The 57,671-nt window shown below is 70.3% G+C and carries 42 protein-coding genes (2 of these 42 only partly in view); 8 read left to right on the plus strand and 34 right to left on the minus strand.

From position 1 onward, the window contains the following. Nucleotides 1–674, plus strand: the end of a protein-coding gene (locus tag OG246_RS27345; protein ID WP_266469157.1) for a cellulose binding domain-containing protein. Its footprint begins 754 nt before the window's first position; only the last 674 of its 1,428 coding nucleotides appear in the window; its start codon lies beyond the left edge, outside the window; the stop codon is at nt 672–674. Nucleotides 675–751: 77 nt separating this feature from the next. Here the strand turns inward: OG246_RS27345 and OG246_RS27350 are convergent, their stop codons facing one another. From OG246_RS27350 to OG246_RS27405, 12 genes are all read right to left on the minus strand, one after another. Beyond that, on the minus strand, nt 752–2,164 hold the full coding sequence (locus OG246_RS27350; RefSeq protein WP_266469159.1) for an MFS transporter: 1,413 nt from the start codon (nt 2,162–2,164) through the stop codon (nt 752–754). Next, nucleotides 2,161–2,889, minus strand: coding sequence for an HAD family phosphatase (locus OG246_RS27355; protein WP_266469161.1), 729 nt, complete (start codon nt 2,887–2,889; stop codon nt 2,161–2,163). The genes OG246_RS27350 and OG246_RS27355 overlap by 4 nt, the downstream gene beginning before the upstream one ends. Next, nucleotides 2,886–3,374, minus strand: coding sequence for an NUDIX hydrolase (locus tag OG246_RS27360; protein ID WP_266469163.1), 489 nt, complete (start codon nt 3,372–3,374; stop codon nt 2,886–2,888). The genes OG246_RS27355 and OG246_RS27360 overlap by 4 nt, the downstream gene beginning before the upstream one ends. Beyond that, nucleotides 3,371–4,654: an FAD-dependent oxidoreductase gene (locus OG246_RS27365; protein WP_266469165.1), complete on the minus strand. Its 1,284-nt coding sequence runs from the start codon at nt 4,652–4,654 to the stop codon at nt 3,371–3,373. Before OG246_RS27365 ends, OG246_RS27360 begins: the two co-directional genes overlap by 4 nt. A gap of 83 nt (nt 4,655–4,737) precedes the next feature. Beyond that, nucleotides 4,738–6,336, minus strand: coding sequence for an amino acid adenylation domain-containing protein (locus tag OG246_RS27370; RefSeq protein ID WP_266469167.1), 1,599 nt, complete (start codon nt 6,334–6,336; stop codon nt 4,738–4,740). A 54-nt stretch (nt 6,337–6,390) separates the two neighbouring features. Continuing rightward, nucleotides 6,391–9,501: an amino acid adenylation domain-containing protein gene (locus OG246_RS27375; protein WP_266469169.1), complete on the minus strand. Its 3,111-nt coding sequence runs from the start codon at nt 9,499–9,501 to the stop codon at nt 6,391–6,393. A gap of 49 nt (nt 9,502–9,550) precedes the next feature. Then, nucleotides 9,551–10,849 carry an MFS transporter gene (locus OG246_RS27380; protein ID WP_266469172.1) on the minus strand — a complete coding sequence of 433 codons (1,299 nt, stop codon included), beginning with the start codon at nt 10,847–10,849 and terminating at the stop codon, nt 9,551–9,553. A gap of 57 nt (nt 10,850–10,906) precedes the next feature. Further along, on the minus strand, nt 10,907–11,989 hold the full coding sequence (locus OG246_RS27385) for a thioesterase domain-containing protein (RefSeq protein ID WP_266469175.1): 1,083 nt from the start codon (nt 11,987–11,989) through the stop codon (nt 10,907–10,909). A gap of 73 nt (nt 11,990–12,062) precedes the next feature. Next, nucleotides 12,063–12,974 (minus strand): formyltransferase family protein, encoded by a 912-nt coding sequence (locus OG246_RS27390; RefSeq protein WP_266469177.1) that lies wholly within the window; start codon nt 12,972–12,974, stop codon nt 12,063–12,065. Nucleotides 12,975–13,024: 50 nt separating this feature from the next. After that, nucleotides 13,025–14,500, minus strand: a complete 1,476-nt coding sequence (locus OG246_RS27395; RefSeq protein WP_266469179.1) for an FAD/NAD(P)-binding protein — start codon at nt 14,498–14,500, stop codon at nt 13,025–13,027. 104 nt (nt 14,501–14,604) lie between these two features. After that, nucleotides 14,605–15,891 carry an adenylosuccinate synthase gene (locus OG246_RS27400; RefSeq protein WP_266469181.1) on the minus strand — a complete coding sequence of 429 codons (1,287 nt, stop codon included), beginning with the start codon at nt 15,889–15,891 and terminating at the stop codon, nt 14,605–14,607. Nucleotides 15,892–15,940: 49 nt separating this feature from the next. Continuing rightward, nucleotides 15,941–17,122, minus strand: a complete 1,182-nt coding sequence (locus tag OG246_RS27405; RefSeq protein ID WP_323178333.1) for an NADP-dependent malic enzyme — start codon at nt 17,120–17,122, stop codon at nt 15,941–15,943. A gap of 214 nt (nt 17,123–17,336) precedes the next feature. Here OG246_RS27405 and OG246_RS27410 point away from each other — a divergent pair, with 214 nt between their 5' ends. Continuing rightward, on the plus strand, nt 17,337–17,498 hold the full coding sequence (locus OG246_RS27410; RefSeq protein WP_266469183.1) for a hypothetical protein: 162 nt from the start codon (nt 17,337–17,339) through the stop codon (nt 17,496–17,498). A gap of 122 nt (nt 17,499–17,620) precedes the next feature. Further along, nucleotides 17,621–18,862 (plus strand): helix-turn-helix transcriptional regulator, encoded by a 1,242-nt coding sequence (locus OG246_RS27415; protein WP_266469184.1) that lies wholly within the window; start codon nt 17,621–17,623, stop codon nt 18,860–18,862. A gap of 51 nt (nt 18,863–18,913) precedes the next feature. Here OG246_RS27415 and OG246_RS27420 read toward each other — a convergent pair whose 3' ends face one another. The 20 genes from OG246_RS27420 to OG246_RS27515 all read right to left on the minus strand — a co-directional run bounded on the left by OG246_RS27420 (nt 18,914) and on the right by OG246_RS27515 (nt 49,073). Next, nucleotides 18,914–19,801 carry a peptidoglycan-binding protein gene (locus OG246_RS27420; protein WP_266469186.1) on the minus strand — a complete coding sequence of 296 codons (888 nt, stop codon included), beginning with the start codon at nt 19,799–19,801 and terminating at the stop codon, nt 18,914–18,916. Continuing rightward, nucleotides 19,801–21,360: a DUF6519 domain-containing protein gene (locus OG246_RS27425; RefSeq protein ID WP_266469188.1), complete on the minus strand. Its 1,560-nt coding sequence runs from the start codon at nt 21,358–21,360 to the stop codon at nt 19,801–19,803. The genes OG246_RS27420 and OG246_RS27425 overlap by 1 nt, the downstream gene beginning before the upstream one ends. 72 nt (nt 21,361–21,432) lie before the next feature. Beyond that, the gene (locus OG246_RS27430; protein WP_266469190.1) at nt 21,433–23,574 is read right to left on the minus strand and encodes a hypothetical protein; all 2,142 of its coding nucleotides are present in this window, start codon (nt 23,572–23,574) and stop codon (nt 21,433–21,435) included. Beyond that, a complete protein-coding gene (locus OG246_RS27435) occupies nt 23,574–27,392 on the minus strand; it encodes a putative baseplate assembly protein (protein ID WP_266469191.1) in 3,819 nt (1,272 codons plus the stop codon). The genes OG246_RS27430 and OG246_RS27435 overlap by 1 nt, the downstream gene beginning before the upstream one ends. Next, the gene (locus OG246_RS27440) at nt 27,389–30,532 is read right to left on the minus strand and encodes a putative baseplate assembly protein (protein WP_266469194.1); all 3,144 of its coding nucleotides are present in this window, start codon (nt 30,530–30,532) and stop codon (nt 27,389–27,391) included. The genes OG246_RS27435 and OG246_RS27440 overlap by 4 nt, the downstream gene beginning before the upstream one ends. Then, on the minus strand, nt 30,529–30,915 hold the full coding sequence (locus OG246_RS27445; RefSeq protein WP_266469196.1) for a GPW/gp25 family protein: 387 nt from the start codon (nt 30,913–30,915) through the stop codon (nt 30,529–30,531). Before OG246_RS27445 ends, OG246_RS27440 begins: the two co-directional genes overlap by 4 nt. Continuing rightward, nucleotides 30,912–31,271, minus strand: a complete 360-nt coding sequence (locus OG246_RS27450) for a hypothetical protein (RefSeq protein WP_266469198.1) — start codon at nt 31,269–31,271, stop codon at nt 30,912–30,914. The genes OG246_RS27445 and OG246_RS27450 overlap by 4 nt, the downstream gene beginning before the upstream one ends. 20 nt (nt 31,272–31,291) lie before the next feature. Then, nucleotides 31,292–31,822: a phage baseplate assembly protein V gene (locus tag OG246_RS27455; RefSeq protein ID WP_266469200.1), complete on the minus strand. Its 531-nt coding sequence runs from the start codon at nt 31,820–31,822 to the stop codon at nt 31,292–31,294. 52 nt (nt 31,823–31,874) lie between these two features. Further along, a complete protein-coding gene (locus tag OG246_RS27460) occupies nt 31,875–33,014 on the minus strand; it encodes a hypothetical protein (RefSeq protein WP_266469202.1) in 1,140 nt (379 codons plus the stop codon). Next, nucleotides 33,007–33,378 carry a hypothetical protein gene (locus tag OG246_RS27465; protein ID WP_266469205.1) on the minus strand — a complete coding sequence of 124 codons (372 nt, stop codon included), beginning with the start codon at nt 33,376–33,378 and terminating at the stop codon, nt 33,007–33,009. The genes OG246_RS27460 and OG246_RS27465 overlap by 8 nt, the downstream gene beginning before the upstream one ends. A gap of 9 nt (nt 33,379–33,387) precedes the next feature. Next, nucleotides 33,388–34,074 carry a hypothetical protein gene (locus tag OG246_RS27470; protein ID WP_266469206.1) on the minus strand — a complete coding sequence of 229 codons (687 nt, stop codon included), beginning with the start codon at nt 34,072–34,074 and terminating at the stop codon, nt 33,388–33,390. After that, a complete protein-coding gene (locus OG246_RS27475) occupies nt 34,071–34,787 on the minus strand; it encodes a hypothetical protein (protein ID WP_266469208.1) in 717 nt (238 codons plus the stop codon). The genes OG246_RS27470 and OG246_RS27475 overlap by 4 nt, the downstream gene beginning before the upstream one ends. A gap of 30 nt (nt 34,788–34,817) precedes the next feature. Beyond that, entirely contained in the window at nt 34,818–41,252 is a 6,435-nt protein-coding gene (locus OG246_RS27480; protein WP_266469210.1) for a DUF4157 domain-containing protein, read from the minus strand. Next, nucleotides 41,249–41,560: a hypothetical protein gene (locus OG246_RS27485; protein WP_266469212.1), complete on the minus strand. Its 312-nt coding sequence runs from the start codon at nt 41,558–41,560 to the stop codon at nt 41,249–41,251. Before OG246_RS27485 ends, OG246_RS27480 begins: the two co-directional genes overlap by 4 nt. Continuing rightward, entirely contained in the window at nt 41,551–43,863 is a 2,313-nt protein-coding gene (locus OG246_RS27490; RefSeq protein ID WP_266469214.1) for an ATP-binding protein, read from the minus strand. The genes OG246_RS27485 and OG246_RS27490 overlap by 10 nt, the downstream gene beginning before the upstream one ends. Nucleotides 43,864–43,896: 33 nt before the next feature. After that, nucleotides 43,897–44,793 carry a Pvc16 family protein gene (locus OG246_RS27495; protein ID WP_266469216.1) on the minus strand — a complete coding sequence of 299 codons (897 nt, stop codon included), beginning with the start codon at nt 44,791–44,793 and terminating at the stop codon, nt 43,897–43,899. 166 nt (nt 44,794–44,959) lie between these two features. Continuing rightward, a complete protein-coding gene (locus OG246_RS27500) occupies nt 44,960–45,712 on the minus strand; it encodes a hypothetical protein (protein WP_266469218.1) in 753 nt (250 codons plus the stop codon). Continuing rightward, nucleotides 45,705–46,526, minus strand: a complete 822-nt coding sequence (locus OG246_RS27505; protein WP_266469219.1) for a hypothetical protein — start codon at nt 46,524–46,526, stop codon at nt 45,705–45,707. The genes OG246_RS27500 and OG246_RS27505 overlap by 8 nt, the downstream gene beginning before the upstream one ends. A gap of 99 nt (nt 46,527–46,625) precedes the next feature. Further along, nucleotides 46,626–47,150, minus strand: coding sequence for a phage tail protein (locus tag OG246_RS27510; protein WP_266469221.1), 525 nt, complete (start codon nt 47,148–47,150; stop codon nt 46,626–46,628). Between the two features lie 54 nt (nt 47,151–47,204). Next, entirely contained in the window at nt 47,205–49,073 is a 1,869-nt protein-coding gene (locus OG246_RS27515; RefSeq protein WP_266469224.1) for a phage tail sheath C-terminal domain-containing protein, read from the minus strand. Nucleotides 49,074–49,657: 584 nt separating this feature from the next. On the opposite strand from OG246_RS27515, the gene OG246_RS27520 reads away from it, so the two are divergent. Further along, the gene (locus OG246_RS27520) at nt 49,658–50,389 is read left to right on the plus strand and encodes a hypothetical protein (RefSeq protein WP_266469227.1); all 732 of its coding nucleotides are present in this window, start codon (nt 49,658–49,660) and stop codon (nt 50,387–50,389) included. 49 nt (nt 50,390–50,438) lie between these two features. Here the strand turns inward: OG246_RS27520 and OG246_RS27525 are convergent, their stop codons facing one another. Then, nucleotides 50,439–51,080 carry a DUF2218 domain-containing protein gene (locus tag OG246_RS27525; protein WP_266469230.1) on the minus strand — a complete coding sequence of 214 codons (642 nt, stop codon included), beginning with the start codon at nt 51,078–51,080 and terminating at the stop codon, nt 50,439–50,441. A gap of 161 nt (nt 51,081–51,241) precedes the next feature. Between OG246_RS27525 and OG246_RS27530 the strand changes: the two genes are divergently transcribed. From OG246_RS27530 to OG246_RS27545, 4 genes are all read left to right on the plus strand, one after another. After that, a complete protein-coding gene (locus tag OG246_RS27530) occupies nt 51,242–51,817 on the plus strand; it encodes a TetR/AcrR family transcriptional regulator (RefSeq protein ID WP_266469233.1) in 576 nt (191 codons plus the stop codon). Nucleotides 51,818–52,098: 281 nt separating this feature from the next. Further along, nucleotides 52,099–53,652 carry a class I adenylate-forming enzyme family protein gene (locus OG246_RS27535; protein ID WP_266469236.1) on the plus strand — a complete coding sequence of 518 codons (1,554 nt, stop codon included), beginning with the start codon at nt 52,099–52,101 and terminating at the stop codon, nt 53,650–53,652. A gap of 79 nt (nt 53,653–53,731) precedes the next feature. Continuing rightward, nucleotides 53,732–54,961: a 5-aminolevulinate synthase gene (gene hemA, locus OG246_RS27540; RefSeq protein WP_266469240.1), complete on the plus strand. Its 1,230-nt coding sequence runs from the start codon at nt 53,732–53,734 to the stop codon at nt 54,959–54,961. Nucleotides 54,962–55,036: 75 nt separating this feature from the next. Further along, entirely contained in the window at nt 55,037–56,623 is a 1,587-nt protein-coding gene (locus OG246_RS27545; RefSeq protein WP_266469244.1) for a long-chain fatty acid--CoA ligase, read from the plus strand. 69 nt (nt 56,624–56,692) lie between these two features. Here OG246_RS27545 and OG246_RS27550 read toward each other — a convergent pair whose 3' ends face one another. Continuing rightward, nucleotides 56,693–57,671, minus strand: partial view of an NAD(P)/FAD-dependent oxidoreductase gene (locus OG246_RS27550; protein WP_266469246.1) — the 3' portion only. 239 nt of this gene lie beyond the right edge of the window; the window shows 979 of its 1,218 coding nt (coding positions 240–1,218); its start codon lies off the right edge, out of view; it ends in the stop codon at nt 56,693–56,695.

Raw genomic sequence — 57,671 nt, forward strand, 5'->3', positions numbered from 1 at the left:
CGTTCTCCACCACCGGCGGCAACTCCATCATGAACCTGGAGACCTCGACCGCGGGCACCGCCGCGACCACCGAGCAGACCGAAGTCCTCACCAAGGCAACCAAGTTCAAGAACGGCACCTACGCCGCCCGCGTCAAGTTCAGCGACGCTCCCAGGTCGGGACCGGACGGCGACCGCCTCGTCCAGACGTTCTTCACCATCAACGACCTCACGGCGCCGATGGCGGACAACTACGCCGAGTACGACTTCGAGTACCTCCCCAACGGCGGCTGGGGCGAGCCGGCCAACATCCTCTACACGACGTCCTGGGAGACCTACAACCCGGACCCGTGGCAGGCCGTCAACCAGCACACCGAGTCCCGGCAGAGCTTCAGCGGCTGGCACGACCTGGTGCTCACCATCGACGGCAGCTCCATCAAGTACTACATCGACGGGCAGCTGTTCGGCACACATGATGCCGCCTACCTGCCGGAACGGCCGATGTCGATCAACTTCAACCAGTGGCTGATCGACCTCGCGGGCCAGACCAGCACGACCGCCAGGTCGTACGACCAACAGGTCGACTACGTCCTGCACATCAAGGACCAGGTCCTCACCCCGGCGCAGGTCGCCACGAAGGTGAACGCCTACCGCTCGGCGGGCACGACCTTCCAGGACACGGTGCCGAGCAGCTGATTCCGGTGCCGTGAGCAGGGTGGGGCGAGTGCCGCGGGGTCGCACTCGCCCCACACGCGCTGCTCTCGTGGTGGAGGTCAGTTGTCCCGTCCGTCGCCGTGCCGGAGCAGCGCGGAGCAGCCGAGGAGCGCGACGGCGACGAAGGCGAAGCATCCCCACAGGCTGATCGATCCGGTCCAGAAGCTGCCGGGTGCGATGCTCTGGAGAGCGGTCACCGCCGCGACTCCCAGTGCGCCGCCGGCCTGTTGGGCAGCGGTGAGGGCGCCGGACGCGGTGCCCTGGTCGTCGAGGGACGCGGCGGCACTGGCCAGCATGACCGCGGCCGGGTAGGTCACGGCGATGCCCGCTCCGACCAGGAGGGCCGCGGGCAGCAGCTGCGTCAGGTAACTGCCGTTCTCCACAGTGGTGTAGAGCAGCTGCCCCGCCGTGACGACGGTGAGTCCGACGAGCAGCAGCCGGGTTGCGGGATGGCGGTTAGCCAGGCGCGCCGCAGGCGTGGAGAGGATGCCCACCGCCAGTCCCTGGGGCAGGAAGGCGAGGCCCGCCGTCAGGGCGGAATAGCCCTGGCGTTCCTGTAGATCGATGGCGACCAGGAACATCGCGCCGGTGATTCCCGCGAACGCACCGCCGAGTGCGACACAGGCCGCGACCATACGGCGGTCGGCGAGGAGGGACAGCGGCAGCAGAGGCGTCGAGGACCGGGCCTGGCTCGCGAAGAACGCGATGGTCGCCGCGAGGCCCGTACCGCCGACGACCGCGATCCCGGTGGTGGATCCGGTGCCGAGCCGCCCCACCGCGTACACCGTGGCGATCAGCCCGCCGGTGATCAGCAGCGCGGGCAGCCATGCGATCCGGCTCCGGGCTGTCGTGCTGTGGCTGTCGCGGTCGAGGACACGCGGGGTGAGAGCCAGGACCAGCAGGCTCAGGGGCACGTACAGGAAGAACGCGCCCCGCCAGCCGAAGCCCTGGGTGAGTGCGCCGCCGATGACGACGCCGAGGGAGAAGCCTGCCGCGCCCATGGCGCTGAAGACCCCCAGGGCCCGGTTGCGTGCGGCGCCCTCCGGAAAGCGGGTGACGATCAGTGCCACGGCCGCGGGGGAGGTGAGGGCCGCGCCCACTCCCTGCAGCGCCCGGGCGGTGATGAGCAGTACTGGTTCCTGGGCGAGCGCCGCGGCGAGCGAGCTCACACCGAAGAGCGCCACACCGATGAGGAACGTACGACGTCGCCCCCACCAGTCCGCGCACTTGCCGCCGAGGAGGAGCAGCCCCGCATAGGTGGTGAGAAACGCTCCGGCCACCAACTGCAGCTGATCCGGGCGGAGTTCAAGGCCGTGCTGGATGCCGGCCAGCTGCACGTTGATGCTCGACAGGCTCATCCCCTCGAAGAGGATCGCTGTGCAGAGCACGAGCAGGGCCGCCCACGCCCGCAGGTCGAAACGGAATCCGTCCACTGACGTTTCCGGACTCTCCTGCGATATTGCCGGACTCATGGGTACGTGGGCTCCTTGGACGTGGGCGACGGCAGCGTGGGCGACGGCAACTTGGATGACGGCAGCGTGGGCGAGGGCACGGGATCGGGAGTCGGCGGATCGGCCCTGGCCAAGCGGTAGGCCTCGCGCAGGTCGTCGCCGTCGTAGTGGAACCGTGCGAGTTCGCGCAGGCTTGCGGTGGCGTTCACGGCCACGGTGTGCCCGAGCTCGCGGAACAGCGGGATGTCGGACCCTGAATCGCCGTACGCGACACAGGAGTTGAGTTCGATGCCCTGGACCCGGCGAATCCGGTCCACGGCCGTCACCTTGCCGCCCGGGGCGAGAATCCCTGCCGGATCCGGTGCGGTGGTCAGCGGCAGTGTGGGAAAGCGGGATGCCACGACCTCGTCCACCCCGAAGGCCGCCAGTCGGTCGGCGAAGAAGTCGGGCGACAGCGTCACCACGACCGAGCGCTCACCGCGTCGCCGGATGTCCGCGAGTACCTCGTGCAGTCCGCCGATCCATGGCGCGCGGTCGAACACTTCCTGAGTGATCCGTGGCGTGAGGCCCCGCCAGAGCCGGCAGACCTCGGAGGCGAAGCCGAACGGGTCGACGGCCCCGGCGGCAAAGGATTCCTCCAGGCGTACGAGATCGGTCGCGCACCCCAGTCGGCGCGCGATCTCCAGACTGGCGGTGGTGCCACGCAGCAGTGTGCCGTCCATGTCGAACACGTGCAGCCGGCTCATCGAAGCCCCGGCCCGCCGTGCGGAAGCACCGCCGGGTACGGCATCCAGCCCGCCGGGACCGGGTTGCCCAGCCACCCGGCGAGCAGTGCGGCACTGGCCGGGAACAGCGGAGCGGGGAGGTCCTCGGGGCGGGCCCAGATCCACCGGTCGAAGACCTCCGGCTCCAGGGCGGCCGGTACCGCGTTCCGCGCCGTCACCCGGGCCACGACACCCGCGGTCACCTGGGTACGGTCGGCCGCGGTGTGCAGCACGACGGTGAAGGTCCGCGCGTCCGTCACCTCGTGGATGCCGCTCTCCTCCGCGATCTCGCGGACCGCGGCCACCTCGAACGACTCACCCGCCTCGACGTGGCCTCCGGGCAGGCACCAGGTCTCGGGCTCCCCCTGCTTGATCCGGTGGCCGATCAGTACGGCGCCGTCGGGCCGCAGCAGCAAGGCTCCGACGCCGACAACGGGAGTACGGCGCCCGGGAGACGCGGTCGTCACAGGGATCCCGCCAGTTCCCGCAGCGCCGAATCCGCCGCGTAGTGACCGCTGATCATGGCTGCAACTATGCCCCGGAACAGACCGCAGGCGTCACCGGCGACCCACGCCGGGCTGTCGAGCAGCCGGAGGTCACCGTCCACCTTCGGATACCAGCCGACGCCTTCGAGGGTGGGGCCGATGAGCCGGGTCCCGTTGTCCCGCAGGACCGGGTAGGCCTCCGCGAGGCGGGACAGGCCGCGCAGCATGATCTCGCGCAGCTCCGGACCGTAGACGCGGTCGAAGGCCGCCAGCTGCTCCGGTTCCCCGTTCACGATCGCGTCCATCGACAGGACGAAGTAGGACTCCTCGTCGCCCATCGCGGCGAGCGCCGGCGCCAGCGCCCGCCTGGCCACGGTCTCGTCCAGAATCCGGGTGTTGAAGCCCACGTTGGAACGGCCCGTGGCGGGGCAGTCCGAGCGGCCGGAGACGGTCCACAGACCCTGGGTCTCGGTGAGCGCCGCCTCACCGTCACGGCAGGCGCAGAACGTCCGCCACTCCACACTGCCGTCGCCCTCGCGGAAGCGCAGTTTGGGGTCGAGCTGCTTCATGTCCCGGAAGAACGCCTTGTCGGCCGGCTGCTCGATCCGGAACCCCACCTCAAGTCGGCGGAAGGACCGCTCCTGGGTCAGTTCACGCAGGCCGAGCGGGCCGAACCTGCCACTGGCCAGGAGGAGTCGACGGGCGACCAGTTCCGACTCCTGGCCCTTGGAGTCGCGCAGTGCCAGCCGGAAGTGGTCCGCGTCGCGGTCGTACTCCGCGTTCTCGACCTCGAACTCGTCAAGGACCGTGGCATCGGTCGCGGCGACCATGTCGGCGGTCAGCCGCAGCCGTGCCTCCAGGGACAGGTAGTCCGACGGGTACTCCTTGAGGATCCATTCTCCGGCGCCGACCGTGTAGGCGGTCGGATCGGACGGGAACGGAGGAGTGTCCAGCCCGTAGGAGCCAAGGAGTTCGCAGGTCCAGGTGTACGCGTCCCGCAGATCGCCGGCGCGCGGCAGGGTCCACAGCTCGCTGGCCGAGGGGAAGAACGAGAACTTGCCGTCCGAGAAGAGCCCCGCTCCTCCATGGCCGCGCGTCATGTCGGCGGCGGCGTACCGGTCGCGCACGGTGACGGGCTTGCCGCTGTCGATCAGCGCGACACTGAGCGGCGAGCCGGCCAGCCGCTGGGCGGCGGCCAGTCCGGCGGGCCCGGCACCGATGATGGCCAGGTCGAAGGTGTTCACGATGCTCCAAATAGGCATGATGGTGTGCCCCTGAGGGAGTTGGTGCGTCGCCTCAGGGCGTGCGGGTGAGGGGGTGCGAGAGCCGTCGACCCGGGGAACGGCTAGGAGACCGAGCGGCGGGCGGAACGGGACGGGCGGGTCGACGCCAGCACGTCGAGAGCCTTGCGGTCGAGCTTTCCGGAGCCGGTGAGCGGCAGTGCCTCCACCACCTGGTAGCGGTCGGGCACCATGTACCGGGGCAACACGGTCTGGGCGTGTTGACGAAGCTCATTCGCGGGCTTCTCGGGTGCACCCTCGGCCTGCACGACGCAGGCGACGAAGAACGTCGCGCCTGCCGTGGTGGTGATCACCGTGACGGCGGCGTCCTTGACGGTCGGGTGGGTGCGGAGTGCGGCTTCTACCTCGCCGAGTTCGATGCGGTATCCGCGGAGTTTGATCTGCTGGTCGTTGCGGCCGAGGTATTCGAAGGATCCGTCGGGGAGTTTGCGGGCGAGGTCGCCGGTGCGGTAGTAGCGCTGGGGGCCTTGGGGGCTGTCGAGGGTGGTGAAGCGTTCGGCGGTGAGTTCGGGTCGGCCAAGGTAGCCGTCGGCGACTCCCGTGCCCGCTATGAGGAGTTCACCGGTTTCGCCGTCCGGGAGTATTCGCAGATCCTCGTCGCGGATTTCGAGTTGGAGGTGGGGGAGTCCGGCGCCGATGGGGGAGCGGACGGAGCCGTCAAAGTCGGTCTCCGTCAGGATGCGGTGGGTGGCGTAGACGGTCGTCTCCGTCGGCCCGTACATGTTGACCGCGGTCGGCGCGGTGCCCGGGTAGGTCTTGAGGAAGGCGCTGACCACGTCCAGGTCCACGCTTTCTCCGGCGAACACCAGGTAGCGCAGGGCGAGTTCGGGGTGTCCTGCTTCCTCGTGGGCCATGGCCAGTGAGCGGAAGACGGATGGCACCTGGCCGAGAACGGTGACCTGCTGCTCGGACAGCAGGGTGAGGAAGTCGGCCGGGGACTGCGCGATGCGCAGGGGGACGGTGACCGCGGTGGCGCCGGTGGCCATGGAGGCCCAGAATTCCCAGACGGAGACGTCGAAGCTGAAGGAGTGGAACAGCGCCCAGCGGTCGTCGGCGGTGACGTCGAACAGGGGGAGGGCTCCGCGTAGGAGTGACAGCACGTTGTGGTGCGTGACGACACAGCCCTTGGGGTTGCCGGTCGAGCCGGACGTGTAGATGACGTAGGCGGGATCGGTGCCGGTCAACTCAAGGGCGGGGGAGGTGAGTGCGCTGGTTCCGTCGTCGTACGGGGTGAGGACGGTGACCTTGTCCAGGCCGCGGTCGGTGGCTTGTTCGGGGTTGCCGATGACGGTGGTGACTCCGGCGTCCTCGACCATGTAGCGGAGTCGTTCGTGCGGGTAGGTGGGGTCGAGTGGGACGTACGCCGCACCGGCCTTCATCACCGCGAGTATGCCGACCGGAATGTCGGCGGAGCGCTCGAGGAGGAGACCGACCAAGTCGCCGCGGCCGACGCCCTGTTGGGTGAGTCGTGACGCTAGTCGGTCGGAGGCGGTGTCGAGTTCCGTGTAGGTGAGGGTGCGGCCGTCGTCGTGGATCGCTTCGGCGTGCGGACGGTCGGCCGCCACCAGCCGGAACAACTCGGGCAGCGACGTGGCGACATCGAGGTGCGGCCGGAAGCGGGGCACGTCGGAGGTGTTGCTCATGCGAGTCTCACAGCTTCTTCTTGGGATCGGGTGATGTGTGTTCCGCGGCGCGTGTCACGCGGAGCTGCCGGCCCGGAGCAGATCGGCGAACGTCTTGGCGAGACCGTGTGCGAAGTCGGCGGGGACCTGCGGCACCAAGGCGTTGATCACGACGCGCAGACCATCGCCGACGGGCCACACCTCGGCCTGGATCTCCGCGGGGATGCCGAGGTAGGGCAGCCGGACGAACTCGGCGCGCACACCGTCGAGCGCCGGCTGCGTCTGCGCGTTGTCCTGGTAGGCGAAGAGGGTCTGGAAGAACGGCGAGCGGTCGGAACGCGGCGGGTTCACCAGCCGGACCACCTCGGGGATCCCCACGTCCTGGCAGGCGAAAGCCTCCCGGACCAGCCGTCCGGCCACGGCCACGGCCACACCGTCCCCGGCCGTCACGGCACCCCGCACGCGGACGCAGACCGTGCCGATATGGCAGCCGACGGCCGACTCCAGCCGGGTGTCGATCCGCTGGGCCACCGGGACCCCGATACCGAAGTCGTCCTGGCCGGTCAGCTCGGCCAGGGCCTGGGCGTAGCGGGCGAGGAGCAGCGGGAAGCGGGTGAGCCCGGCCGCGGCTGCCTGCCGGTCGAGTGCGGCGGTCTCCGCCGCCCCGAGGGGCACTTCGACGCGCAGTACCTCGGGCACGTCCGCCGCTGCTGTGACTCCCGGCGTCCCGGGAAAGTTGAGCTCGGGCACTCCCTGGAGTTCGGCCTTGAGCCGTGCGCGCTGGTCGTCCAGGTCGGCGGACCGCAGATGCGCCGCACGCATCGCCCAGGCCTCGGCGGCGGAAGGTACGGCGGGGTGGTCGGGTACGTTTCCGGCGCGCCGCGCGTTGTAGGCGGTGGCGAGGTCGGCGGTCAGCACGGACTCGGACCAGCCGTCGAACGCCACGTGGTGCACGACGTAGCCGAACACTGCGCTGCCGTCTGCGACGGGGGCGAGGACGGCGTGCCACAGTCGGCCCGCCGAGGGGTCGAGCGGCACGGCGAGCGCGGTGCGTACGGACGTCAGCGCCTCGGCCACCGACGAGGCGGTCGGCAGCGGCACCAGGTCCGGGGCCGACGACTCGCCGGGCTCCGTATAGGCACGTCCTCGCTCCGTCGCATACGTGGAGTGCAGCGCGGGGTGCCGGCCGTGCACGTCGGCCAGGGCGAGCGCCAGCGCCGGCCGGTCGAGGTCACCCTCGATCAGCCAGGCGCCGAGGCAGTGCCCGGCCAGATCGGCCGGTGACATGAGCTGCCGGACGAGGAAGCCCTCCTGGGCCGGGGTGAGTGGCGTCCTGCCGGTGGCACCCTGCGCGGGGTCGTCCACGGCGGCGGCGGGTTCCACGGTGTGCAACCAGGCGCCGAGCGCCGCCGGCGTCGGATGCAGATAGAGCGCGGAAACAGGTACCGGGTGCTTCCTGCGCGCCGCGAGTCGGGCGCAGACCCGGCCCGCGCCGAGCGAACTGCCGCCCAGGGACGTGAAGTCGGCGTCCGGTGCGACGCCGGGCAGGTCGAGTATCTCCGCGAAGACCTCCGCGACCAGGTCGATGTACGGGTCGCCCGTCGGCTCCGCCGATGCCTGCTCGGTCCGCGGCGGCTCCAGCGCCAGCACGGTCAGGGCTTTGCGGTCGAGCTTCCCCGAGCCGGTGAGCGGCAGTGCCTCCACGACCTGGTAGCGGTCGGGCACCATGTAGCGCGGCAGTACGGCCATGGCGTGACGGCGAAGTTCACTCGCCGGATCGGCGGCTGCGCCCTCGGCGAGCACCGCGCAGGCGACGAAGAACGTCGCGCCTGCCGTGGTGGTGGTCACCGTGGCGGCCACATCGCGGATCCACTCGTGGGTGCGGAGTGCGGCTTCTACCTCGCCGAGTTCGATGCGATGTCCGCGGAGTTTGATCTGCTGGTCGTTGCGGCCGAGGTATTCGAAGGATCCGTCGGGGAGTTTGCGGGCGAGGTCGCCGGTGCGGTAGTAGCGCTGGGGGCCTTGGGGGCTGTCGAGGGTGGTGAAGCGTTCGGCGGTGAGTTCGGGTCGGCCAAGGTAGCCGTCGGCGACTCCCGTGCCCGCTATGAGGAGTTCACCGGTTTCGCCGTCCGGGAGTATTCGCAGATCCTCGTCGCGGATTTCGAGTTGGAGGTGGGGGAGTCCGGCGCCGATGGGGGAGCGGACGGTGCCGTCGAAGTCGGTCCGGGTGAGGATGCGGTGGGTGGCGTAGACGGTCGTCTCCGTCGGCCCGTACATGTTCACGGCGGTCGGCGCGGTGCCGGGGACGGACCGCAGGAACGCGCTGACCACGTCGAGATCGACGCTCTCACCGGCGAACACGACGTAGCGCAGGGCCAGTTCGGGACGCCCGGACTCCTCGAACGCCATGGCCAGTGAGCGGAACACGGACGGCACCTGGCCCAGCACGGTGACCCGCTGCCGCGCCAGAAGACCGAGGAACTCGGCCGGGGACTGGGCGATGCGCAGCGGCACCGTGACCGCCGTAGCACCCGTTGCCATGGAGGCCCAGAATTCCCAGACGGAGACGTCGAAGCTGAAGGAGTGGAAGAGGGCCCAGCGGTCGTCGGTGGTCACGTCGAACAGCGGAAGCGCCCCGCGGAGCAGCGACAACACGTTGTGGTGCGTGACGACGCAGCCCTTGGGGTTGCCGGTCGAGCCCGACGTGTAGATGACGTAGGCAGGCTCGCTGCCGGTCAACTCAAGTGCGGGAGCGGTGAGTTGGTTGGTTCCGTCGTCGTAGGGAGTGAGGACGGTGACGTTGTCGAGGCCGCGTTCGGTGGCCTGTTCCGGGTCGCCGATGACGGTGGTGACGCCTGCGTCTTCGACCATGTAGCGGAGTCGTTCGTGCGGGTAGGTGGGGTCGAGCGGCACGTACGCTGCGCCGGCTTTCATGACGGCGAGGATGCCGACGGGGATGTCGGCGGAGCGTTCGAGGAGGAGGCCGACGAGGTCGCCTTGGCGGAGGCCGTGTTGGGTGAGTCGGGCGGCGAGTCGGTCGGAGGCGGTGTCGAGTTCGGCGTAGGTGAGGCTGTGGCCGTCGTCGTGGATGGCTTCGGCGTCTGGGTGGTCGGCCGCCACCAGGCGGAACAACTCGGGCAACGACGTGGCGACATCGAGGCGGGGCACGTTGGTGGTGTTGCTCATGCGAGTCTCACAGTTCTCGGGAGAAGGCACGGTGGGCGCGGACTCCGGGTCAGCGCGCGGGCTCCGGTTCGGCGGTGTTCCGCCCTTCGGCAGCGGAGGCGGCCTTCGCCTTGGCCGCCTCGGCCGAACGGGTCAGCGGAGGACAGGCCAGGCCCGCGAGCAGCAGCACGGCCGCCAGGATCATCCAGCCGAGCCGGCCTTGGCCGACCGCGAGGGCGGTCACGAGGAAGGGGCCCGCGGTCTGCTGCAGACCACGGCCCAGCGCGAACACCCCCTGGTACTCGCCCTGCTTCCCCTCCGGGGGCAGATGGAGGGAGAGCCCCCACGAACCGGCGGCCTGGCTCAGCTCGCCGAGCACGAGCACGGCCGTCCCGACGAGCAGCAGTGGCACGGCCACCACGGCCGGGATGTCCTGCGTCACGGCGAACACCAGACAGCAGGCCGCGAGCAGCAGCCCGGAGCGGCGCAGCATCCGGGCCGCGCCCGGAGCGGTCTCCGCACCCCGGCTGGCCGCCACCTGGAAGGCGATGACCAGAACCGTGTCGAGCAGCAGGAGAACCGCGTTGACCGAACTCGGGGCCTCGGTGTGAGTGATGATCCACAGAGGCAGGGCGACGGTCAGAATGGGCTGGTAGAACTCGAGCACGCCACACAGCAGGGCGAGTGAGACGAACCTGAAGTCCCGTAGCCCGGACCGGGGTTGGGCCCCCTTGGGCGCGCCGGCCCCCTTGGCCTCCTCCTGGGCCGGCAGTCGCCAGGTGATCAGGGCGCAGCAGGCGTGGGCCAGCGCGGTGATCAGGGCGACCGCGTAGAAGGCGGTACGGCTGCCGACCGCGAGCGCGCCGCCCGCGATCGCCGCGCCGAGCATGAAGCCCACATTGAAGACGCTGCGCATCTGGGCGCTGACACGGACCCGTTCGTCCTCCTGGAACACCTGGTGGGTGAGCGCCATCCGCAGCGGATGGGACGAGGTCTCACAGACCGAGATGAGCGCCGCGAGCACCAGGAATCCGGCGAACCCCGTGACACCGCAGTACGCGGCGAACAGCACGGCCAGCGCGGCATAGGAGATGAGCAGCGGCAGCCGGGGACCGAAGCGGTCGGCGAGCCGGCCGATGGGCACCGTGAAGAGCATCCCGGCCAGGCCGGCGGCGGAGAGACCGAAGCCGACCTGGCCCGCCGACAGACCGATGGTGCTCCGGAAGAAGATGGCGCTGGAACTCAGGAAGAGGCCGAATCCGGTCGCCTGCACGACTGTCAGTACGGCGAGCCGTCGGGCAGGACCGCGCGCGGGTACCAAGTCGCTCGCCCAGGAGCGGACCGCGTTGACGGCCGGGTTGCTTGCCACAGTTGCGTGTACCTCGTGGTCTCGTCGGTCGGGAGGGGTGTATCTGCTCGCGGGCGTTCAGGCGCCGTGGGCGGCCAGCTTCTTGGCGATGATCTCCGCGACGGCCGCGTCACGGAGCAGCGCCAGCGTTCCGGCCGAGGTGAAGGCGTGCGTCTCGGTCGAGCCCGCCAGGCTGCTCCAGTCCGCCTCCGGCCGGTCCGCGTCCTCGGCCAGCTGGATGCCGGTGACCTCACCGCCGTAGGGGCGCGGCTCGTAGTGCTCCTGGGCGAAGACGCCCGCTGCCCACACCGCCTGGCGCCAGTGCAGGTCCGCCGGGTCGACGCCCTCGTCCAGCCAGGCGATGTCGACCATGCCGCGCATCACGCGCTCCTGGTCAGTGAACAGGTCGGGCACCTCGTAGCGGTCGCGCAGCGAGGTGAGCCGGAAGTCGTACAGCTCGCGCAGGCCCCACGCAGCGTCGAGCTCGGTGGTGCCGGGCGGCATCGTGTTGATCACGGCGAGCACGGCGACCCGCTCGCCGCTCTCCTCCAGCTGTCGCGCGATCTCGTACGCGATACGGCCGCCGGCGCAGGGGCCGACGAAGAGGTAGGGGCCTTCGGGCTGGACCGTGCGGATCTCCTTCAGATAGCGCGAGGCCATCTCCACGATGGAGAGCGCGGGCCGCTCGCGACCCCACAGGCCGGCCATCTCCAGTCCGTACGCCGGGCGTTCACCACGGAAGCTGTCGACAAGCTCGGCCATGAACCTGACGTTGCCGGTACCCCAGTGGAAGCAGAAGACCGGGGTGCCGGTGCCTTCGGGGGCCAGCGGGACCAGGGTGGGGGAGGGTGCGGTCCGCATCGGGCTCAGGCCCGTCTCCCAGACCGTGCTGAAGTCGGGGTCGGCGCCGGCCGGGACCGCGTTCGCGGCGGTGCCGGAGCCGCCCAGCGCGGAGGCGATCGCGGACGGTGTCTTGTGCGTGTAGATGTCGTTGGCCGCCATCTCCAGGCCGCGCTTACGGGCCTCGGTCACGACGTTGACGATGAGCAGCGAGTATCCGCCGAGCTCGAAGAAGTCGTCGTCCGGCTCGACGTCGACGTCGAGCAGGTCCTCCCAGATCTCGCTGAGGATCTGTTCGATGTCATTGCGTTCCAACGCCATGGGGGCGTCCCTTCTGGTTCTGGAGTCCGGATCCGGGATCGGGATCCGAGGGGTGGCAGGTGCGGGCGGCCGGTCAGACCGGAGCGCCGACGGCCTCGGGGCGGCGGCTGGTGATTCCCGAGAGAATTCCGCGGAGTTCGAAGCTCTCCGGTGACCCGGCCCGGGTGAAGGCGTCGACCAGCAGCTCGATGACGGCGCGCGGCCGGAACAGCTCGATGCCCTTGCGGTGCAGCTCGTCCAGGTCGGAACGGCGCAGATGCGAGTAGTACCCGGCCTCGGCGGGGTCCTGGGGGCGGTCCGTCCACCGGCCGTGGGCCGCGGCCTGTTCGATCGCGTCGAGGAGCAGTCCGGCGGCCTGCCCGCGCTGGTCGGTCATGTTCTCGAGCACTGAGCGGTCGTAGCGGAGCGGGGCGGTGGAGAGCGAGACGATGCCGCCCGCGTCCCAGTCCTCGTTGACCCGGTGCAGCGTGAAGCCGGCCTCCGTCTCGCCCTGGAGCATGGAGCGGGCAAAGGTCAGCACTCCGCGGTACCGCGGCAGGATCCCGGGGTGCAGGTTCGCGAAGAGCGCGGGCTCGCCGGGCTCGGGCCGGAAGTGGTCGATGAGTGGCGCCCGGAACTTCTGGTAGCAGCGCACCGAGAATCCGGCGCGTACGTCCTCGGCGGCCAAGTAGGCGATGAAGGCAGGGTCGTTGACGTCCTCGACGACACGCACCACCGCTTTGTCCCGGTGGAGTTTCGCGATGCCCGCGGGGGACAGCAGGGTCCCGTGCAAGGGCGCGGGCAAGCTGTCCAGATAGGGGTGGACCCAGCTGTTGAGCAGGGTCCGCTCGTACCGGAACAGCTCACGCAGCTCGGGCTCGGCACGGGCGCCGGGCTGCTGGTGGGTGTAGCAGATGTACGGGGTGTGCCCGGCCCGCAGTACATCGCTGAGCACCTGGCCGACGATCAAGTGGGACGTGATGTCGTTGCCGACAAAGAACGCCACCCGCATATGGGATCTCCTGATGGGTGTACGGGAAGTGGGGAGCAGCGGCCTCAGGCCGAACCGAGCCGGGTCACGACGGCGGCCACGGCGCAGTGCGCGTTCGCGAGGTTCGTCTCGAACGAGTTGGTGTAGAAGTGCACACCGCGGGTGAGCGGCCCGACGTAGAGCGCGCGCTCGGAAAGGGAGCCGCCCCGCCGGACGACCCGCATGGTGTCGAAGTCGACGTCGATCCCGCCGAGCGGGTGGGGGCTGATGTCGCCGCGCATCAGCATGTTCTGGATCAGCGAGGAGTCGCTGCGGTCGAGCGCGAAGCCGGTGCCGGTGGCGTTGACGAGATGGTCGACCTCGTAGGCCACCGCCTCAGCGCCGACCGGCGACGCCTCGATACGGAAGAGCTCGCGCTCCTCGTCGTACGCCACCGACGTCAGTCCGCTGGCGACCTCGAACGCGCCTTCCGTGGCCATCACGAGCAGTCTGCGTGCGTTGTCCAGCGGCATGCAGTGGCGGAACATCGACCAGATCGACAGATGGTTGTGGATGAACGCGGCGCGGGCCTCGGCGGACATGGCCCGCCAGACCTGCGGGACGACCTCGGAGGTGGCGTCGAGGATCGAGTACCAGAGCGTCTGGCCGTTCTCGGCCAGTTCGATGTCCTTGGCGAGCGTGGCGGTGAAGGCCGCGGAGGGCTCGGCCAGTACCCGCGACCAGTCGATCGCCAGCCCGAGACCGTCCTCCAGCTCGCGCTGGAAGAGCGCGGCGACCTCGGTGAACTCCAGCGCCCTGGTGAAGTCCTCGGTGAGCAGCCGCAGGTTCTCCTCGGTCACATGGCGCAGGGTGTGGCGCACCCGGGGGCCCTGGACCTTGGGAAGTGAGCGGCGCCGGGAGAAGCAGGTGATCGCGCCCCGGTGTCCGGAGCCGCGCAGCTGAAGCAGCGCGTCGACCGCGGTCAGGCTGGTGCCGAGGACGCCCACGGTGGCGTCCGGGTCGATCCCTTCGAGCCCCGCGCCGTGCCACATCGAGTGGACGTAGGTGGGGACCTTCGTGAACTCCAGGTACTCGGTCGAGGGGAGGTCGCCCAGGCAGAGGAAGGCGTAGTCGAAGACGAAGTGGTCGAGTCCGGCGATCAGATGGATGCCCCGGGAGTCCTCGCGGCAGTCGCTCACCACCGACTTGTGGGTGATCACCTTGGTGCCGTGCTGCCGCGCCTGGACGAGCGCTTCCTCGAAGAACTCCTGGAGATACGCGGCGAAGAGCCGGCGTGGCACGTAGTCGGTGTCCGCGACGGTGTGCGCCCCGTCCTCGTGAGCGGTCAGCCACCGCACGAAGTGGCCGGGATCGTCGGCGTGGACGCTCATGGTGGACGCCCGCATGTTCAGCAGATGACAGTCGTGCGGTGTGCTGTAGGCGACTCCGGCGCCGAGTCGCTCCTTGGTCTCGAAGACATGGATCTCCGCGCCCGCCGCGCGGTCACTCGCGGCCAGGGAGCGGACCAGCGCGACGAAGACGCCGACACCGGTCGCTCCCATTCCGGCGATCGCGAATCGCCGGGCCCGGTCGGGGGGCGGTACTGCGCCGCTTTCGGCTGACATTGCTTGGGCGAGCCTTTCGTGGTGGCGGTCGGGAGGAGCGCTCAGTGGCCCTGCGGACCGCGGTCGATGAGCTGCTCGCGCTCGGGGCCCACGGAGACGTACCGGACGGGGGCGCCGACGAGCTCCTCCACGCGCAGCACATAGGCGGCCGCGGCCGGGGGCAGCCGGTCGAAGTCCCGCACCGCGGTGATGTCCTCGTCCCAGCCGGGCACGGTCTCGTAGACCGGCCGGGCCCTGTCCAGGAGATGCGTCATGGGGAAGTCGGCGACCGGCACTCCGTCGATCTCGTACGCCGTGCAGATCCGCAGTTCGGGCAGACCGCTCAGGCTGTCGAGCTTGGTGAGCGCGAGCTCGCCCGCACCCTGGACGAGCACGCCGTAGCGGGAGGCCACGGCGTCGAAGTGGCCGATCCTGCGGGGGCGTCCGGTGTTCACTCCGTACTCACCGGACGACATGCGCAGCGCGTCGGCCCAGGGGCCGGACTCCTCGGTGACGAACGGGCCTTCGCCGACACAGGTGGAGAAGGCCTTCATCACGCCGGTCACCCGGGTGAGCGGTGTGCCGGGCAGGCCCGAGCCGACCGGGGCGTAGCCGGCCAGCGAGGAGGACGAGGTGGTGTAGGGGTAGATCCCGTACAGGATGTCGCGCAGCGCGCCGAGCTGGGCCTCGCACATGATGTGCTTGCCCGCCTGCTCGGCGCGGACGAGTCCGGGGCTCACATCGCGGACGTACGGGCGCAGCCGCTCCGCGTGCTCGTGGCCCCACTTGACCATGTCGTCGAGGGAGATCGGCGGTGCTTCGGGGTAGAGCGCGCTGTGCGCGAGGTTCTTCCACTCGATCACCGGGGCGAGCCGCCGGCGCAGCAGTTCCTCGTCGAAGAGCTCGCCGAGCTGGAGGGCCTTCTTGAGGTAGCGGTCCCCGTAGACGGGGGCGATGCCGCGCCGGGTGGAGCCGAAGGGCTGGTCGGCGAGGCGGTCCTCCTCCCAGGCGTCCTGGTCCCGGTGGAAGGGGAAGCACACCGTGGCCCGGTCGGAGATGAGCAGTCCTGAGGTGTCGATGCCGCTCTCACGCAGCTGGGAGAGCTCCTCGTCGAGGGACTCCAGGTCCAGCACGGTGCCGGGGCCGATCACGTTCACGGTGCCCGGGTTGAAGATCCCCGAGGGGATCAGTCTGAGCTTGAAGGTGCCCAGGTCGTTGATGACGGTGTGACCGGCGTTGTTGCCGCCCTGGTACCTGACCACCAGGTCCGCGTCGCGGGCCAGGTAGTCGATCATCCGGCCCTTGCCCTCGTCGCCCCAGTTGATGCCGACGACCGCGTGCAGTGTCATGTGTTCTCGTTCCTCGGGTGGTTCGGTGCTGTGTCGCGCGCGGCGCGGGTCAGACGCGGGCCACACCGCTGCGACGGGCGGCGTCCGCGACCGCGCGGGTGACGGCCGGCGCCACGCGTGCGTCGAAGGAGTCGGGCAGGACGCGGTCGGGCGTCAGTTCCTCCGCGACCACGTCGGCCAGCGCGCGGGCCGCGGCCAGCTTCATCGACTCGGTGATGCGGGTGGCCCGCACCTGGAGTGCTCCGGCGAAGATGCCGGGGAACGCCAGCACGTTGTTGACCTGGTTGGGGAAGTCCGAGCGGCCGGTGCCGACAACGGACGCGTAGCGGCGCGCGGCGTCCGGGAGGATCTCCGGGTCGGGGTTGGAGAGCGCGAAGACGATCGCGTCGGCGGCCAGTCCCCGGAAGGCTTCCTCGGCCATCGGGCTGCCGGAGAGCCCGATGAAGACGTCCGCGCCGCGCATCGCGGTCCCGATGGAGCCGGTGAGGCCCGCACGGTTGCTGTCGCGGGCCAGCGCCTGCTTGGCGGGGTTGAGGTCGTCGCGTCCTTCGTGGACGATCCCCTTGCTGTCGCAGACCACGATGTCGCCGATGCCCGCGTCGAGCAGGATGCGGGCCACCGCGATGCCGGAGGCGCCGGCCCCGGCCACCACGGCGCGCAGATCCGCCAGTTCGCGGTGGGTGACGCGGGCGGCGTTCCACAGCGCGGCGAGCGTGACGACGGCCGTGCCGTGCTGGTCGTCGTGGAAGACCGGGATGTCCAGGCGTTCCTGGAGCTTGCGCTCGATCTCGAAGCAGCGCGGCGCGGAGATGTCCTCGAGGTTGATGCCGCCGAAGGCCGGGGCCAGCCTCGCCACCGTCTCCACGATCTCGTCCGGGTCGGTGCAGTCCAGCGCGATCGGGACCGCGTTGACGCCCGCGAGCTGCTTGAACAGGATCGCCTTGCCCTCCATCACGGGCAGCGAGGCGGCCGGCCCGATGTCGCCGAGGCCGAGCACGGCCGTGCCGTCGGTGACCACGGCGACCGAGGAGGACTTCCAGGTGTACTCGTACGCCAGCTCCGGGTTCTCGGCGATCGCGCTGCACACCCGGGCCACTCCCGGGGTGTAGGCGAGTGAGAGGTCTTCGGCGCCGCGCAGCGGCACCGTGGCGCACACCTCCATCTTTCCGGCGCGGTGATAGGCCAGCACCGGTTCTTCCAGCTTTGCGGAGGGGGACAGCTCGGTCGTCATCGGGGCCCTTTCGTCGTGGCCGGGCGTCCGGATCGAGCCAGCGGTCCCAGCGGGTCGCCGTTGAAGGTAGGGGGAGTTGCCGAAAGTTGTCAATGCTTGCCAGATGCCGTGACCTGCGATTACCGTTCCACTGCACCAGTGACCCCAGGGGGTGCCCGCTGCGGGACGGCGGGTGGTGTGGTCCTGAAAGTGACGTGAGATAGAGAGTGAACAAGTGAAGACTGTTCTGCCTGTGGCGGCGGGTTTCGGCCTTTCCGTCCTTCTGGCCCTTGTGGCTGTTCAGCTCGGTAGTGCCGAGGTCGGCCAGGTCTCCGCGGAGGGTTCCTCGGTGGTCGTCGAGGCGGCGTCCGCGTACGGCAACATCGACTGGCCCTAGCACCGGCCGAGTGAGGGTGCTACCCCTGGTACAATCGTTGCCTTATTCCGGCAATGTTTGCCAGGGGTTGGCAACCCTCCGGGCCGGACAAGTGCGAAGATTTCATGAGGTGGTGGCAGCGGATGCTGGAGCAGCCTGAATTCGGCCGACGCTTGCGCCAGCTGAGGCGACAACTGGGCAAGTCGCAGGCGGATCTCACCGGCCCCGGAATGTCCGCCGCCTACCTCTCCAGGCTGGAGTCCGGAGCTCGGCCGCCCACGCAGCGAGCCATCGAGTACCTCGTGGACCGACTGGGAGTTCAGGCCGAGTCGTTCGACGTGCCGCCCGATTCCGACCTGGCGGACATCCTCGCCGCGAGCTTCACGGTCTTCGACAAGGAGCGTGACGCCGAGATGCGAACCATGCTCCAGAACGTCCTCGACGAGGCCGTGGACGTCGACCCGCAGACCCGCTGGCAGGCTCTCTCCCAGCTCGCGCGGTTGCACGGGGCGCTCGGCGACTACGAGGACGAGCGTGATGTGCTCCAGGAGATGAGGGATCTCAGCGACGTCATGGAGCGCCCGCTGCTCAGGGTGCATTCACGGATCAGGTTCGCTCGGACGGTCCGCAACCTGGGTGACGCGGAGTCGGCCAGGCAAGGGGTACGCGAGGCTCTCGAGCTGAGCGAACGGCATCGCCTTCATGTGCCTGCCACCGAACTGCTGCGCAGCAAGCTCCTGTTGGCCTCGGTCGAAGCCGAACTGGGCAACCTCGCGGAGGCGGTCCGGCAGAGTTCCGACGTGATCGACTCGCTCCCGCGTACCGAAGGCGCGCTCGCCGCGGAGTCCTTCTGGGTCGCGGCGACGGTCCAAACGCGTCTCGGCCACTACGAGCAGGCCACTGCGCAGCTCCAGCGGGCCCTGGCCGCACTCGACAGCCGCGAGGACCTGACGCTGTGGATGCGACTGCGGCTGGCGGCGGCGTCTCTCGCACTGCAGGCCGGTCCTCCCCGGATCGAGGAGGCCGATGCCTGTCTGCGGGCCGTCGAGCCCGCTCTCGGTCTGGCCGGCACCCCTCGACACCATCACGAGTATCTGTTTCTGCGGGCCCAACTCGCTTTCCAGAAGGGCGAAACGGGCGAGGCGTGCGAGTTGTGCCGGCGCGCGGAGGAAGGCCTCGAGCTGCTTTCCTACCGTGACCGCATCCGGCTCGAGGTGCTCCGCGGGCTGCTCGACGCCGCCGCCGGAAACGAGGGCGCTCTGCCACGGGTGCGGAGTCTCGCCGCGCAGGTCCAGCAGGCGGGAATGCTCGATCTCGCCGCGGAGGTGTGGCGCGCAGTGGCCGAGGCCCCCGCGTCGCCGGCCGAGTCTCCGGGAAGTGTGTGAACGGCGACCGTCTGCCCGCCTGCCGGCGGGCAGATCGCGCGCTCTCCGCCGTTACGACGCCGGTACCTTCAGCTTCTCCCAACTGACCTTCCCCGGAATTCCGTCCGCGTCCTTGCCCTTGAAGCCCAGCTTGTGCTGCCAGGCCGTGTAGGACTTGCGGTCCGCGTCCGTCCAGTTGGGGCTCGGGCCATCCTCGTAACGGCCGCAGCCCTCGGCGACCAGGCGCTTGCCCATGGCGGTGATCAGCGGGTCGTGGCGGCCGACCTGGAAGAAACCGGCGCCGGGGAACGGCTCGTACGAGGGCTTGGGCTGCGGCTTGGGGTCGGGGCTCGAGCCACCGCTCGGCCTGCCCTTCAGACGGTCCCCGATACGGGAGCGCATACCGTCCATCGTGAAACCGCGCGGGTCCTGTTTGCCCGGCTGCCACTCCTTGTGGCCGATGACGGAACGCTCGCTCCAGCCGTAGTGGCGGCAGATCGCGGCCGAGACCTTCTCGATGGCTTCCTTCTGCGCCTCGGGCCAAGGGTCCTTGCCGTTGCCGAGGTTGACGCACTCGAAGCCGTAGAAGTGGCGGTTGCCGTCGGTGTCGGCCTCGTTGTCCGGCGGCAGCTTCGTCTCGTTGACGACGGCGCGCAGGACGTCGCCGTCGCCGAGGCCCGCGTGGTTGGCGCGGCCGTTGCCGACCAGGTGGACGTGGCCCTTCTTGTCGATCACGCCGTGGCACAGCGGGCCGGGCAGGGCCGAGTAGCCGTTGTAGCAGAGGGACACGGACGAGTCGGTGCCCGAGGTGACGGTGTGGTGGATCATCACGCCGTTCATCGGGCCCCACGGACCCTTCGAAATGCGGTTGTGCGTACGCCAGTTGCGTACCTCGTGGACCGTCACGCCCTCCGCGCGCAGGATCTCCACCAGTTTGGACGCACTCATCGGCTTGGCCATCACTTGCCTCCTTCCGCTGCGGCTTCCGCCTCTGCCGTGGTCTGGGAGCGCGGATTGGGCGCGTCGACGGCCTCCGCCGTGGATTCCTCCTCCGCCGCGAGCGCCTCCGCGGCGAGCGCGGCCTCGTCCGCGGCCGGGATGCTGTGCGCGAGCGTGGTGAAAGCGAGCCGCAGGTCGACGGGAGCGTCCTCGCCCTTCACCAGGGCCAGCGGCGCGAAGTGCCGGGCGATGCCCGCGGGGGCCTGGAGCAGCGGCTTTCGCGCGTCGTTCACGGGCCACTCGACGCTGCCGGTCGCGGTGCGGGCCGGGATGATCCAGTGGTCGCCGGTGCGATAGTTGCCGCCCTTGGCGAAGTACACCTCGACGCCGTCCTCGAGGGGCAGCCATTCGCCCTCCTCGACGCGGATCGCCCCGTCCCGCAGTCCGGCTGTGCGGCCCTTGCGCTTGGGGCCCGCCTGGTGGTCCCAGCGGCGCAGGAACGGGTGCAGGTGGGGCAGCCGTCCGACGCCGGGCTCCGGTTCGGCGGACAGCCGCACCCGGCGGCCCGGCAGGTCCAGCTCCTCGACCCGCAGCAGGGGGAGTGCCTCCAGGCGGGAGGCGTACGCGGTGTCGGTGAACTCCACCTGGTCGCCGACGTCGAGATCTAGCTTGTCGTCCTGGCCGAGCGAGGCCAACTGCACCCAGGTGCCGTCCAGTTCGTCGACCGGGAAGACGACCGAGCCGTTCTCGCGCGACCACTTGAACGTGGCGTCGGCGACCGGTCCCCCGGCGTGCACCTCCACCCGGTAGAGCTGGTTCTCCGGGCCGCGGTAGCGGGCATCCGGCTTGACCAGGCACGGGTCCTCGTCCGCGTGGTCGGGCCGCTGGGCGCGGGCCGCGAGGTTGGCGGAAGGGGCACTCCGGTCACGCGCCCACTGGGTGAACTTGGCGCTCACCTGCTCCTTGGTGGGGTCGGCCTCCTCCACGCCGAGCGCGGCGAGGGTCAGCGGCAGGACCTGCCAGACCACCTTCGAGCGTGCCGCCGTGTCCGGCATCGCCGAGCCGAGCGCCACCTCGCGCAGCGCCGGGTCCTCCGCAGCGGTGACCGCGCGCTCCCACACCGACAGATAGACCACGAAGGGAGCCTGGGCGGGTGAAGGCAGCCGGTCGCCCGGCTTCTCCGGGTCACGGAAGCCGTCCGGCTGGTCCCAGTACGTCCAGAACGCGGGCGGCACCACGGCCTCCGCGTCATCGTCCGCGGCGTCCTCGTCCGGCACCGGCACGCCGGGCGCGGGCCGGTCCGCGTCGCACAGGATTCCGTCGACGTAGTAGCGGCCGCCGTAGATGTTGAGGGTGTCGATGTCGTGCTTGCCGCCCACGTACTGGATGCGGAAGCCCGCGGCGTCGCGCGGCCCGCCGTGCCGGCCTATGAGGTCGGCGGCGAGCGTGCGCGCCCGGTGGAGTTCGATCGCGGTCTGCTCATTGGCGTCGGCGTCGAGCTGGACGCGGCCCTGCTGGGCGATGACCGCGGAATAGTGCCGCTCCGGACGGAACGTGGAGCGGGAGAGATCGGCGTGCATGAAGGGAGTCCCCCTGGTTCAGATGTGTGCGGGTGAGTCGGTTGTCGCGGTCGGATCAGGTCACGTATCGGCTCAGGTCACGTAGAAGATCCCGGCGTCCGTGCCCGCGGGCGTGTACTGCGCGAGCCGCGCCCGCAGGCTGTCCTCGCGCTGCGGCCGGTACAGGTCGTGGAAGGCGCCCATCTCGGCGCCGTCCTGCGCGCCGCGCCGGATCTCCTGGGCGCAGCGGTCCGCCAACTGCCCGTACCAGGGCGTCCCGTAGCGCTCGGACGTGAACAGCGGCCGCACGCGCGCGGCCTCGCCGCGACCGGCCAGGTCCGGCTGGCAGCGGTACCTGCGCGGCGTACGCGAGCCGGCCGGGACGTACGAGAAGCGCATGCACCCGATGCCGCGCCGCGCCACGTGGAGCCGGCCGGTGAAGATGGAGTCCTCCGCGATCTCCACCGCGTGCGTGTGCACCTCGCCGATGACCGTGGTGCGGTGGGCGTGCAGGACGGCGTGGGCGTGCCGGCAGTCCGGGGCGGACAGGGCCGGGCGATCGCTCGCGGTGGCGTCCAGGACGCTGTCGCGGATGTGGATGTCGAGCGGTTCCTCGGACACCTCGTCGCCGATGACCTCGATCGTGCCGAGGATGCTGTCCTCGATCTGCAGGCACGCAGTGGTGCGTTCCAGGACGAAGCTCGGCTCCTGCGGGGAGTGCGGCTCGCACTCGGGCTCCAGGGACCAGCCGGGCACGAGCGTCGAGTGGCGTAGGACGACCGCGCCCATCGGGCCCGTCACATTGATGCCGCGTCCGGCGACGAGCAGTCCGTCGAGGACGATCCGCGGACGCTCGCCCGGCTCGCAATCCTCGGACACGGCACGGATGTTGAGCGCGTCCGGACGGTTGCTGTACCAGTCGAGGAGGCGGATCACCGGGCGGGTGCCCTCCGCCGCACGTACTTCGAGGCGGTCGCCGGGGTCGAGATCGAAGTCCAACTGCTCCTGGTACGCGCCGCTGTGGGTGATCTCGATGACGCCCTCGGGCCCGCAGGTCCCGGACCGCCGGTCGTGCTGCCAGGCCCGGTACGCGTCCATGATCTGCCGGTACGTCTGCCCGGGACCGACCCGGTAGAACGCGGCGTCCGGGCGCGCCGTGCGGTCCCGCGCGTACTCGCCGCCGCCCATGTCGGCGCCGAACGCGTAGTGGTGGTCCACCCAGACGCCCTGCCTGGGCGCCGACCGTGCCCCGAACGCGATCCGCCCGAGCTCCGGATCGACCGCGACCTGTCCGCGCCCCGGCCGGTAGCGCCAGTCCGACAGGTCGGCCACCACGATGTCCGACGGCGGCACCGGCTTGTCCTCGCCGTCGCGGCGGATGACGAAACTCTTGCCGGGTCCGTAGTAGTCGGCGAGCCGGTCGTGCAGTTGGCGGCGCCGGATGAACGCCGGGACGTTGTCGATCGTCGCGATGTGCGTCGCCGACGGCTCCGGGACCGGCTTGGTGACCAGCGGGCTGTCGTTGCCGAGGATCGAGAAGGTGTAGAGGTTGCGGGCCCGGTCGATGCAGTACGCGGGGGAGGACGTCAGCGAATGCGCCTTCAGCCGCCAGACGAAGAGGCCGACTCCGGCCGGGGTCGAACCTCCTTGCCTACGACGGGAGTTGGCGCTCCGGACGTCCACCGAGCGGGCCACCGTCCCGAAGGCGGAGCCCGCCAGGTCGAGCGCTGAGCCGTCCCGTAGATCGGCGAGCCGCCCGCGTCGCTCACGGCCCGCACTCCCGGACCCGTACAGCTTGACCGGCTGCTGGTGCGAGACGAGCCGCGACAGCTCGACCGCCCGCGACGGCCACTCGGCAACCTGCTCGCAGAGCTCTTCGAGCAGGTGCAGCGTGCCCTTGCGGCGCAGGTTCGCGACCGTGGCGGCCACATCGCGGCGCGGCGCGATCGCCTCCGTCAGCGCGGCCGAACTCCCGCCCCGCAGACCGTTGGTGAGGACCCGTTCGTAACCGGGCAGCGTCCGATAGCCGACCAGGTCGCCGAGGTACGGCAGCACCCAGGGCGCCGCCGTCTCCACGAACAGGTCCTCATAACTCTGCTCGACCCCATTGCGTACGACATCGATCTGCTCGGCCATCACCGCAAGCAGGGCGCGCAGCGGCTCGCCCTCGTCGGTGTCCCTGAGGCGGTGCCACTGGGGGAGCAGTTGAGCGAGCCCGTCCGGCTCCCTGGACATCACTTGACCTCCGTCAGAATCAGGGTGTCCGCGGCCTTCGGCGTCAGCAGCGCGAGCTGCGCCGGGCGGATGCCGCGGAAGACGAACACCGAACGGCCCTTGACGAGGCGCCGGGTATCGGTGATGTCGGGGTTGAGGCGCAGGAGTTCGGCGAGCGGAACGCCGTGCCGGGCACAGATCGCCGACAGGGTCTCGCCGTCCTTCTCGCGCACGGTGTGGATCTTCTCGTCGTACGTCGCCTCGCGCGCCGGGACCGAGGACCTAGGCTCGCCGGGTGTGCCGAGCAGGCGCGTCAACTCCTGTGCGGTGGCGCCCGCGACGGCGGACGCGGAGATCCCGGTGAAGACATCGACGTCCATGTAGTCGACGCCCGGTACCGAATGCGCTGTCGCCAGGACCTCCGAGAGGCGGGCCGGGTGTCCCAACTCCCGCCCCTCGTAGCCGAGTCGGCGCAACAGGGCCCCTCGAAGGCGGGGTTCGACGACCTCCCAGGTGTGGTCGGCCGCGAGCTTCACCTTCGCGGCTATCAGCAGCAGCACGAGCTCGCGCACGTCCACCCGGACGGGCAGCCGGGGATCGCCGTACTCGGTGAGCGAGCCACGCAGGGCGCGCAGTACGTCGGCGTCTTCGGCGATCGGAACATCATCCGTGCCCGCGACCGTCACGTGCAGCACACGCCGTCGCCCGTCGAAGAGTTCGCGCGCCGCGGCCCGGCCGATCCCGGCGCGGGAGCGCGCGAAGTCCTCGTAGTCGGGCACGGACACCAGGCGGTCCAGGGCTGCCACGGACAGGGGGACCGTGCGCCTGGTCAGTGCGGGACCGTCCGCGTCGGCGCCGCCCGTCGCCGGGCGCGGATTGGTCACCGCGGTGACGCCGAGCGGCCGGGTCAGTGCCTGTGTGACGCGTTGCGCGGCCACGTTCGCCGCCTTGCCGGTGCCGAAGCGGTAGCGGGCGCGTACGTTCTCGTGACCGCTGGACAGGCGCGCGCCGTGCACACCGTCGCCGAACGTCACCGTCGTACGACCGTCGCCGGTGGTGCCCGTGATGTAGACCCGGTCGCGCGGCCCGCGCCCCGCGAGGCTGTCGACCGCGTGCCAGAGCAGCCCGTCGACCCGGACCTCCAGGACGGGCGTGGCGCCCAGCGGAGTGTCCGACGCCATCCAGGTGAGCGGCGACTGCCACAGGGTGAACGTCTGGTTCGTGCGGTCGGCGTCGCCGCTGCCGATCGGCTCGTCCCGGCCCTCGCCGTGCGTCGCCTCCACCACGTTGCCGAGGATCTTCACCGTCTCGCGCCGGTAGCGGTGTGCGAGATCGGCGGTCAGCGTCAGCTTCGTGTGGACGTGGTCGCCCGGGAGTTGGGGGTCGAGCGAGGGTTCGGCTGCCGCGATCACCGCGACCTCGGTGGCCTCGACGCCGACGGTGCCGGGGATGTCGCCGCGCAGTCCGCTGACGATCAGGGTGCGGCCGGGCCGCAACCCGTCGTACAGCTCGGCGAGTTCGAGTTCGTTGCCGTACACGTCCTCGGCGAGCGGTTCGTCCGCCGTGCGCAGCGGCTCACCCGCCGCGTGCACGGTGGTGTCGCGAATGTGCGAGAGCAGTACGTCCTTGTCGTCCAACCACGGGTCGGCAAGGACGAGTTCGGTGCCGCGGCCGGTGATGCCGTAGTTGGTGTACGCGGCTGTGCGCACGGCCGTGACCTTCGTGGTGACGAGCTTGAACTTCTTGTCGCCGGGGTGTGCGTCGTCGTCGCCCTTGGCGGGCCGCTCGATCGCGACCCAGCTGCCGACGGTGATGCCGTCGTACACGGTGTCCAGCTGCACCACTTGGCGGTCGGCGGGGGCCGGCCTCGTGGCGATGACGACTTCCACGGTGGGGGCGGTGGTGCCGACCGTGTAGCGAAGGGTCACTTCGTACTCGCCATGGGTGAAGCGCACCGGAACGTTGGGGCTGAGGGGGATCTCCCTGGCCGCGCCGTTGTATATGCCGACGTTGACGACCCCTTCCGCGTCCGGGCGCGACACGAAGAGCGTGCGCTCGGGCAGGCCCGAGTGGAGGCGGGCGGTGACGCCGGGCTCCTGGGAGTCGGTGGGGCGGCGGCTGAGCCAGTTCAGCTCGCGGTCCTGGCTGTTGCGGGTGGACAGCTCGACCTGGCCGGGGCCCAGGGGGAAACTCTCCGGCTGCGCGACCGGGAGCGTCCTCGCCCGCTGATCGGAGCTGCCGCCCTCGATGTACTGGAACTCGGCCGCCTGAGGCACCTTGCCCGCGGGGTCGAACACCACACGCATGCTGGTCAGGACAGCGCCCGTCAGCGGCCAGTCGGTGGTGCGGATCACCCGGCCGCGGTCGTCCTGGACCGGTTTCAAGGGGGCCGTCGCGCCGAACGGGGTCGCCTTCGCGCGCAGGGCGAGCAGCTCGCGCAGGAGGTTCGGCGCGGTGGGCGCCGCCGCCTGCCGCCACGCCGGGTAGAGGGCCCCGAGTGCCGGGTCGAGGGTCTTGAGCAGGCGTGCCGTGTCCGCGCCCGGAGTGGCGGCGAAGGTGCCTGTGCCGGGTGCGGGAGCCTTGCCGCTCAGCGCGGGGAGGAGGGCGGTGAGGGCCGCCAGCGCGGCTTCGTCCGGGCGGGGGAGCGGGGTGACGGTGGCGGTGCCCTGCTTCGACCGGCTGGCCGATGGGTTCTCCTGCTGGTCTTCCGGTTGGGACGGGGCCAGCTCCCCGGCTCGTTCCGCGAGTTCGGCCAGCATCGCCTCCAACTGGGCGAACCAGTCGGCCACATCCTCGTACGGTGTCGCCAAAGCCTGCGCCTCGGCGAGACGTGCGAGGGGCTCGGTGAGAGCGGACATCAGCTGCTCCGGCGACTTCACGCCGTCCAGGCCGTCCCGCAGCGGAGTCAGCACCTGGTCGTCGAAGTCGTCGATCAGACGGCTCACCGGCCGGGGGTTGGGCACCTCGGGCGTGGGCGGCTCGTCGCCCGGCACACCCGGAGCCGGTGGCTCGGTGGTCCAGCGGCGCACCTCGTCGAGCAGTTCCTTGAGGGTCGGCGGGGCCGACCGGGGCAGGCCGATCGCCGTGATCTCGTCGTCGCGGTCGATGCGTACGCGAGAGACGGGAAGCAACAGCCTTTCCCCGCCCGCCTGTTCACCGAAGACGAAGAGCAGCTGGTCTCCCGTCTGCAGGGAGTTCGCGGTGCCCTCGACGAAGAGTTCCGAGCGGCGCGTGAGGTCCTGAGGGGTGATCAGGGAGGGGCGCCTGCGGCGCAGTCGGAGTTCGTTCCAGTCCCAGCGGGCCGTGAGGTCCCGGCTGGTCTCGAACGTCTGCGACTCCTCGTCGGCCGACGCCGGGACGCTGTTGCTGCGCGCCCCACGGGGGATGACGACGGGCAGGGTCTCGGCCCGTGGATCGCGGTCGAGGGTGTACGCGAGATGGGTGTTCGCGGCGACACCGGGACGCGGCCGGTGACCGACCAGGCGGCCGAGCAGCACCAGCGAGCGGTGTTCGTTCGCGGTGCGCAGATAGGCCTCGTCGGCGATCCGCTCGGAGTGGAAGGTCAGCAGGTCACCGAGGACGGCGGTCGCGTCGAGGAGGCCGAGCGCCGGGTCGTCGGGGGTGCGGACGGTCAGCCTGCCGAGCGCCGGGTAGGCGGGGGACGCCAGTCGGTCGTGCAGGGCGGACAGGAAGGAGCCGTACTCGCCGACGCGGTAGTCGAGGGCGGTGCGGCCCGGCGGGTTGTGCGGCGCGGCGGGCGCCACCCGCTCGTCGTGACCGCCCGCGCAGGTCCCGGCACAGCCGCAGCCGCAGTCCGGGGTGAGCTCGTCGCTCGTCATCGGGCACCCCCAAGGGATATCGCCAGTCGGCCGTTCTCCGGCCGGTCGGGGTCGTTGTCGCAGATGGCGATCTCCAGCGGGCCGAGCCGCAGCACGCCGTCCTCCCTCTCTCCTCGGTCCTCTTCGAACAGCCGCCGCAGACGGGTGACTTGAACGCTCTCCACGCCCTGGACGGCCGCCGCGACAGCGACCAGGCGGCTGAGCCTGACCGGCTCGCCGAACGTCAGCGCGTCGGGGTGGAAGAAGCCGAGCCGCCCTCCCGCGAGCCGGCCGTGGCCGAGTACGCGGTACAGCTCGGCCAGGATCTGCCCCTGCTGGTGTCCGGGCTGTGCGCACACCGTCAGCGCGATGTCGAGCGGCGTCAGCTGCGCGGGCCTCACCACCACGTCGTGGCCGATGCGCCGGTAGGCCTCCAGGGACTGGGCCACCGCGTCGAGCAGCGCGGGCGCCGGGGCGCCGGTGCCGTGCGCGTCGATCGCGATGTGCGCCTCCTGGACGCTGCCCGTCCAGCGCAGCTCCGCCGCCGCCCGCTGCACCCCGGGCAGGGCCGAGGCGAGAGCGGCGTAGTCGTCGGCGGTCACGGCACGCAGCCGGGTGCGGCGCAGGTCCAGCGGCGCCAACTGGCGTACCTGGTCGATGGGTTCGGGCTCGGTGCCACCGACGGCTGGGAGCGGATTGCGCACCCCGGCCACCGGTACCCCGGCCACCTGCACGTCGCCGCCATCGTCGTCGCGGCACAGCACCAGGTGGTTGATGGCCTCGGCGCCCACGTTGCCCGCGAGGCCGCCGCCCAGCCTGTAGTGGAGTTCCAGGCGGGCGCCGGGGGTCGGCCTCGCGCCGTGCCGTCCGTCGCCGAACCGCAGCGCGAGCCGCCCGTCGTCCTCCAGCTCACCCACGAAGTGCCGGTCGCGGGGCCCGCTTTCGAGCAGGTCGCGGCGCGGACTCCAGCGCAGCTCGCCCTCGTGGAGGCGTACGGCGGGAAGGGCGCGGCGTGCGTCCTGCGCGAGCCCGGCCGAGGCGGAACCCCGCAGGACCGGCTCCTCGGGGTGGATGCCCTCCGCGTACGCCGGGCCCCAACTGTGCGCGATCTCCCAGGCGATGTGGCCGTCGAGAACCGTTCCGGCGCGGGCGCGCGCGGTCAGCACCTCGATCCGGCGCAGCTTGGAGTCGAGCAACTGGTCGCTGCGGTAGAGGAGTTCGCGCAGGGCGCGGACCGGGTGCAGTCGCAGTTCGAACCGCTCCAGGACCTTCAGGCCGTAGACCACGGCCAGTTCGGCGATCTCCTCGTCACCGAGCCCGTCGCGGTCGCGGGCGCTGCGCCACAGCTCCACCAGACGCTGCTTCACCCGGCCCGGGATGGCGCCGATCCGCTCGGCCTGACCCGCCGAAACGGCCCCCGGGTCGGGGAACGGCACGGCCTGCACCACGGGCGAGCGGCCGAGCAGCGGACGGAAGCGCGGCGCGATGCCCGGGTAGACGGACTGCGCGAGCAGTGTGCGCAGGGCCGCCGCCTGTGCGTACGCGGTGCCCGGCACGACGCGCTCCCGCCGCTGGCCCGCCAGTTCGAGGCCGAGCCCGGCACGTACGGTCGCGTCCTCGCCCACCACGTCGAACAGCTCGCGGACGTCGTCGGCGGTGAGCGCCTCGCCGCACCCCGCCTTGTCCGTCAGGGAGTTGATGAGCTTCGCGGTCGCGTTGCCCTCGTCGGGATCCCAGCAGCCGAAGGCCGGAGGGTCGCAGGGGACCACGACGGCGGGCGCCGGCGGCACGGTCACGGTCTCCGGCAGGGTGCTGCCGCACCAGTGGACGGTACGGCCGTGGTCGACGAGGACCACGTTGCCGCGCGCCACACTGACGTCCTCGACCGGCGCGCAGTCGCGTCCGCCGCGCGTGGCCAGGCAGAGCGGGAAACGCAGCGCGTCCTCGGCGTCCCAGGTGACCTCCAGGACAGGCTGGTCCTCGATGCGGTCGACGCCTGGCGTGACGGACGTGAGGCGCACCGCCTGCCGGTGGGAGGGGTCGGCGTCGCCCGGAGTTCCGGTACGAGGTCCCTTCACCTCCTCCAGGACGAGCAAGTCACCGGCGCGCAGGCCGAGTTGGCGACCCTCGCAGGTCTCCGCGTCCCGCCACTCGTCGCGCAGGGTGACCGCTGTGGCTCCCTTCGGCAGCGAGCACACGTCGCCGCCCCAGGTCCACAGCCGTATGGAGTTGTGCGCGGCGCGCAGTTCGAGGGGATCTCCGGCCGCGACCGGCTCGAACACCTCGACGCCGCCGCGCTCGGCCAGGTCGGCGAGGTCCCGGTCGTCGACCACCGTCCCGGGCGCCGGGCGGTCGTGCGGATCGACGGCGCGTATGTCCACGGAGGCGAAGCGGAACGTGCCTGCGGGCAGCGTGTGTTCACCGGCCGTCTCCACCGTCACGTACGCCCGCGCGGTGCAGCCGTCGTGCATCGCATAGTCGATGAGCCGGATATGACGGCGTACGGAGACCCGGCGGCGCGCGGTGTCGAGGTACGCCTCCGTGGCGACCGCGTCCTGCTGGTAGCTGATCTGGTCGCCGGTGTAGGCGAGCAGCTCGACGAGCGTCATGCCCAGGTCGGCCGGGTTGCGCTCGATCCAGTCGGGCGTGGTGAGGGCCAGCCGGTCCAGGAGGAGCTTGCGGATGGTGTCGTAATCGCGGGCCGTGTAGTCGACGACCGGCGTCAGCGGGAAGACGGGTTCCTCCACCACCTCGTCCGCGCAGTCGAAGGGCGTCGGACAGTCGGGCCGGAAGGCGAACGTCGCGCTGTGGTAGCGCTGGTCGAAGCCGCGGAAGGGCTCCGTTCCGGGCCGCCCGTACGGGTCGGTCTCGACGAGGGAGATCCGGTAGCGGGAGGTGTCGCCGGGCTTGTCGAGGGTGACGTACAGCCGGTCGTCGAGCTCGGGGTCCTCCTCGCGCTCCACGCTCACGTCGACGGCCTCGATGCCCGCGATCCGGCGGCCGCCGTCGATCCGTACGTTCTGCGCGCCGAGGCCGTGCGGGGCCTTGCCGAGGAAGGTGACGGTGAGCAGGAGCCCCTCGTCGTTCACCTCCACGGCGTCAACTCCGTTGAGCTGCGCCGCTCTTACCTTGGTCCGTCGGGCGGACACGGAACCGGTCACGCCTCGGCCCTCCCTTCGAAGACGTCGTCACGACGGCTCCCGGTGGCGCGCACGGCGTACGACAGATACACGCGGACGACGTTCTCCTCGCTCACCACGTCCAGGGCCGCCACCTCGATGAGATCACCGAGCCAGCGCTGCAGAGCCGCCTGCACCGAGAGCTCCAACGCACTCGCCAGCTCGGGGCTGTTGGGCGTGAAGACCAGGTCGAGGAGGCCGCAGCCGAAGTCGGGGCGCATCACGCGCTCGCCGGGGCTGGTGAACAGCAACTGCTCGATCAGGTCGCGGACATGCTCGTCCTGGTCGGCGTGCGCGCTGCGCCCCCGCCGGTCGACCCGGAACGGAAAGGCGAGATCACTGCGGATGCGGGTGCGTGGGCTCATCGGACGGTCACCTCTCGCTGCGCGGGCTGGACGAACGGCGGGCCCTGCGGCACGAACGCCGCTGTGACGCACTGGGCCGCGGAGGTGTCGAGCAGCACCGGCGCGCCGTCGACCGTGATGCCGGAGGAGTCCGCGGTCCAGCGGACGGCGACACACGGCTCGGGTACGCCACCGACCGTGTGGGGGCAGCCGGTCACGACGTAGTTGTGGGTGGCCGTCGCCACGGGCGCGCCGTTCACGAGCACGGCCCGGTCCGAAGCGCCGGTCGTCGAGGTGGCGCGGCCGCCGTGCGGGCAGCTGATCGCGGCACCGGAGCCGCCGCCGGTGGTGAGTAGATTCCCGGATGTCCCGGACATGCTGGATGATCCCCCGTCTTCTATCGCTTCGCGGCCATCGTCAACTGGCCCTTGTTGATGGTCACTTCCTTGCCGCGCAGGATGACCTCGGCGCCTTCGCCGGTCGCGATGACCACGGCTTCCTTGGTGATGCGGATGTACGCGCCGCCCTGCGCCTGGAGGAGAATCCCCTGCTCGGGCGCGTCGTTCATCACGATCTTGTGGTCCCCCGGCGTCTGGACGACGACCGGTTTGTTCGGCGAGTTCTGCTGCACCGCGGCTCGCGCGTCCGGCGGCAGCTCGGCCTCCGTCCCGTACCAGCACCCCGTCCACACCGGGAAACTCGGATCACCCTGCTCGAACTCGACCCACACACCCGCGCCGGGCGGCGGCACCACGAACTGGCCCGCCTGCGGCCCGGTGAAGGGCAGGCAGGGCAGCGCCCACGTCGACGGTTCATCACCCAGGACGTCAGGGCACTCGACGGTGACCCGGCCGATGTGCAGCGGGTCGTTGTTGTCGATGACCCGGCCGCGGAACTTGCCGAGGTAGCGATTACTGGGTGCCGCCATGCTGAACTGCTCCTGGATCGTGGGGTGTTGGCTGCTGTCGGCCTGTTGCGCGTCATGGCCGGACGTAGGCGCTGCGCGCTTCGAGCCCTTCTCTGGAGAGCGTGAAGTTCTGCTGGAAGGAGCCCGGCCGCAGGTTGTGCGTCACGGACTTCACGTAGTAGTCGCCGTCGTACGCCCGTCCCGAACCGCGCACGCCGACCAGCTGGCGCGGCTGCAGGAGGTAGCCGTGCCGGTTGACGTCGAGCGACCCCGAACCGGAGATGACGTCGGCGGACACGGCGGCGCGCGCGAGCAGCTCGGCCTCGGCCGCCTCGCGCTGCTGCTTGGCGGTACCGGAGAGCGTCTTGCGCTTGAGCGCGGGCGTCGGCCGCCTGCCGAGCGGGGGGCGCAAGGGGCTGATGAGCGGCTGGGGGAGCAGGGTGGACTGCCGGGTCCCCGGGTCCTGCCAGCGTGCCTGCGGCTCCTCGCGGGCCGTTCCGTCGTACGCGAACGTCAGCTGGTCGACCGTGGAATTGGCGTCCATGTTGACGTTCAGGGCGTGCTGGCGGATCCCGAGGCGGACCTCGGGGCCCCAACGGGCCGACGACTGGCCGGGGTTGGGGCCCGGCTCAAGGTAGAAGGTGTAGCCGTTGGCGCGGGCCAGCTCGTTCACGTAACTCAGATCGGTGCCGGTCTGGTAGTGGACGCGCAGGTTCTCGTGCGGCGGCTGGGCGATCTTCTCCCGGTACACGTCCGGCCGGATGCCGAAGTCCGCGTAGCGGCGCAGGATCGCGAGCACGCGGTCGGACGGCGGCAGGTTGGGATACCGGTCCGTGCGCTCCTCCAGGTCCATGAGCAGCGTCAGGTCCTCGCCGGTGATGGTCAGCGTGGAGTGACCGGGCTGGTTGCTGGTGCCCACTTCCTGGCGAACGATCAGCCCGTCGAAGAGGACCTCCGGAGTGCCCTTGACCGTGACGGTGACGATGATGCGGGTCTTCGGATCGAAGAACCCCTCCGGAAGCAGCGCCCGGTTGATGAGCCCGTTCTTGGTCAGGTCGAAGGCGAGCTGGAACCCGCTCCGCTCGCCCGCCGTCGCGGTGATCTGCGCCGACAGGAGCGCCTCTGCCACCTCGGCGGGGACCGGGCGGGCCAGCTGCGGCCCCATGGAGAGGGTGATGTGGACAGGGCCCTGGCCCACGGGCAGTTCAGACACGCCGGTCCCCCCGCGGGAAGGAGCCGGCGCGCGGGATGTCGATCTCGCTGCCCGGCTCGGCGGTCAGCTCGCGCGGGTCGAGGACGGGGTTGGCGTCGGCGATCTGCCACCACTGGGCGGGGTCGCCGAAGTAGCGCTGCCCCAGGAGGTCGGGGCGCTCACCGGTGCTGACGGTGTGCGCCTGCGTGTCCTCGGCGTCGTCCGCGACCGGAGGCAGCAACCGGCGCTTGGCGTAACGGACTTCGGTCCCGTCCGGCTGCCGGTGCACGCCTATCTCGGCATCGTGGTAGCGGCTGGAGCGGGGGTAGGGGTGGGCGCCGGGTATCGCGTCCAGGGCGTTCTCGTACGGTTCCGTGCCGGCCATGGTGTCCGGTCAGCCCCTTCCCATGCCGATGTCGCCGGGGGCGAGCCCGAGAGTGCCGAGGCCTCCCGCACGGGCGGCGCCGGCCAGCCGCTCCTTCTGCGCGAGGTGCGCGAAGTACAGCTCGGCGCCGCGGTGTCCGGCCGGCAGGTCGCTGACCGTGAGCACCTTCAGGCCGATGCTCAGCGAGGCCCGGATCGGGTTCAGATTCACGTCGAAGGCGGATTCGTTGATGGACAGTTCGGTGAGCCGCACGGGCATGACGCGCTTGCTGCCCCACGTGAACAGGGTCAGCGGCATCTCGATCGGACTGATCTCGATCGTCCCGGTCCTGGACAGGCGGCTTGCCTCACGCAGTTGGGCCGAGGTCGGCTGCACAAGCATTTCCAGGACGGCCAGTTGGGGGTGGATCCCGTCGGGCGCGGCTATCTCGAACTGGTCGGTGGCGTCGATCTCGGCAGTGAACTTCCAGGTCTCCTGAGCGGGGCCCTTGAGCCGGAGCGCCTCATTTCTGTCTCCGGACCCGCTGCCCCCTCCTCCGGAGTCGCCACTGCCGCCTGCCGACTGGGGCGAGAGGCTGCGTTCCAGAGTGTCCGGGTTGAATTGCAGGACGATGATGCGTTGGGGGGTGCCGCGTTCGGGGTCTATGAGGACTATTCCGGAACGGATGGGCTTGGGGATGTCGGCGTAGCGGGTCACAGGCGGGCCTCCAGTCGGTGGGCGAGTTCCGTGTAGTCCCAGGCAGGGAAAAGGCGTGGGAACACGTCCAACATGGTCGTCAGCTGATTCCTGACGTCGTCGAAGTCCGGATGACCCAGCGGGACCTCATCGGTGAAGAGGTACTGCCATCCCAAAGTGCCTTTGGTGAGGGCCAGTTGTTCCATGTATTCGGTATAGGTGAGATCCAGCTTGACGTATTGCCGCGTCCAGCCCTCCGCGCTGGTCAACTCCATGTCGTAGTACCAGACCTCCAGCGGGTCGACCTGGGGCTGGGACCGGATGGCCGCGAGTTGGCCCGTGGCGGCGAGCGGGGTGTCGTCGATGACGCGCAGCTGTGTGAAGAACTCCCGCTCCTCGTCCGTGGAACCGGCCCAGGTCAGGTCCGGCGGATGTTTCAGAAGCGCGGTGAAAAGATCGGTCACTCGGAACTCGCCGCGGATTTCTGGAATGCCGGATGCCCGCTCGCTGTGCCAGCAGTTGGCGATCTCGGAGATGCGAGGACTCAGCACGCAGAGATCGCGGCTGAACACCACATCCTGCCAATCGGGCAGATAGGTGAAGAGCGCCGGTGCCTCCTCGAACGTCTCGCCGAGGTCTCCCGTGACCGAGCGGTCCACCACCAACCCGGTACAGTCAATGATTTCCTGTTGTGTCTGGAACAGCTTCTGCTCGATCTCGGTCGGGTTGCGCATTCCCTTCGGCCTCCACTCTCATCTATGAGTTCAGTACTCCAGCAGATTCTCTTGTTCCGCCACTGCCAGGGAGACTATTCCCGCAGTGAAGTCCCGAATCCTGTTCCTTCGCTTCTCGGGTAGTTCATTGAGACGCTGGGCGAGTTCTGTTGTGTTCCCCGGAGGCTTGGTGGCCGGAGTCCCGTCTCCGCGATTTGTGCGGGCGTACCTGATGGCCTCGGCGAAGGCCGGCGACACGTTCAGCATTCTCATCATGCGCCGGTTCGAGTCACGATTGATGAGGACCCTCCTGGGCGTGCCCTGGGGCTGGGGTGGCTGATCCAGTGGCCCGACAGAGAAGTTCAGAGGGCCGCGGTCCGTCGGAACCTTCTCCTTCCACGCCTTGGCATCACGGTCGTAGCGATACGTCCCCCACGCCGCGGATATGGAATGGGGGAACCCCTTGACCGGACCGGTGTGCCACGTCAGTCCGATCTGGTACCAGACCATGCGCAGTTTGTCGTCGCGACTGTCGTCCTTCCGTCGTACCTCCTTTTCCGGGTACTGCTCGATGCCCCACTTGAAGGTGGGGTTGTTGATCGAGTTCTGGGCGGGCACGAGATTCGTGCCGAGGAACGGGCCGCCGAGTTTCTCGGTGAGCAGGTGCATCCGCACCCAGCGCTTGCTGGCGTCCGTGTTGAGGTCGTACTTGTTGATGTGGCGGAAGCCGATGGGTTCCTGGATCAGGCTCGAGTTCGCCTTCTGGCCGTGCGCCTCGACGAATTCCTTGTTGAGGTGTTCGGCCTTGAAGTTCTTGGCCAACTGACCGTTCACGAACTTCGGTATACGGGGTGCTGGGAGCTTCGGGTCCGGCTGGTCCGTGAGGTAGTCGGTGTGTTCCTCGTAGCCGTTCGTGTCCAGATCCTCGGCTTTGGTGTAGCCGCCCGTGACAGTGCCTTGAGGGTTGAGCCTGGCGGTGATCGTGAAGTCCGGCTGACCCGCCTTGCTCAGGCTGGTGAGCCGGTAATGGCGCCGCATGCTCGCGAGCATCTGACGGTGGACCGCCGGGTCCATGCCTTTGGCCAGCTGCTTCCGGATCAGGGGGCGGATCCGGGCGATGATCTTCGCCAGCCTTTCGGCCTTGGACTCCTCCTCCTTCTTCTGCCTTTCCTTGTCGGGCTGGCGCTTGGGCCTGCCCGGGCCGCTCCTGTCGGGCCTGGGCCTGGGTTTGCCGGGACCTCCCTTGTCGGGTTTGGTTCTCGGCCTGCCAGGGCTGTCCTTGTCCGGCTTGGGCTTGGGTTTGCCGGGCGCGTCCATGTCCTGCCCCGGCTTGCCCGGGGTGCCGTCCTTCGGCTTCGTCGAGTCCTTGTCGTCCTTCGGCTGAGCCGGCTTGTCGTCGTCCTTGTCCGGCTTGGACCTGCCGGGCGCGTCCTTGTCGGGCTTGGGACTGGCGGCCGGGCCGGTGTCCTCCCTCGGCTGGGGCTTCGAAGCCGGGGCGGGCTCGGGCTTCGACTTGGGGGCCGGCGTCGGGCGCGTGTCCGGCTTGTTGGTGTGGGTCGGCGTACCTTCGGGCTCCTTGTCGCCCTTCGGCCTGCCGTCCTTTTCGCTGCCCGTGGGCCTCTTGCCGCCGCCCTTGTTTTCCGCGGGCTTCTCCTGGCTCTTGGGCGCGGGCTGTTTGGGGGCCGGCCGCGTGGGGGAGGGTGCCGTGCCGGGCTTCGCGTCAGGCTTGTTCGCCGGTTTCGCCGCGGGCGTCGACACCGCCGGGCGTGCCGCCGTGTCAGTGGGCGCGCTCCTGCCGTTCTCGCCCTTGTTGCCGCCCCTGTCGTCCGAGCCCTGACCCGCAGGCCCCTTCTCTCTGCCCTTGTCCCCGTTGCCGAGCTTCGCAGCCACCCCCTTCAGCCGCTTCCCGACCTTGGCCACGTACTTGCCGATGCCGCTGATCAGCGCCTCGTACGCCAGCTCGAGCAGAGCCACGATCCCCGCCGCCACCGCCTTGGCGAAAAGGATGCCCGCCCCGCCCTGGCGGACCGCCTTGAGCCAGCCGATGACCGCACCGATCGCCCGCAGGATCTCGCCGAGCGCCCCGATGGCCGTACGGATGGCGTCGATCACGGCCATCGCCCAGCCCGCGCCCGGGATCAGTTTGGCGATGACCTTGGTGATGACGATCTCGCCGATGATGAAGGGGAGTTGGGGGACGATGGCGTCCCACGTCTCCTTGACGATCTTCTCCAGGGTGATGCCACCCTTGATCAGCCTGTCCAGGATGGCCCTGGGGATGCCGATGATCTCCTCGATCTTCGACTGGAACCACTGCTTGACGGCTGCCTGGGCCTCCCGGAACAGGTGGTTCTTCGCGCCGTCCACCGCCGAGTTCTTGGCGCCGCTCAGCCAGCCGCCCGGATCGGAGAGGAAGTCGACGGCGATGAGCATGAAGTCGCCGAGTGCGCCGAGGAGTTTGGAGGCGTAGTCCAGGACCGTCTTGATCGCGTCCATCACGGCCTTGATGACGTCCTGGAGCATCTTCCTGAGGACGTTGAGGATGTCGCTCAGCATCTTCGCGATGGCGTTCAGCAGATCGGCGACGATCTGCCTCAGCTGGGTGGCCAGCCGGTTGACGAGGGCGATCGCCGCCGCGATCAGCGAGGTGATGAACTTCCGGATGCGGTTGGCCAGTTCGATGACGGCCCGCACCATCGCCTTGGCGAATTCGATCAGGTCGTCGATGAGCTTCTTGACCGTGTCGACGATGAACTTGCGCGCCTCGTTGATCCAGCGCTCGACCGTCTCCCTGAAGTTCTTGATGAAGCCGACGACCGCGTCACGTGCCGCTCTGATGACGCGGACGATCGCGTTCTTGATCTCGATGACCTTCTGCTTGATCCAGTCGAAGGCCTTGGAGATCCAGTTGCCGGACTCCTGGACGCTGTTGTCGCGCTCCTTCTCGGCGTCCTGTTCGGCCTTGGTGTTCGCGTCCTGGATCTTCTTGTCGCCGTCGCCCTTCTCCTTGGTGACGTCCTTGTCGGTCTTCTCCTCCTTGTCCTGGACGTCCTTGCGGACCTTGTCGTGCCGCTCGGTCTTCTTCGTCCCGAGCTTCTTGAGCTCCTCGTCCTGCTCCGTGCGCCAGTCGGTGCGCTGCCCGGTCACCTCGCTGAGGGCCTTGTCGCGCTCGCCCGCCTGGCTCTTGGTGTTCTTCGCTATCTCGCCGTCGACCTGCTGCTTGTGCTTCTGCTGGGAGTCGCGGAAGTCCCGGTCCTTGGTCTGCCGCCCCTCCGACATGCCCTTCTGGCCCTGGCCGAACGCCGCCTGGAACTGCGGGCCACGGTCGTGCTCCGCCACTGCCGAGGCAGCCTCGGGAGGCACCGCACCGGTCGACGCACCGCCTTCGGGCACACCGCCCTTGCCGCCCTGCTGACCGGGCACCTTCCCCTTCATCTGCTCCTTGGGAGCATTGGGGTAGACCTGGTTCTCGCCCATCGGGCGCCCGGCGTCGTCACGGGCCGTCGTGACGGTCTGCTGGCCCTTGGCGTCGACGCTCTCGCCCTGTTCACCGGCGGCCTGCTCGGCGGTGTCCTGCATCTGTACGCCCGGCGCGTTGCCCGCCTGGGCCTTCTTGAGAGCCTCGTCCTTCGTCGGCAGGCCCGCGAACTTGGCGGCCAGCTCCTGTGCGTCCACCTCGAAACCGAGCTTGTTCGCGATCCAGCCCAGGCCGAAGCCCAGGGCCATCTTGAAGGTGTCCCAGCCGCCCGGCTCCTCCGCCTGCTCGGCCTCGATCTGGCCCTCGGGCTCCTTGGCGCCCTCGACTTCGGCCTTCTCGTCCTTGGGAGCCTCGGACTTCTGTGCGGGGTCCTGGGAGTACTGGGCCGGCGCGTCGGACCTCGGCTTGCCCTCAAGGGTCTGCGGCGCACCCGCCGGGCGCTGCATCTGCGGCGGAGCGGCGGCGAGCGCCTTGTGTTCGTCGCCGACGGTGCGATCCGCCGCGCCGCTCACGCCGGACATCGCCTGAAGTGCCTTGTGGGGCTTGAGTTTCGCCGCGGTGGACAGGCCCGCTTCCGGAGACACCTGGGAGAGGTTCGGGGCGGCCGCGGAATCCTTCTTTCCCTTGCCCGGCGCGGCCGCCTTGCTGCCGCCACCTCCGCCACCGCTCCCACCGCGGGATGCCTGCGATGCCTGCGACGCTTGTCGTGCGGAAGCCTGCTCGCGGCCCGGCGCCCTGGGTGCAGGTGCCTCCTCAGCGGCGGGCGCCGGAGTGGTCTGTGCCTCGGGCGTCGCCACGGGTTCCGGAGCGGCGGGCGCCTTCGCCGCCGGGGCCTCCGCCTGAGGAGTGCTCTCGCCGCCCGACGTACCGGCAGGGGAGCCGCCGGAGACATGGCTGTCCCGCGCGGCCGAAGGTGCCTGCGATTCGGCGGCGGGCTCGCTCTTGCCGGCCGAGGCCGACGCCGCCCCCGAGGACTTCCCGCCCGCGGGTTCCGACGTCGCCGCCTTGCCTCCGGCCGCCTGTGGTGAGGCTTTCTCCTGCGCACCCCCGGATTTGTCACCGGCGGCCGGAGTGCCCTTCTCCTCCTTGGCGGAAGCTTCCTTGGCCGCGGTCTCCTGGGTGTCACCGCCGACCGCGGCCTTGCCCGGCGCCTCCTGCACAGTGGTCTGCGCGGCGACGGGCCCGGCCTTCGGGTCGTCCCCGCTCTTCGGGTCCTTCGACACCGTTCCCGGTACCGGCAGTGCGGCCGCGGCCGGCTCCGGATCGAGGCCGCCGGACCGCCCGCCCTCAGGACCGCCTTCGTCCGCCGCGGCCACCGTCTCCGTATCGCCCGCCGCGTCGGCGACTTCCTCCTCGGACTCGGACTCCGCCGCAGCGTCCTCGGCGTCCTCCGCGTCCCGCTCGGCCTGCACCTTGTCGGCCTTGGTGGCGGGCGGCGCGGGGAACGAGGGCACCGCGGCGGCGGCCGACCCCGGATCGGCCTCGTCCGCGGTCGGTACGGCGGACACGTCGAGGTCCTCCACGGGGAGGAAGTCCTCCGGCTGGAGCTTGGTGTCCCAGGCGCTCTTCTCCGCGCCCCCTACCTCGACCTCCGACTCACCGCCGGAGCCGGACAGATCCTCGCCGGTCTCCTCCTCGAGGCCGTCGAGATCCTGATTGCGTACGCCGTCCAGCGTGCTGACCGCGCCGGGCAACTGCGTGTCCTTGCCGGACGCCGTCGGCGAGCCCGTCGGTTTGTCCGCCCCGAGCTTGTCCTCCTGCTTCAGCTGCCGGCCCGCCACGAGCGCGTCGACCGCTCCCGGACGGTTCTTGGCCGCGGACTCCTCCTTGGTCGCGGCCGGAGCACCCTGCTGGTCCTGTCCCTCCTTGGCCCCCTCGGAGCCCGCGGCCTTCTTCTCACCGCCCTGCTGCCCGCCGTCGGACTTGCCGCCCGAGGACGCGCTCCGCCCCGACGCCTGTTGCTGCGGGGCAGCGGCCGGCGCTGCCGGAGCCGACGACTGCCGGCCGGTGGACTCCGAACTCCCGCCGCCACGAACCGAGTCGGCGCCCTCCGAGTCGGCCGTGTCCTCCTTGTCCGGGCCAGGCTTCGCCGCGGGTTTCCCCTCCTCGTCCCGCTCCTCCTCGGCCGACTGCCGATCGGCCTCCCGCTCGAACAGCAACTCCTCGGCCGGATCGCGCTCGACCACCGGGACGTCGAGCGAGTTCTGCTCGAGACCGTCCGTGCCGACCTGCTCGATCTCGTCGACCAGATCGAGCACCCGCTCGTGCTCCGAGCTGAGCAGCCTCGACTCCAGGTGCTCGAGCACACCGTCCAGCAACTCCTCGGGCAGCCGGGCGAGTTGCATGCGCGTGCGCTTAGACCGGTCCTCCGGGTCGCCGCGCAGCGAGCGCACGACCGAGTTCGTCAGCCGGTCCACCAGGGTCGCCGGATCGATCTGCTCGATCCGGTTCCGGTCGGCGTCGACGGTGGCGTACCGCATCCAGCCGGGAGTGGCCTGCCCCTCGCTCACCTCGACGGACGCCTCGGCCGGCTCGCCCACTGAAGGACGTACGAGATCCTGCGCGGCCGATTCCGCCTCGCGCTCGATCGCCTGCTGCGGCAGGCTGACCGCGCCCAGGTCACGGCCGACGCGCAGGGCGCCCAGACCGTCAGGGTTCTGCACGGTGTGCAACAGCTCGTGGGCGAGCAGACGTTGACCGTCGACCGTTCCGGGCCGATAGGCGCCCGCACGGAAGAAGATGTCCTGGCCGACCGCCACGGCATCGGCGCCGAGCAGGTCCGTGAGGACACCCGCGTCCCGGTCGGTGTGCAGGCGCACGCGGCTGAGGTCGTGGCCGAGCTGCTCCTCCAACTCCCTTCGTACGCCGATGTCGAGGGGCTGCCCCGCGCCGCTGACGATGTCCTTCGGCTCGGGCGTACGGGACTTGGCGGCACGCTCCTTGCGCTTGCGGCGGCGCTGCTCCGCGGCCTGGTCGGTCTGCGCGTCCTGGGACTGGGAGTTGCTCATCGCGTCACCTCCCCCCGGCCCGAGAGACCCGCGTGCACCGCGCGCGCCAGCTCCTGGCCCAGACGGCGCGCGGACAGGCCGGCCGGCAGCGGAGGCAGTGCGGAGAGCGTGTCCAGACTCAAGCCGCCGTCCGCGGCGATCGGGACACCGCGTTCGCGTACGAGACGCGCCAACTCCCGCTCGAACGAAGCGGATACGCGCTCCGGGTCCACGCCGAAGCCGTCCAGGACCAGTTCGCCGACGTCCACCCGGATCGTGTGCGGCTGCCCGCTCGCTCCCGGGGTGCCGCGCTCTCCCGTCACACCCATCCGCGGACCTCCGAGGCAGTCAGGGAGCGTTCCAGCTTCACGTACTCGGTACGGGCCGCGGCCAGCATGTGGCGCATCTGCAGCCGGTCGCCCTCCTCGGCGGCGAGGAAGGCACCCGACAGGGCGATGTTGCGGATCGAGCCGCCCGCGACGGTGAGCTGTGCGAGCAGCTCGGGGTCGATGCCCTTCGTCGGCGTCTGCGGCGGAAGCACTCGGCGCCAGATCTCGGCGCGCTCGTGTTCCGCGGGGAACGGGAAGTCGACGACGAAGCGGATACGCCGCATGAACGCCGTGTCCAGGGCCTTCTTCATGTTGGTGGTGAGGATGGCCAGGCCTCGGTAGGCCTCCATGCGCATCAGCAGATAGCTGACCTCGAGGTTGGCGTACCGGTCATGGCTGTCCTTCACCTCGCTGCGCTTGCCGAAGAGGGCGTCCGCCTCGTCGAACAGCAGGAGTGCGCCGCCGCGTTCGGCCGCGTCGAAGACCTTGCGCAGGTTCTTCTCGGTCTCGCCGATGTACTTGCTGACGACCTGCGAGAGGTCGATGACGAACAGGTCGAGCCCGAGTTCCTTCGCCATCACCTCGGCGGCCAGGGTCTTTCCCGTGCCCGACCCGCCCGCGAACAGGGCCGTGACGCCGAGGCCGCGGCGCAGCGTAGCGGCGAAGCCCCACTCCTGATGGACGGTCGCCCGCCTGCGCACATGCGCGACGATCTCGCGCAGTGTGCTGGTCTGCCGCTCGTGCAGCACCAGGTCGTGCCAGCCCGCCTCCGGCTCGATACGCCGCCCCAGCTCGTCCATGCCGAGCCGGGCCTCGCCGAGCCCGGCCCGCCAGGCGAGCGAAGCGGCGTCCAGCTCGTCCTCGCCGGGCAGATCACGGCGTACGGTGTCGGCCGCGGAACGTATGACGTGCGGTGGCAGCTGGAACTGCGCCACCAGCGACCGCAGTTGACCCTCGTCGATGTCGGCCACGTCCTCGAACGCGCCCGCCCAGAGCCCGAACTGCTCCTCGTCGTCCAGGCGCGGCACGTTCACGCGCTCACCGCGCGACCGCTCCGTCGGCCGTGGATCGGCACCCGACACGACGACGGGGACGGCGGCACCGGCCAGGAACGCCTCCGTCGCCGCACGCTGATCGCGGTCCAGTTCGCCCACCTCGACCAGTAGCGCAGCGGGCAGCAGGATTGCCTCCCGCTGCCACAACCGGGCCAGGAGATCGCGCTGTGCGGGGTCGGTGGGGATGTCCTCCGCGCTCATCTCGTACAGGCCGAGCCCCGAGCGCGCGGCCGCCGCTGCGGCGATGTCGGCCCGGCTGCGCAGATCTCCGCCGACGACCTCGACGAGCAGCGGCGCGCCCGGTCGCGCCGTCGTCGTCCAGCCCGCCGTGACGCGGTCCGCCGCGAGGTCGTACGACGCCGGAAGCTCGTCCGGCACCGGCGCGCGCCGCAACTGACCGTGCAGCCTGGCGTCCAGATACGGCGAGCCGAGCAGGAAGTGCAGGATGCGCTCGTCGAGCCGCAGCCGGGACCGGGTCAGCCGCGTCTCGTCGTCCAGGTCGACCAGCCGCCACCGGCGCAGCGGTGCGACCGGCGTCAGCGCACTCCAGTGGGCCCCGTCCAGCGCGGCGAGGGCGAGGGAGAGCGTGGGGTGCGCACGCTCGGGATCTCCACCTGCGGCGGCGCAGCGGGCGGCCGTGGTGGGGTCCAGCTCGTAGGCGGCGGTGAGCAGGACGAGGTCCCGCTCGAACGGGGTGAGACCGAAACAGGCGGTGAGGGCGTCCAGGGGAGCGACGCTTGGACCGTCGATCGCTGAGCCCTTGGGGGTGGGGGCAGGGGCGGTGCTGTGGGGGGTGGGCGCTGTGGTGGGAGTTGCGGCGGGGGATGCACCTTCGGGGGTGTTGTCGAGGCCGCCATCGAGGCCGGCTTCGGGATCGCCGTCGAGGCCGTCATCGGTCTCGGGGTTGAGGCTGCCGTCGAGGCCGGCCCCGGCACTGCTATGGAGGCCGTCATCGGTCCCGGCATTGAGGCCGCCATCGAGCCTCGCATCAGGACCGCCGTCGAGCCCGGCACCGGAATCGCCGACGAGGCCGCTCCCGGAGCCGCTCCCCGGCGGGTCACTCGGTGCGTCACTGGGCCCGTCACCGGAGCCCCGCCCCGCGCCCGCCCCCGCCTCCGACGCCGCAGCGCCGACCCGTGTCACTCGGGCCGCGTGCACGTCGAGCAGAGCGAGGACACGCCGAATCTCCGTGTACAGCGTCAACGCGTCACCCGACGCGGCCCGCGCGCCCCTCTCCCGCGTACCCATGTCCTGACCCGCCCCCGTCTCCCGCACCGCGCCTCAGCTCCCGTCGTTCTCGGCGCTGCCCGTCTCGGTGGCGGGAGCGTCGGAAGAGGTGCGCTTGGCGGTACCGGTCGTCGACTTGCGGGTGCGGGCGGGCGCCGTGGTCTTGCCGGGCGCCTTCGCGACGGCTCGCGCGGGCTTCTTGGCGACCGCCTTCGTGACAGGTCGGGCGTCGGCCTTGGTCTGCCCGTTCGCGTCGGGCTTCGTGTCGGGAACCGCGAGGGCCTTCCCGGGGGATTGCCCGGCGCCGTCCCCGGCCGGGGACGGCGGAACCGGCGCCCCCGGCGCCCCGAACGGCAGCACCCGAACCGTGCTGCGCTCCACCGGCTTCGCCGGCACCGGTGTCTCGCGACCCTCGATCAGCACCAGCGCCGCCTGGTAGGTCACGGACAGCGCGTACGGCGTCTGGTTGAGCATCCCCCAGAGCTTCGACGTCTCGTCGATGTCCATGACCGTCGGCACGAACCGCACCCGCTGCGCCGCCTCAGCCAGATCGCTGTCGGCCAAGTAGGGCCGCTCACCGGCCTGTTCGATGATGTCCTGGGGCAGCACGGGGATCTCGTGGAGCGTGCGCACCACGGTTCCGATGAGCCGCTGTCCGACGAGGTCCGTCTCCTCGCCGTACGCGCTGATCACGAAGTTCAGGTCGAGGGCCGCGGCGGGCCGCTTGAGCAGCGTGCCGTCCGGTGCGCGTGTGGCCAGGTCGTTGTTGCGCTGCGAGGTGTTGGGCGTGACCTGGTACAGGAACACGGTGATGGTCGGATCGGTGGGCGGATCGGCCGGCGGCTTGCGCGTCTCGACCTTGACGGCCATGTCGATCTCGGGCTGCAGATTGGCCTCGATCAACAGGGCGAGGGCCTGGGTGACGTGGGCGATGGCGAGTGCGTTGCTCATGGCGTCGGTTCCTCAGTCCCTGATCCCGTAATCCCCGGTCGATCGCATATCGCAGATGCCGTAGTCCCCGATCGATCCCATATCCCTGATCCCGTAGTCCCTGGTCGATCCCACGGCCCTGGTCCCCTTGCGAACCGTTCAGCCGTCCTTGCGTCCCTCACGTCGTTCACTCGCGCCCCCGAGCCAGGTACTCCTCCAGGCTCACGGCCGCCCCGGGCCGCCGTACCGCGGGCGCCCGCGTCCGGCCGCCCGCCGAAGGTGACGGCGCCGCCGTCACCTCGAGCCGTCCGATCTGCACCTGCACCACCTGCTCAGCGCCCCGCCCCGCCCGCCTGCCCGCCACCTGCCGCACGGCATCCCGCGCTGCAGCCGTGTCCGCGGCGCTGGGCCGCAGGGGAGTGGACAGGGCGGCGGAAGCGACGTCCGTACCCGGGGGGGTGGGTACGGACGCCGCGCTCTGGGCGGCGGGAACGCCCGCTCGGGTACGCGCCGAACGGCGTCCCGCCTCGGGGGCGGGCCTCAGCCCGGGCGTCACCGTGGCGGCGGACCGCAACAGCGGCACCACAGGGGCTTCCCGCCCCGCCGTGCGAGAGGCGGACGGCGTGGGCCCGGGCGCACGCTCGGTCCGTACGACGGTCTGCTCCCTCTCCGTGCGGAATTGGACCTCACGGGAGGTGGGCCGAACCGCCAACCCGTCGTTGTCCGACGGGACTTGGGGCGCGGTCGGCCATACGGGCTCCTCCGCGTCCGAAACCCCGGTCCGTACCGCCTCGACGCGCTCGAAGGGGCCCGCGAGGCGCGGCCGTACCCGCACCACCCCGGGACGCGGTGCGGCGCCCAGGGCATGACGGGCGATCAGCCGGTCGAGGAAGTCCGGGGCCCCGAGGCCCTCGGGCGTGCGCCCGGAGGAGTCAGACATCCGCACACAGCTCCAGGTAGTAGCGGCGCCGCAGCGGGCTGAGCGCCAGGATCTCGGGCTCGCTCCACCCGTACGCGGTGGCGAGCAGATGGACGTCGAGCAGCAAGTCCCTTGCCCATGCGTCCAGTTCGGTCCAGAGGTAGGAGGCGATGTCCAGTTCGGCTCGGGTCGCCGTGCCGCACTCGGGACAGTTGATGTTGAGCGTCACGTCGGCGGCCGGATCAGCCGCCTCAGCGGCCTCGGCGATCCGCCGCTGGACGGACGGCGGCAGTACGTCGACGAGGGCGCCCCCACCAAGTACGCCAGGGGGCACACCATCGGCCACACCGTGGGAAACACCGCCGACCACGCCGTTGGAAACACCGCCGGGTGCGACCTCCCCGTCACGGACCACCGACACGACACACCGCGCGAGCAGCGCCCGGCGGGCATCGGCCTGCCGGGCCGCCGCGGTGAGGTCGGCGACGTTCGGCACCCGGAACTCGACCACCCAGCCCTCCTCGGCGATCCGCAACGGCGCCGCCTCGGGCACGCGCAACGACCGGGCGAACTCCCCGGCGTCCAGGTCGAATTCCATGTCCGCACCGCACGACTCGCACTGCAGGCGCACCTGCATCCGCTCGCCGAACAGGGACCGGCGCAGCGCGAACAGATCGGCCTCGCGTGCGCCCACCGGCAGCGACAGCAGTGCTTCGCTGTCGCCACCGGTGTCCGGGCGCGCCGCATGATGGAGCAGCAGGGCACGCCCGTCGAAGGTCCGGTCGAGCCCGGCCTCCCAGGTGGCCAGCAGCTCAGTGGCCTGAGTGATCGCCATGTGTACCCCCGCCCCTGTCCGTTCGCGACCCGCTCCCGTGCGGGCCGATGGTTCAACTTGCGTGTGATGCGACGTGCGCGCGGCTCAACTCGCCGGTGTTCAGGACGGGTTGAGGAACGACGGCTCCTCCGGCTCGGGAATCTCGTAGTCCCGCTCCCAGCCCTCGCACTCGAGCTTCAGGCTCTGGATCGCCACCGCGTTGGCGTTCGCGTCCAGCTCGCCGAGGACCTGGTACTCGCTCGGCCACGTCCGGTAGAGCTTGTGCGAAACGGCCACCTGGCCGGCCTCGTTGAGGACCTGGATGACGATGTCCTTGCGGAAGTCGGCGAGCGACACCTCGGAGCCGAGCCCCGCGCCGACCTGCCAGACCTTGTTGGCCCAGCGGTCGAACTCGGGGTCGTGCGTCACACCGCGCTCCAGCGTGATGCCCTCGAACTCGGAGCGTCCCGGCGACTTGCGCGGGGAGCTCGGATCGCCTCCGTGCCGGTGCTTGACGACTTCGGTGGTCCGCTTGAGCGGACTGACCTTGCTGATGCCCGCGACCGTACGACCGTCCCACAGGACCAGGAACTTGAAGTTCTTGTACGGATCGAAACGATGGGCGTTGACCGTGAACTCAGCCATCGAATTACTTCCTCGGTATTCCGTGGATTCCTTGCAGATTCCTCAGCCGTGGCTTCACTGGAGCTCGAACTGCCCGGACGTCTGCTGGATCTTGACGATCACGAACTCTGCGGGCCTGACCGGCGCGATGCCGACGAGCACGTTCACGACGCCGTTCGCGATGTCCTCGTCCGTCGTGGTGTCCTTGTCGCACTTGACGAAGTACGCCTCGCGCGGAGTGCTGCCCTTGAAGGCGCCCTGACGGAACAGCGTGTGGAGGTACGAGGACGCGCTGAGGCGGATCTGCTGCCACAGGTTCTCGTCGTTCGGCTCGAACACCACCCACTGCAGGCCGCGTTGCAGGCTCTCCTCCACATGAAGGGCGAGCCGCCGCACCGGCACGTACTTCCAGTCGCCGTCGAGGGCGTCGGAACCCTCAAGAGTGCGCGCTCCCCAGACCAGCGGGCCCACCATCGGGAAGGTGCGCAGGCAGTTCACGCCCAGCGGGTTGAGCAGCCCGTTCTCGCGGTCGGTCAGCTGGACCGTCAGCGAGTGCACGCCCGCGAGGCGCGCCTCGGTCCCGGCCGGTGCCTTCCACACGCCGCGCTCGGAGTCCGTGCGGGCGAACACACCCGCCACCGCACCCGACGGCGGGAAGGAACGGAGCCGCCCGGTGAGCGGATCGGTGAGCTGCAGATGCGGGAAGTACAGCCCCACGTGGTTGCCGCGCACCGCGTCGAACGCGGACAGACCTGCCCGTGCCGCGTCGACACTGCCCCAGGAGCCCGGGGCGTCGACCAGGAGGAAGATCCGCTGCTGCTCGCACAGGCGCTGCGCCGCCGAGACGACCGTCACCATGTCGTCGGTCGACTCGTACGCCGCGAGTTCCGGCAGGGCGAGCAGATTGACGTCGGCGACGTCGCGCAGTGCCTGGATGCCGGTCTTGTCCGTCTCGCTGCCGATCAGGTCGCGCGGGCCCGGTGCCTCGCCGTCCTGGCCGCCGTCCAGTGGGAACACCGGCGGGTTGACCGAGGCCTCCAGGCCCAGGTCGTTCGCGCACTCGCCGACGAAACGGACGACGTCCTCGGGGTCGGTGGACCCGGCGACGACCTGGAGCCGCCGGCCGAACGCGGTCACCTCAGCGCCGGCGAAGGCATGCTTGCCGGGCGCGTCGGGCAGTGCGCGCAGCTTGCGCTCGAGGAGCAGCGCCAGCTCGGTGACGGTGCGCGGAGCCTCGCCGTCGCACTCGGGGTCGTACAGCGTGAACTCGCGCTCGACCTCGCCGATCTTCACGGTCAAGTCGACCGCGAGGTCCGGCAGTTCGTGCCCGAACGGCTTGGAGACGGTGCCCGACGGGTCGGGGCGGCCCTCGCCGACGACGTCCACGCGGATCAGCCGCGAGCCGGTGTTGACCAGGGTCGGGGCGTAACGGCCGCTGGCCGGGTCCAGAGAGAGGCCGGTGAAGGACTCGCGGGCCTGGCCCCTGGCGTCGTACACCCGCAGGTTGAACGTGTCGTCCGGATGCGGGGTGTCGTAGTCGACGGCGACGCGCAGGCCGTTGCCCCACACGCCGGGCTCCTTGGCGTGTACTTCGAGGACCGCGCTCTCGCTGTGGCCCTCGGTGGACTCCAGGGTCACGCAGGCGGCCTTGCCGGTGTTCGCTTTCGCGACCCGGACGATCACGGCGACGGTGCCGCCGTTGCCGAAGAACTGGTGCACCGCGTAGCCGACGGCGCTCTGCGCGCTGAGGCCCCCGAAGCGGCGCTCGAACTCGGTGAAGCTCGTGACGCGCACCGGCTCGTTGAGCGGGCCGCGTCGAGTGTGACCCACGAAGGCGGTCACCGAGGTGGTCACGGTCGAGATCGTGCGGACACTGCTGGGAAGCTCTTCGACGTAGACGCCGGGATACGTCGGCTTGGCAGCGCTCACTGCATTCGTCGGCATTCCCCCTCCTATCCCTTCTCAGGCACCAGGTGAAGGCACCAAGAGACAGCAGAGGAAGGCGGCTCGTCAGCGGGTCGTCCTGTCGCCAGGCCGTCCCGAAACGGCGTGCGCGACCGTGGTGTGGGCCCCTAGGTCCAAGGGGCACGCCGATCGCCCACGCTTCATCAGTTTTCCCCCGTCAGTCCCCGGGCGGTTGGCCACCCGGGTCAAGCAAAGTGCTTGTGACTCCTGATGCGTGTGTGCTCAACACACTCTGGAGTGCGCATAGTTGACAAGGCAAGGCCTGTTCTGGACAGCGCGGGGGGAGGTTCTGTGAAGGGGATGTTCGTCAAATGCAAAGTTTGCGTTCGTATGGAGCTGTGGAGCTGCTATGACGGCGATCGGGTCAACTGGCCCGCGCCGGGGCTGAATTCAGGCTTGACACCGAGTCGGTCGGATGTAGTCCCTTTACGTCGGCGTACGCGCCGCAGTGACCACCGCTAGACCGAGCTGATTGCCGTAACGGGGTAGTGGGCGTGGGGCTGCGGGTACGGTCGACATGCCGTCTCGGGCCGATTCCTCGGCCGGGCGGCGACGGGGGTCGCATGCAGTTCATCGAGGTGACCGAGCTGGCGGGGGTGCGCTCGGCAGTCATACGGTTTCGCAAGCCGGGGACGGGGCTCGAGTTCCTGCTCTTCCCGATGATCCACCTGGGCGAGGCGGGCTTCTACCAGGAGGTGGCGGCCCAACTGCGGCGCCGCTGCGGCCTGGTGATCGCGGAGGGGGTCGGCGAGGGATCGGCCGGCGCCGACGCGCTCGTGGCGTCCTATGCGCGGCTGGACGGGCACGAGCAACTGGGCCTCGTCGTACAGGACATCGACTTCGACACGCTCGGAGTGCCGGTGGTGTGCCCCGACATGGGCGGGGAGGAGTTCGAGAAGGGCTTCCGCCGGCTGCCGCTCAGGGAACGGGCGGTGCTGGCCACGGTGGTGCCCGCCGTCACAGCGGGCATGCGGCTGTTCGGCACCCGCCGCTACCTCGCCCGGCACCTGGCGACCGAGGACCTGCTGAGCGATGCCGAGGAGGCGGCGGCGGACTTCTGGCCGGGCCTGGACGATCTGGTCATGCGGCGCCGCGACCGGCTGCTCGTGCGGGCGCTGACGGACTACCACCGCGCCTCCGCGGACAGGCCCGGTTCCTTCACCATCGGTGTCGTCTACGGCGCCGAGCACATGCGCGCCGCGGCCGATGCCCTGGTCGGCCTGGGCTATCACGCGGCGGACGCCGACTGGGTGACGGTCTTCCTCCTGGACCGCCCGGACGGGTCGGGCCAGTAGGGGACCCGCGCCCGCCCGGTGTGAGCCCGCCGTTGCACGGCTCGACCGCCTAGTCCGTGTGCTGCCGCGGACCGTGACGTACGGCGAAGACGCTCAGGACGGCGACCTTCACGACGACGGCCGTCACGATGAAGCCGATGGCCCAACCGGTCCACCGTGCGTCAGCCAGAACGGCTCCGCCGAGCCCCAAGTGCACGGCTACGGCGACGATCACCGCGCAGGCCGCTCCGAAGCCCGTCCAGCCACGGTGCCATCGACGACGCGCCACGGCTGTCCCGGGAACCGGGCGAGCGGTCTCGAGCTGACCGTCGGGCTCCTCCGGCCGCTGCCACTCCACGGTCAAGGGGGCGCGCCTGCTGAACCTGTCGAGGTGCGCTGTGAGGAGGTCTTGGAATCGCCGCAGGTTCTCCTCGTCCGCGGCGTCGATGCGCAGCGTCAGCACGCCCGGGCCGGCCTGCATGGCGCACCGCCCCCAGGGGAGGTCCAGCACGCCGTGCGTCTCCGACCACTCGACGGTGATCTCGTCCGGGCGGAACCCCGGGCTCGGGTCGGTTCCGGCGGGTCCGTCGCCGCCGTGGCGGGTGCGCGGACGGTGGCCCAAGTGGCGGCCCTTGTTGCTGAAGTGGCGGCAGAGCTGGACGAGGTAGCGGCCGGGACGGTCGGTCTCGACGTGGGCTTCGGTGATCGGCATGGGGTTCCCCGGTTCGGGAGTCGGAGAGGGCCGGTCGTTCACGAGAGGGCTTCCCGTCGCGTGTGGCTGTCCGGCTCCTCATGACGGAATCAGCTTTATCGATACAGAGTGTCTCTGTCAATCCACTCTGTATCGTCATCGGCACGTTGTAGGCTTTGACGGTGCCGAAGCTGTGGAACGAGACCATCGAGGAGCACCGGCGCGCGGTGCGCGACGCTGTGCTGGAAGCCACGGTGGCGCTGGTGGCCGAGCAGGGGCTACGGGGCGTGACGATGTCGCGGATCGCCGAGGAGACCGGGATCGGCCGGGCCACGTTGTACAAGTACTTCCCGGACGTCGAGTCGATCCTGCTGGCCTGGCACGAGCGTCAGATCACCGGGCACCTGCATCAGCTCGCCGAACTCCGGGACGGCCCCGGGGGTGCGGGCGAACGGCTGGCGGCGGTCCTGGACACGTACGCGTTCATCCAGCACCGGCGGCACGGCCACGGCGCGGAGCTCTCGGCCCTGCTGCACCGCGGCGAACACGTCCTGCACGCCGAGCGGCATCTCCACGGCTTCGTACGGGATCTGCTCGCCGAAGCCGCGGCGGCGGGGGAGGTCCGGGACGACGTCGCGCCGGACGAGCTGGCCACCTACTGCCTGCACGCCCTCGCGGCGGCGGGCGGTCTGCCCTCCGAGGCCGCGGTCCGGCGGCTCGTCGCGGTCACCGTGGCCGGGCTGCGCCGCCCGAGCTGACCTCTCGCGGGATGGTGTCCCGCTCCTGATGCATCGTCAGAACCTCGGTGCGAACAGACCCTCCGTTCAGAGGAAGCCTTGCCGCGCTCCATTCGGGGTGGCCGGTCAGGGGTGTCCCCGGCGTGCTTGATCGGTCACTCCTGATCGGTGCCTGAGTCAGTCGGCCCTTCAGGCACGCCGTTCGCAGGTTGTTGGTCTCTTCAGCCATGGGGAAGCTGGCGTGCGTCGGTGGAGGACAGCGGCCCCTGTTCGGGAGCGTCGCGCACTGAATCGAGGTGAGCATGGCGGATCCGGACGACCGGCAGGCGGAAGAGGGCGGCTACGTCGCCCAGGTGATGTCGGTGCTGGCAACCGGCCTGGAACGGGTCGCGCTGCACTGGCGGGGGCGGGATGTGACGGCGGGGGAGTTCACCGACTCGGTGAACGGTGTGGCCCACAAGCTGCGTGGGCTCGGGGTCGGGGCCGGCAGCGTGGTCGGCATTCTGGTGGCGCCCAACAGTCCCGAGATGTTCTATGTGCGCTACGCGGCCCACGAGCTCGGCGCGGCCGTCTGCTATCTCCGGTCCACGAACCCGGGATCCTCGGCGGAAGTGCTGCCCCTGGAAGCCCAGTTGACGATCCTGCTCGACACGTCGGCAGATGTTCTCTATGCCGACGACGAAAACGCCGTACGCGCAAAGGAGTTGGCCGGTCTCGCGCCGGGCGGCTTACAGCTCGCCGGCTTAGCGGACCGCGGCTCCGAGGAGGTCAAGGAGGCCGAAGAGTTCGGGGTCTGGGATCCGCAGGCCCTCGCCGTGATCGCGTTCACGAGCGGCAGCACCGGGAGGCCCAAAGGGATTCGTCAGTCGGGGCGGATCTGGGACAGCATCGTACGGACCACGATGACCGCGATCACCGAGCCGGACCACGCACGGATGCTCGTCACCACCCCCCTCAGCCACACGGTCGGACCGATGGCGGACGCGGTCCTCGCCTCCGGCGGAACCGTCTTCCTGCACGAGGAGTTCGACCCTTCGGAGACACTGAGAGCCATTGAGGAACACCGGATCACCCGGACGCTCGTGGCGACTCCGCACCTGTACCAGCTCCTCGACCACGACAGCATCGCGACCACCCGACTGTCCTCCCTGCGGCAGCTGATCTACACCGGCTGCGCCGCCGCGCCCGCCAGAATCGCGGAGGCGGTGAGCGTCTTCGGGTTCGCGCTCGTGCAGGGCTACGGCACCACCGAAGGCGGCCGCGTCACCCTCCTCGATCCCGGGGACCATCAGGACGCGCGGCTGCTGTCCACGGTGGGGCGACCGTTTCCCGAAGTCGAACTCAAGGTGTGTGACCCCGACTCCGGCCAGGAGCTGGCGGTCGGTGGGACCGGCGAGGTGTGGCTCCGCTCGCCGCATGTGATGGACGGGTACTTGGCGGACCCCGAGCTGACGGCGCAGGTGCTGCGCGACGGGTGGTACCGCACGGGCGACATCGGCTGCCTCGACGAGAAGGGGTATCTGCGCCTCCTCGACCGCATCGCCGATGTGGTCAAGACCCAGGGCGTCAAGGTCTATCCGGCGGTGGTGGAGCGGGAGATCCTCGCGCTGCCCGGTGTCGGACAGGCCGCTGTCTACGGCGTCCGCGACGCCGACAACATCGAGCGCCTGAACGCCGCGATCGTGGCACGGCCAGGAGCGCGGATCAGCCCCGACGACATCCGGTCGAGGGTCGCCGCCGCGCTCTCCGCCCAGCACGCGCCCGAAGTGATCCTGCTGCTCGACGAGCTTCCGCTCAACGACTCCGGCAAGCCGGACAAGCGCCGGCTGCGTTCCCTCGGCTCCGCCGCAGCGTGACGGGACCCACGAGCCCGGCCCCGGTCCGCCGAATACCTGGCAAACCCGAACGACAGTCACCAGAGAGCGAGTTGACGCAATGACTCTTCACGTGGACCTCTTCTCGCAAGAGATGAAGGAATTCGCCCACCACAAGCGGCAGTTTCTGGAGATCGGACGGAACGCCGGACGGTTTCCCAGCGCCGTCGCACGACAAGGGCACGACGGTACCGACGTGGAGATCAGCGTCTGGTGCAGCAACGACTACCTCGGCATGGGGCAGAACCCCTCCGTGATCGAGGCCATGAAGGAAGCCATCGACGCGTTCGGAGCGGGCTCCGGCGGCTCCCGCAACATCGGCGGGACCAACCACTACCACGTACTCCTCGAGAAGGAACTCGCGGCGTTCCACGGCAAGGAAGCCGCGCTGCTCTTCAGCTCCGGATACACCGCGAACGACGGCGCCCTGTCCGTCCTGGCCGGCCGGATGCCCGGCACCATCGTCTACTCGGACGCGCTGAACCACGCGTCGATCATCGACGGCCTGCGCCACAGCGGCGCCCAGAAGCGCATCTTCCGGCACAACGACGTCGCGCACCTCGAAGAACTGATCGCCGCCGACCCCGCCGACCGGCCCAAGCTGATCGTGCTCGAGTCGGTGTACTCCATGTCCGGCGACATCGCACCGCTCGCCGAGATCGCCGACATAGCCAAGCGGTACGGCGCCAGCACCTTCCTCGACGAGGTGCACGCGGTCGGCATGTACGGTCCCGAAGGAGCGGGCATCGCCGCCCGGGAGGGCATCGCCGACGACTTCACCGTCATCATGGGCACCCTCGCCAAGGGATTCGGCACCGCGGGCGGCTACATCGCCGGGCCCGCCGCCCTGGTCGACGCGGTACGCAGCTTCTCCCGCTCGTTCATCTTCACCACCTCCCTGCCGCCGGCCATCGCCGCCGGCGCGCTCGCCGGGGTCAGGCACCTGAGGTCCTCCGACGAGGAGCGCGACCGGCTCCGGGACAACGCGCAGCTGCTCCACCGGCTTCTCGACGAGCGGAACATCCCCTTCGTCTCGCCCATGTCCCACATCGTCTCCGTCTTCGTCGGCGACGACAGCCTCTGCCGGAAGGCTTCCGAATTCCTCCTGCAGCGTCACGGCATCTACGTGCAGGCCATCAACGCCCCCAGCGTCAAGGCCGGCGAAGAGATCCTGCGTGTCGCACCCTCCGCCACGCACACGTCGAGCGACGTCGAGAAGTTCGCCGAGGCGCTCGACGGTATCTGGCAGGAGCTCGACATCCCCCGCACCGAGCACACGCGCGGCAACTGACACGGAGTCGTCGGCGGTCGGACGCGCTCTGGCGTCCGGCCGCCGTCGGCCGTTCCCAGCGGAGGTGGAGATCTGATGACTCTCTCGGTAGCCGCGGTACTCGCCGAATCCGCGGCTCGGCGCCCGGACCACCCGGCGATCGTCTTCGGCACGGAACGGGTGACGTACAGCGAACTCTGGTTCCGGGCACGGCAGTACGCGACCGTGTTCCGCGAGCAGGGGATCAACCCCGGTGACCGGGTCGCGCTGCTTCTGCCCAACGGGCTCGAGTTCCCGGCCGCCTATTTCGGGGTGCTGGCCCTCGGCGCGGTCGTGGTGCCCGTGAACGCGCTGCTCCGGGCGGCGGAGATCGAGCACGTCCTGAGCGACTCCGGCGCCAAACTGCTGATCTGCGCCGCTCCGTTGCTCGTCGAAGGAGGCAAGGCAGCCGAGGCCAGTGGGGTTCCGGTGCTCATCACGGGCGCGGACGGGGTCGACGCGCTCGCCGAGGGGGCCGAACCGGTCAGCGGCTGCGCGCCGAGCGAGCCCGGTGACATCGCGGTGATCCTCTACACCTCCGGCACCACGGGCCGGCCCAAGGGCGCGATGCTCACCCAGCTCAACATCACGATGAACATCCAGGTCGGGATGGACTCCCCGTTCGACTTCCGGCCCGATGACGTGCTGCTCGGCTGTCTCCCGCTGTTTCACACCTTCGGCCAGATCTGCGGGATGGGGACCTGCTTCCGGGCCGGCGCCACCATGGTCCTGATGGAGAGGTTCGACGCCGCGCGGGCACTCGACCTCATGGTGACCCATGGGTGCACCGTGCTCATGGGCGTACCGACGATGTATCTCGCCCTCCTGGACGCGGCCGCCGCCGACGGGCGACGGCCACCCCTCGACCGTGCCTTCTCCGGAGGATCGGCGCTGCCGGTCACGGTCCTCGAGGAGTTCCAGGAGACGTTCGGATGCCAGATCTACGAGGGGTACGGGCTGACGGAGACCTCGCCCGTGGTCGCTTACAACCAGCGGGCGTGGCCCTGCCGGCCGGGCACCGTGGGACGGCCGGTCTGGGGCGTCGACGTGGAGATCGCCAGAGCAGATCTGGAGGGCCGGATCGAGCTGCTGCCCACCGGTGAGGTGGGGGAGATCGTCATCCGGGGGCACAACGTGATGGCCGGGTATCTCAATCGGCCCGAGGCGACGGCCGAGGTGATGGTCGACGGCTGGTTCCGCTCGGGCGATCTCGGGGTGAAGGACAGCGAGGGGTATCTGTCCATCGTCGACCGGAAGAAGGACCTCGTGCTGCGCGGCGGCTACAACGTCTACCCGCGGGAGATCGAGGACGTACTGGTGCACCACCCGGCGATCGCCCAGGTCGCCGTCATCGGTGTCCCGCACGCCCTGCACGGCGAGGAGGTCTGCGCCGTGGTGCTCACCAGGCCGGGTCTCGCACCCGGACCGGCGCTCGGCGCCGAGATCACCGCCTGGAGCAGGGAACGGCTCGCCGCGTACAAGTACCCGCGGCGGGTGGAGTTCGTCGACGCGTTCCCGCTCGGCCCCAGCGGAAAGGTCCTCAAGCGGGAGCTGGTGACACTCTTCTCCGCAGCGTCCGCAGCGTCCGCAGCGTCCGCAGCGTCCGCAGCGTCCGCAGCGTCCGCAGCGTCCGCCGGGCGCTGACCGCACGCGAAACTCCTGGTGGTACGGATCGCCGCTCGGGCCATCCGTACCACCAGGAGTCGCTTTGTCTCAACCGGAGTTGGCGAGCGCGAGCTGGGCGGCGAGTTCGGGCTGCAGGGCGGTCATTACGTCGATGAAGTCCTCGTGCGCGCCACGCTCGGGCGGGGTGGCGCTGTAGGAGCGGAGCGCCTGGAGGTTCCACTGGAAGTCCTGGAGCTGTTCCACATGGGGGCGGCGGATCCGCTCGTAGTCGTCGATCCGGCTCGGGTCGCCGGAACTGAGCGAGTCGTGGATGGCCCGGGCGAGCGAGGCACCGCTCTGCAGGGACTGGTTGAGCCCCTGCCCGCCGAGCGTGTGCAGGCCGTGCGCGGTCTCCCCGAGCAGCAGGACCCTGCCCGCCCGCCACGAGGCGGCCCGCCAGAGGGAGAAGTTGAGCCTGATCAGCGGGGAGACACGGTCCTTGGCCTCGTCCAGCCAGCCGGACAGCTCCGGGTCGATCTGCCGCAGCTGTTCGGCCAGCGCGGCCGGCCCGCCCTGGTCCAGTGCCTCCTCCTGGTCCCGGTCGGGCGACCAGACCACGGCGAGCGACCGGGTCGGGATGGGAATGGTGAAGAGCGCGCTGGGCGCCTTGTGCCGTACCAGCAGCACGGGTTCACGGCCGGGTACGGCGGGTGTGACGACGAGCCACGCGGGCCGGTCGAAGGCCGAGACGTCGAGGGAGATTCCGACGAGATCGCGCAGCGCGGAATTCCGTCCGTCGGCGGCGACGGCGTATGCGGCCCGGACACGGACGGGCGTGGCCGCGTCGGAGCCGTCCGTGCGGGCGAGGGTGAGCAGCACTCCGGAGTCGTCCTGCTCGACGGCGACCACACCCTCCCCGGTCCGTACGGTCGCGCGGGGTTCACCCCGCAGCCCGGCGAGAGCCGCCTGCACGAGCGTGCCGGTCGGGACGGTCAGGCCGTGCGTACGGGCGGTGCCCGGATGGTCGGCGTAGCGCCAGCTGGACAGCAGTCCGGCGCTCCCGTGGTCGTCGACGCCAAGGACCGGC

This window comes from Streptomyces sp. NBC_00620 (assembly GCF_026341825.1).
GTDB lineage: Bacteria > Actinomycetota > Actinomycetes > Streptomycetales > Streptomycetaceae > Streptomyces.

What these genes read in the sequence shown, in the direction of transcription:
- OG246_RS27350 (WP_266469159.1), bottom strand. Translation starts at nt 2,164, where the DNA reads ATGAGTCCGGCAATATCGCAGGAGAGTCCGGAAACGTCAGTGGACGGA.
- OG246_RS27355 (WP_266469161.1), bottom strand. Translation starts at nt 2,889, where the DNA reads ATGAGCCGGCTGCACGTGTTCGACATGGACGGCACACTGCTGCGTGGC.
- OG246_RS27365 (WP_266469165.1), bottom strand. Translation starts at nt 4,654, where the DNA reads ATGCCTATTTGGAGCATCGTGAACACCTTCGACCTGGCCATCATCGGT.
- OG246_RS27370 (WP_266469167.1), bottom strand. Translation starts at nt 6,336, where the DNA reads ATGAGCAACACCTCCGACGTGCCCCGCTTCCGGCCGCACCTCGATGTC.
- OG246_RS27375 (WP_266469169.1), bottom strand. Translation starts at nt 9,501, where the DNA reads ATGAGCAACACCACCAACGTGCCCCGCCTCGATGTCGCCACGTCGTTG.
- OG246_RS27385 (WP_266469175.1), bottom strand. Translation starts at nt 11,989, where the DNA reads ATGGCGTTGGAACGCAATGACATCGAACAGATCCTCAGCGAGATCTGG.
- OG246_RS27395 (WP_266469179.1), bottom strand. Translation starts at nt 14,500, where the DNA reads ATGGGAGCGACCGGTGTCGGCGTCTTCGTCGCGCTGGTCCGCTCCCTG.
- OG246_RS27400 (WP_266469181.1), bottom strand. Translation starts at nt 15,891, where the DNA reads ATGACACTGCACGCGGTCGTCGGCATCAACTGGGGCGACGAGGGCAAG.
- OG246_RS27405 (WP_323178333.1), bottom strand. Translation starts at nt 17,122, where the DNA reads ATGACGACCGAGCTGTCCCCCTCCGCAAAGCTGGAAGAACCGGTGCTG.
- OG246_RS27415 (WP_266469184.1), top strand. Translation starts at nt 17,621, where the DNA reads ATGCTGGAGCAGCCTGAATTCGGCCGACGCTTGCGCCAGCTGAGGCGA.
- OG246_RS27420 (WP_266469186.1), bottom strand. Translation starts at nt 19,801, where the DNA reads ATGGCCAAGCCGATGAGTGCGTCCAAACTGGTGGAGATCCTGCGCGCG.
- OG246_RS27425 (WP_266469188.1), bottom strand. Translation starts at nt 21,360, where the DNA reads ATGCACGCCGATCTCTCCCGCTCCACGTTCCGTCCGGAGCGGCACTAT.
- OG246_RS27430 (WP_266469190.1), bottom strand. Translation starts at nt 23,574, where the DNA reads ATGTCCAGGGAGCCGGACGGGCTCGCTCAACTGCTCCCCCAGTGGCAC.
- OG246_RS27435 (WP_266469191.1), bottom strand. Translation starts at nt 27,392, where the DNA reads ATGACGAGCGACGAGCTCACCCCGGACTGCGGCTGCGGCTGTGCCGGG.
- OG246_RS27445 (WP_266469196.1), bottom strand. Translation starts at nt 30,915, where the DNA reads ATGAGCCCACGCACCCGCATCCGCAGTGATCTCGCCTTTCCGTTCCGG.
- OG246_RS27450 (WP_266469198.1), bottom strand. Translation starts at nt 31,271, where the DNA reads ATGTCCGGGACATCCGGGAATCTACTCACCACCGGCGGCGGCTCCGGT.
- OG246_RS27455 (WP_266469200.1), bottom strand. Translation starts at nt 31,822, where the DNA reads ATGGCGGCACCCAGTAATCGCTACCTCGGCAAGTTCCGCGGCCGGGTC.
- OG246_RS27465 (WP_266469205.1), bottom strand. Translation starts at nt 33,378, where the DNA reads ATGGCCGGCACGGAACCGTACGAGAACGCCCTGGACGCGATACCCGGC.
- OG246_RS27475 (WP_266469208.1), bottom strand. Translation starts at nt 34,787, where the DNA reads ATGCGCAACCCGACCGAGATCGAGCAGAAGCTGTTCCAGACACAACAG.
- OG246_RS27480 (WP_266469210.1), bottom strand. Translation starts at nt 41,252, where the DNA reads ATGAGCAACTCCCAGTCCCAGGACGCGCAGACCGACCAGGCCGCGGAG.
- OG246_RS27485 (WP_266469212.1), bottom strand. Translation starts at nt 41,560, where the DNA reads ATGGGTGTGACGGGAGAGCGCGGCACCCCGGGAGCGAGCGGGCAGCCG.
- OG246_RS27490 (WP_266469214.1), bottom strand. Translation starts at nt 43,863, where the DNA reads ATGGGTACGCGGGAGAGGGGCGCGCGGGCCGCGTCGGGTGACGCGTTG.
- OG246_RS27495 (WP_266469216.1), bottom strand. Translation starts at nt 44,793, where the DNA reads ATGAGCAACGCACTCGCCATCGCCCACGTCACCCAGGCCCTCGCCCTG.
- OG246_RS27500 (WP_266469218.1), bottom strand. Translation starts at nt 45,712, where the DNA reads ATGTCTGACTCCTCCGGGCGCACGCCCGAGGGCCTCGGGGCCCCGGAC.
- OG246_RS27505 (WP_266469219.1), bottom strand. Translation starts at nt 46,526, where the DNA reads ATGGCGATCACTCAGGCCACTGAGCTGCTGGCCACCTGGGAGGCCGGG.
- OG246_RS27510 (WP_266469221.1), bottom strand. Translation starts at nt 47,150, where the DNA reads ATGGCTGAGTTCACGGTCAACGCCCATCGTTTCGATCCGTACAAGAAC.
- OG246_RS27515 (WP_266469224.1), bottom strand. Translation starts at nt 49,073, where the DNA reads ATGCCGACGAATGCAGTGAGCGCTGCCAAGCCGACGTATCCCGGCGTC.
- OG246_RS27520 (WP_266469227.1), top strand. Translation starts at nt 49,658, where the DNA reads ATGCAGTTCATCGAGGTGACCGAGCTGGCGGGGGTGCGCTCGGCAGTC.
- OG246_RS27525 (WP_266469230.1), bottom strand. Translation starts at nt 51,080, where the DNA reads ATGCCGATCACCGAAGCCCACGTCGAGACCGACCGTCCCGGCCGCTAC.
- OG246_RS27535 (WP_266469236.1), top strand. Translation starts at nt 52,099, where the DNA reads ATGGCGGATCCGGACGACCGGCAGGCGGAAGAGGGCGGCTACGTCGCC.
- hemA (WP_266469240.1), top strand. Translation starts at nt 53,732, where the DNA reads ATGACTCTTCACGTGGACCTCTTCTCGCAAGAGATGAAGGAATTCGCC.
- OG246_RS27545 (WP_266469244.1), top strand. Translation starts at nt 55,037, where the DNA reads ATGACTCTCTCGGTAGCCGCGGTACTCGCCGAATCCGCGGCTCGGCGC.